The following is a 55167-nucleotide window of genomic DNA, read 5'->3' as shown; positions in this document are numbered from 1 at the left end:
ACGCGATCGACCCCGGCCTCGATCGCCTGACGCTCGACGAGACGCTCGATTTCGTCCGCGGGTTCATGCTGTTCTCGATGCTCGCCAACCTGGCCGAGGACCGGCAGGGCGTCGCGCGGGAGGAGGGGGCCGATGTCGCCCATGCGCTCGCGCGCCTCGCCGAACACGGCATCGACCGACAGGCGGTAATCGGCCTGCTCGATCATGCGCTGATCGTCCCGGTCCTCACCGCCCACCCGACAGAGGTGCGGCGCAAGTCGATGATCGATCACCGCAACCGGATCGCCGACCTGCTCGCGCTCAAGGATCGCGAACTGGAGGAGACGCCCGACGGCGACCGCATCGACGAGGCGCTGGTGCGCCAGATCGCGCTTCTCTGGCAGACGCGCGTGTTGCGGCGCGAGCGGCTGTACGTCGCCGACGAGGTGGAGACGGCGCTTTCCTACCTTCGCGACGTATTCCTGCCGGCGCTACCCGCGCTCTACGCGCGCTGGGACCGGGCGATGGGCGAGCGGCTGCCCGCGTTCCTGCGCTGCGGCAGTTGGATCGGCGGCGATCGCGACGGCAACCCCTATGTCACCGCCGAGTCGCTGACGCTCGCGCTCGGCAAGGCGGCGGAGGCGGCGCTCGTTCATTACATGGACGCGGTCCATGCGCTGGGCGCCGAACTGTCCATCTCGACCGAGATCACGCATGTGAACGGCGATGTGGGCAGGCTGGCCGAGGCGAGCGGCGACGATGCCGCCAGCCGGGCGGACGAACCCTATCGCCGCGCGCTGTCTGGCATCTACGCACGCCTCGCCGCCACGCACCGCGCGCTCGTGGGCAAGCCCGCGCCGCGCCCCGGCCCGCTGACGGGTGAGGCCTATGCCGGACCGGGCGAGCTTCGCGACGACCTCGTCGCCGTCGCGCGCAGCCTGTCGGCGGCGGGCGAAGGGACACTGGCGACCGGCGGCGCGCTCGGTCGGCTGATCCGCGCGGTCGAGATCTTCGGCTTCCACCTCGCCACGCTCGACCTGCGTCAGAACTCGGCGGTGCACGAGCGCGTCGTCGCCGAACTGCTCAAGGCGGCGGGGGTCGAGGGCGATTACCTGTCGCTGGACGAGAACGCGCGCGTCGCGCTCCTTCGCCGCGAACTGGCGAGCCCCCGCCCGCTGACCAGCCCCTATGCCGATTATTCGGAGGAGACGGCGGGCGAGCTCGCGATCCTCCACGCCGCCGCCGCCGCGCATGCGCGCTATGGCCGGCAATGCATCACCCAGCATGTCATCTCGATGGCGCAGTCGGTCAGCGACCTGCTGGAAGTCCACTTGATGCTCAAGGAAGCCGGGCTCTGGGTGCCCGGCGACACGCCGACGTCGCACCTGATGGTCGTACCGCTGTTCGAGACCGTCGCCGATCTTGAGGCGGGGGCCGACATCATGCGCGACTATCTGTCGCTGCCGGAGATTGCCGCGACCGCGACCGCACGCGGGCATCAGGAAGTGATGATCGGCTATTCCGATTCGAACAAGGACGGCGGCTACCTCACCTCCACCTGGCAATTGTCGCGCGGGTCGGCGGCGCTGGCGCCGGTGTTCGAGGCGGCGGGCGTGGGGATGCAGCTGTTCCACGGCCGCGGCGGCTCGGTGGGGCGCGGCGGCGGCTCGTCCTTTTCCGCGATCCAGGCGCAACCGCCGGGCGCCGTCCAGGGCCGCATCCGCATCACCGAACAGGGCGAGGTGATTGCCGCCAAATACGGCACGCGGGCCAGCGCGATGGCGAACCTCGAGGCGGTGACCTCGGCGACGCTGCTCGCCAGCCTCGAGCCCGAGCGGCTGTCGGCGGACGATGCCGCGCGGTTCGGGGCGGCGATGGACGAACTCTCGGCGACCGCGTTCCGGGCCTATCGCGACCTCGTCTACGGCACCGACGGCTTCCGGCAATTCTTTCGCCAGATGACGCCGATCGCCGAAATCTCCGGCCTCAAGATCGGCTCGCGCCCCGCCAGCCGCAAGAAGTCGGACGCGATCGAGGATCTGCGCGCCATCCCCTGGGTGTTCAGCTGGGCACAGGCGCGTGTGATGCTGCCCGGCTGGTACGGCGTCGGCGCCGCGATCGAGAGTTTCGCGGACAAAGGCCTGTTGCGCGAGATGGCGGCGGGCTGGCCCTTTTTCTCGGCGATGCTCGCCAACATGGAGATGGTGCTCGCCAAGTCCGACATGGGCATCGCTGCGCGGTACGCCCAATTGGTCGAGGATGCCGGCCAGCGCGAGGCGATCTTCGGGCGCATCCGGGACGGCTGGCAGGCGACGCATGACGGGCTGCTGACGATCACCCGCCAGACGCGGCTTCTGGAAAAGAGCCCGGCGCTGGAAGCGTCGATCCGGCTGCGCCTCCCCTATATCGAGCCGCTCAACCTCCTCCAGATCGAACTTCTGAAGCGCCACCGCGCGGGCGAGAGCGATGCGCGGATCGGCGAGGGCATCCTCCTGTCGATCAACGCGATCGCGACGGCGCTGAGGAACAGCGGGTGACGAAGGGCGGGGGACAAGCCGCTTCCCCCGCCGCGTCATCCGCACTACCTCCACCGCCATGACCGAAGCCGCCATTGCGATCCGCGACCTGTGCAAGACCTATGCGGGCGGCAAGCGCGCGCTCGACGGAGTGACATTCGACGTGCCGCGGGGGCAGGTGTTCGGGCTGCTCGGCCCCAATGGCGCGGGCAAGTCGACGCTCATCAACATCCTCGCCGGGCTCGTCAACAAGACGAGCGGCAGCGCGTCGATCTGGGGCTTCGACATCGACGAGCATCCGCGCAATGCCAAGGCGTCGATCGGCATCGTCAATCAGGAGATCACTTTCGACCCCTTCTTCACGCCGCTGGAGACGCTGGAGAATCAGGCGGGCTTCTACGGCGTGCCTAAGGCGAAGCGCCGGAGCCTCGACCTCCTTCGCGCGATGGGGCTGGAGGACAAGGCGAACGCCTATTCGCGCACGCTATCCGGCGGCATGAAGCGGCGGTTGATGGTCGCCAAGGCGATGGTGCATTCGCCGCCCGTCATCGTCCTCGACGAGCCGACCGCGGGCGTCGATATCGAGCTTCGCCGCCAGCTCTGGGACTATGTCCGCGGCCTCAACGCGCGCGGCGTGACGGTGGTGCTGACGACGCATTATCTGCAGGAGGCCGAGGAGCTGTGCGATCGCATCGCGATCATCAACCACGGCCGCGTCGTCGCCAACGAACCCACGCGCGTACTGCTCGGCATGGCGCAGGAGAAGCAGGTCGTCGTCACGCTCGATCGCGACGTGACCGCCCCGCCGCAGGCACGCTGCTTCGAAAAGGTCGAGGCGATCGACCCGCGCACGCTCGCCATCACCTATCGCAAGGATCGCACGAACGCGGGCGAGGTGCTGACCGCGGTAAGCGAGGGCGGTTTCGCTATCGTCGACGTGACGACGCGCGAGGCCGATCTGGAGGACGTGTTCCTGAACCTCACGCGGGCGGCGGCGAATGGCTGAGACCGATATCCTCATCATCGGATCGGGCGCGGCCGGGCTGACCGCGGCGCTGAACCTTGCCGATCGCTTCCGCGTCACGGTGCTCGCCAAGGGGCGGCTGGACGAGGGTTCGACCGCCTGGGCGCAGGGCGGGATCGCCGCGGTGCTCGAACCCGGCGACACGTTCGAGAACCATGTCGAGGACACGATGGTCGCGGGCGCGGGCCTAAACGACCGCGACGTGGTCGAGTTCGTGGTCGAGCGCGCGCCCGCCGCGATCGAGCGGCTGGCCGAACTCGGCGTCCCCTTCAATGCGGCCGAGAATGGCGGGAACGGCTGGCACCTGACGCGCGAGGGCGGGCACAGCCACCGCCGCATCGTCCATGTCGACGACGCGACCGGCTGGGCCGTGCAGGTCGCGCTGATCCGCGCGGCGGAGGCGCATCCCAACATCACCCTCGTCCCCGACATGGTGGCGGTAGACCTGGCGACCAGCCGGCACGAGCTTCGCTATTCGGGCGCGGGCAATGTCTGGGGCGTCTATGCCTTCAACCGCGCGACCGGGAAGGTCGAGCTCTACACCGCGCGCGCGACGATTCTGGCGACGGGGGGCGCGGGGCGCACCTACCTGTTCTCCACCGCGCCGCGCGGGGCGACGGGTGACGGCATCGCGATGGCATGGCGAGCGGGGGCGCGCGTCTCCAACATGGAGTTCATGCAGTTCCACCCGACCTGCCTCTACAATCTGGAGGTCAAGAACTTCCTGATTACCGAGGCGGTGCGCGGCGAAGGGGGCCGGCTCGTCAACCCGCAGACCGGCAAGCGGTTCATGCCCTATTACGACGCCGACCGCATGGAGCTGGCTCCACGCGACGTGGTGGCGCGCGCGATCGATGCGGAGATCAAGCGGTTCGGCCTCGATTACGTCCATCTCGACATCAGCCATCGCGGGGCTGATTTCGTGAAGGCGCACTTCCCGACGATCCATGCCAAGCTGCTTGGCCTCGGCATCGACATGACCACCGGGCCGATCCCCGTGGTGCCGGCACAGCATTACACCTGCGGCGGCGTCGTGGTGGATCGCGACGGGCGTACCGACCTGCCCGGGCTCTATGCGGCGGGCGAGGTCAGCCAGTCGGGGCTGCACGGCGCCAATCGCCTCGCGTCAAACTCGCTGCTCGAATGCTTCGTCTATGGCGAGGCGGCGGCGGCGCATATCGCCGCGCATTGGGACGACCTGCCGCGCCCGCCCTCGATCCGGCCGTGGGATGAAAGCCGCGTCACCGACAGCGACGAGGAAGTCGTCATCAAGCAGAACTGGACCGAGATCCGGCGCTTCATGTGGAACTATGTCGGCATCGTGCGCACCACCAAGCGGCTGGAACGCGCCGCGCACCGGATCAAGATGATGCAGGAGGAGATCGCCGACTATTACGGCCATTTCCGCGTCACCCCCGACCTGATCGAGCTGCGCAACCTCCTCCAGTCGGCCGAGCTGATCGTGAAGTCGGCGCTCCACCGCAAGGAGAGCCGGGGGCTGCATTATACGCTAGACTATCCCAGGACGGTCGAGCGGCCGCAGGATACGATCCTGATCCCCTGACCCAAAGGGGCGACGAAACCGCTGAAAAGCGTACTCGTTCGGGCGTTGTTCACGTCCTGTCGCTAAGGTAGAAAGGTTCGTCGCAGCCGCGCGCGCGGCCTGTTGCCGCCACTGCCCGCGCTGCGTCATGGTTTCGCCCATCAGGGGGCTTGTCGACGCTTATGGTATTTTCGCGTTTTTCGGTGATCGAGCGTGCGTTGACGCTGGCCGGCCTCGCGCCGCTAGCGCTGATCGGGGCTGCGCCCCAGCATCAGGGCGGGCGCATCACCGAATTGCTGCCGCCCGGCTACGTCCATGGCAGCGCGGCACCGCAGAATCAGGTCGTCGTCCCCGCCCCCACCCCGCTCGTCACCGATATCGACGGCCTCGTCGGCGCGTTCGGCGGCAAGGTCGGCGTGGCGGTCAAGAGCATCGATACCGGCTGGATGGTGTCGAAGAACGGCGACGTGCCGATGCCGCAGCAATCGGTCAGCAAGCTGTGGGTCACGCTGACCGCGATGGACCAGATCGATCAGGGGCGCATCACCCTCGACGATCCGCTGACGATCACGCGAAACGACCTGACGCTGTTCCACCAGCCGATCGCCTCGCTGCTTCAGAACGGCGTCTACAACACGACCGTGCGCGAACTCATCCGCCGCGCGATGACGATGAGCGACAATACCGCCAACGACCGGCTGCTGCGCCACGTCGGCGGGCCGCCGGCGGTCAACGCGTTCATCGCGCGCCATTCGCTGGGCGCGATCCGGTTCGGACCGGGCGAGCGGCTGCTCCAGAGCCGCACCGCGGGCCTTCAGTGGCGTCAGGACTATGCCATGGGACGCGCGTTCCAGGCGGCGCGAGCCAAGCTGGCGCCGGGCGTACGACAGGCGGCGTTCAATGCCTATGTCGCTAATCCGATCGACGGGGCCGCCGCCGCCTCAATCGCCAATGCGCTGACCAAGCTGCGCCGGGGCGAGCTCCTGTCGCCGCAGTCGACCAGCTATCTCATCAACGTCATGGAAAGCTCGCGCACCGGCCATGCGCGGCTACGAGCCAGCGTACCGCCGGGCTGGCGGCTGGCGCACAAGACCGGCACGGGTCAGGACCTGATGGGCCGCACCGCGGGCTTCAACGATGTCGGCATCCTGACCGCGCCCGACGGCCGCGCCTATGCCATTGCGGTGATGATCGGCGATACGCGGCGTCCGACCCAGGAGCGGCAGAAGCTGATGCAGAACGTCGTCGCGCGCGTTGTCGCCTATCACGACAGCGAGGCACCCCAGCGGCTGATGGCCCGCTGAGGCGCGCGCATTCAACGCTGCATCACGATCCAGACCGCGTCTGCGACCAGAGCGACCAAGCCCCACCCTGCGACCGTCCCGCCGGCAAGGATCGCGATCGTCCGCCGCCCTGAATATTTCGTCATCAAGCGCCCCTCCGTTTTTTCGTTGGGGATATCATGCGCATCAAACGACTGATTGCCAATCGATCCTTGTGGTCAGACTGATCGTTGCGGCATCGTTTCAGGGGTTGGTTTCCGGGCGAACAGCGCGCGATCCTCGCGCTTGAACGCCCAGCGCCACAGGATGACGCCGTAGACGAGCAGCATCGCAGGGATGCCGGCCGACAGCTCGAGCCACTCCAGCCGCTTCGGCAATTGCACGAACGCCCAGCCGACGAGGCTGGTGGCGAGCACTGCCCAGGCCCACGGCCAGCGCCAAGCCGATACCGGCGCGCCGAGCAGCCGGGCAAGCAGCCGCGACTTGAGGATCGATCCGACGCCCAACGACAGCGCGAGGGCGACCGCTGGCATCGCCGCGGCCCACCCCTGCGGCCAGGCAAGCTGGCGCGCAACGAACAGAAGCACGAACGTCAGGGCCACTTGAAGGCCGATGACCGCCAGCGACAGCATCAGGTTGCGGTGGCGCGCTACATAGACCAGCCCCGCTTCCGCCACCGCGCCGTTCGCCGCCAGCACTTCGGCAAGCAGGAGGAAACAGAGCGCTCCCGATCCCGCGACAAACTCCGGTCCGACGACGCCCATCACGCCCTCGGCCGGAATACCGCCGATCAGCGCCAGCGCCGCCTGTGCCGCCATGATCCAGAAGCCGACCTGTCGAATCTGTGCCGCCACCGCCGCGCGGTCGTTTTCGGAGAGGCGGTGGGTGATGACGGGGCCGAGCACGGGGTCGAAGCTGGTCTTCAGCTTCTGCGGCAGCGAGGCGACCTGCTGCGCCATGTAGTAGATGCCGACGACAGCGGGCGGGAAGACGAGGCCGAGGATGAAGCGGTCGACGTTGCGCGTCCCCCATTCGATCGCGTCGGCACCGGCAAGCGGCGCGTTCTGGCGCGCCAGCGCGAACATCGGCGTCAGATGCGGGCGCCAGCCGGCGGGCAGGCCGTAGCTCTTGACGAAGGGCACGATGCTCGCCCCCAGCGCCGCCGCCATCGACAGCACATAGGCGATGATGAGCCCATCACGCGACGAGACATAGGACAGGCCCCAGGCGGCGATGCTGATCGTCCACGGCTCGATCACCGCGCGCGCGGTCACCGCCGCCTTGACGTTGTGGCGATAGGCGAGCGCGGCCAGCGACACGTCCGAGCAGGCGACGGCGAAGACGACGAGCGGCAGCAGCCGCTCCAGCCCGATCACCTGGCTGTTGGGGTACATGATCTCCGGAAAGACGAAGAGCACGCCGCTGGCGATCAGCGACAGGATCAGCGCGACGGCGAGCGCGTCCCAGACGACGTGCGCGTGCGGCCGGTCGGTCGCCGCCAGTGCCTGTGCCAGCCCACGCTTGAGGCCCAGCGTGGCGAGCAGCGCCGCCAGTTCGACCACCAGCACCGCGATCGCGAACCGCCCGACGATCTCCGGCCCATAGACGCGGCCCGCGATGAACAGGAACGGCAGCCGCGCGGCAAGGCGCAGGCCGAAGCCGATGACATTGGTGCGCCCGCCCTTGGCCAGCGCCGCGATATCGTCTTCGGCGCCGTCGGACGGCGTGGGGGCGGCGGGCACTGTCACGGTCGCCCGCCTCTAGGCGAAACGCGCGCGTCGCCAAAGCCCCGCGTCACGATTGCCGCACCGTTGCGGCAATCGCGCAACGGTGGGTCGGTGGGCCGCTCCACTATCCCCGTCACCCCGGACTTGATCCGGGGTCCCACTTCTTCTTGTCGAGACCAAAGAAGAAGGAAGAAGCGGGATCCTGGGTCAAGCCCGCGATGACGAAGCAAGAGGCAAGGTCAGTGCGCCGCGCCCCAGCTCGGCCCGACACCGATCTCGACGCCGAGGGGGACGGTGAGCTCGACCAAAGGCTCGGCCGCCGTCGCCATCACGCGCTCGATCACGGGCCGGGCCGCGTCCACGTCGCCCTCGGGCAGTTCGAAGACAAGTTCGTCGTGCACCTGCATCAACATCCGCACGTCGGGCAGCCCCGCCTCGGCCAACGCCGGGCCCATCCGCGCCATCGCGCGCTTGATGATGTCGGCGCTCGTCCCCTGAATCGGCGCATTGATCGCGGCTCGCTCGGCCCCCTGTCGCTCGTGCTGGACCTTGGAGCGGATGCGCGGGAAGTGCGTCTTTCGCCCGAACAGCGTTTCGGTGAAGCCGTTGGCGCGCACCGCCTCGGTCGTCGTCATGATGTAATTGCCGATGCCGGGGAACCGCTCGAAATAGCGGTCGATCATCGCCTGCGCCTCTTCCGCCGTGACGCCGAGACGACCGGCGAGGCCCCAACGGCTGATGCCGTAGAGGATGGCGAAGTTGATCGTCTTGGCCCGCCCGCGCGTGTCGCGGTTGACCTCCCCGAACAATTCGGTCGCAGTCAGGCTGTGGATGTCGTCTCCGCGCGCGAACGCATCGCGAAGCTGCGGCACGTCGGCAATGTGCGCGGCGAGCCTGAGCTCGATCTGCGAATAATCGGCGGCGAGGATGACATTGCCCGGCTCCGCCACGAACGCGTCGCGGATCTGGCGGCCGGTTTCGGTGCGGATCGGGATGTTCTGGAGATTGGGGTCGGTCGAGGACAGCCGCCCCGTCTGCGCGCCGGTCAGCGAGTAGCTGGTGTGGACGCGGTTGGTTTCGGGGTTGATCTGTTCCTGTAGCGCGTCGGTATAGGTGGACTTTAGCTTCGAGAGCTGACGCCAGTCGAGCACTTTCCGCGCAATCTCGACGCCCTCGCTCGCCAGGCGTTCGAGTTCGTTGACGTCGGTCGAATAGACGCCCGACTTACCCTTGCGCCCGCCCTTCAGCCCCATCCGGTCGAACAGCACGTCGCCAAGCTGCTTGGGACTGCCGATCGTGAAGGGACCGCCGGCAAGGCCGTGGATCTCGGTTTCCAGCGCCGCCATCTGGCCGGAGAATTGCTCGGACAGGCGCGCGAGCGTCGGGGCATCGACCTTGACGCCCGCCATCTCCATCTCGGCGATGACGCGCACCAGCGGGCGGTCGACGCGCTCGTAGACGGTGGTCGCGCGCTCATAAGGGAGCCGCGGCTTGAACCGCCGCCACAGGCGCAGCGTGACGTCGGCATCCTCGGCGGCGTAGCGGGTCGCGGCCTTCAGATCGACTTCGTGAAAGCCGAGCTGCTTCTTGCCCGTGCCGACCACGTCCTTGTACGCGATGCACGCGTGTGACAGGTGCGTCGCGGCCAGCTCGTCCATGCCGTGCCCGTGCAGCCCGGCATCGAGGTCGAAGCTCATGACGATCGTGTCGTCATACGGCCCCACGCGAATCCCCGCGCGGGCGAGCATGATGTAGTCGTATTTCAGATTGTGGCCGATCTTGAGGACGCTTTCGTCCTCCAGCAGCGGCTTGAGCTTCGCCAGCACCGTCTCGCGCGGAAGCTGCTCGGGCTTCTCCGCGAACATGTCGGTGCCGCCATGTGCGATGGGGATGTAGCAGGCGCGGTTTGGCTGAAGCGCGAGGCTGACGCCGACCAGCTCGGCGCGCATCGGATCGGTGCCCGTCGTCTCGGTATCCACCGCGACCCAGCCCTGCGCGCGCGCCTCGTCGATCCAGCGATCGAGCGCGCCCTCGTCCACCACGGTCTCGTAGCCGTCATGGTTGCAGGGCGGGTCCTCTTCCTGCTGCGCGACCGGCGCGGCGGCGGTCGCGGCCGGCGCATCGGCGACGGACGACAGCTTGGCGAGCAGCGAGCGGAAGCCGTGATGGTCGAGGAAGGCGCGCAGCGGCGCCTCGGGAATCCCCTGCATCTCCAGCGCGTCGAGCGGGTCGGGCAGCGGCACGTCGCACGACAGCGCGACCAGCCGGCGCGACAGCCGCGCCATCTCCGCATGCTCGATCAGGTTGTCGCGCAGCTTGCCCTTCTTCATCTCGGGCGCGGCGGCCAGCACCCCCTCGAGGTCGCCATGTTCGAGGATCAGCTTGGCCGCGGTCTTCGGCCCCACGCCCGGCACGCCCGGCACATTGTCGACACTGTCGCCCATCAGCGCGAGCACGTCGCCGAGCTTCTCCGGCCCGACACCGAACTTCTCGACGACGTGTTCGCGCCCCAGCCGGCGGTTGTTCATCGTGTCGTAGAGGTCGAGGCTGCCGTCCTCGACCAGCTGCATCAGGTCCTTGTCGGAGCTGACGATCGTCACCTGCCAGCCTTGCGCGAGCGCCGCCTTGGCATAGCTGGCGATCAGGTCGTCGGCCTCCCACCCCTCCTCCTCGATGCACGGCAGGCTGAAGGCGCGCGTCGCGTCGCGGATCATCGGGAATTGAGGGACCAGGTCCTCGGGCGGCGGCGGGCGATGCGCCTTGTACTGGTCGTACATCGCGTTGCGGAAGGTGTGCGACGACTTGTCGAGGATGACCGCCATGTGGGTAGGGCCGTCGGCCTTGTGCAGCTCGTCGGCGAGCTTCCACAGCATCGTCGTATAGCCATAGACCGCGCCGACCGGCTCCCCATGCTTGTTGGTGAGCGGCGGCAGGCGGTGATAGGCGCGGAAGATATAGCCCGAGCCGTCGACGAGATAGAGATGTGGCATGGCGCGAGAGATAGCAGCGCCCGCCGCCGATTGCGACGGGCGTTCGCGCGGCGCGCTCAGTGCCGGAAGTGGCGCATCCCCGTGAATACCATCGCGAGCCCCGCTTCGTCGGCGGCGGCTATCACTTCCTCGTCGCGGATCGAGCCGCCGGGCTGGATGACCGCGGTCGCCCCCGCCTCCACCGCCGCGAGCAGGCCATCGGCGAAGGGGAAGAACGCGTCGGAGGCGACCGCTGAGCCGATCGTGCGCGCCTCGGCCCAGCCGGCCTTCTCGGCGGCGTCGCGTGCCTTCCACGCGGCGATGCGCGCGGATTCGAGGCGGTTCATCTGCCCCGCGCCCACGCCCGCGGTCGCGCCGCCCTTGGCATAGACGATCGCATTCGACTTGACGTGCTTGGCGACGGTCCAGGCGAAGCGGCAGTCGGCGAGTTCCTGCTGCGTCGGCTGCCGCTTCGTCACCACCTTGAGGTCGAGATCCGCGAGCGTGCCGCCGTCGCGCGACTGGACCAGCAGGCCGCCGGCGATCGACTTGATCGCAAGGCCCGGGCGCGCCGGGTTGGGCAGGTCGCCGGTCAGGAGCAGGCGCAGGTTCTTCTTGGCCGCAAACACCGCCCTCGCCTCGTCATCCGCATCGGGGGCGGCGACGACCTCGGTAAAGATTTCGCTGATCGCGCGCGCGGTCTCGCCGTCGAGCGGGCGGTTGACCGCGACGATGCCGCCGAACGCCGACACCGTGTCGCAGGCGAAGGCGGCGCGATACGCTTCGATCAGCGTCTCGCCGGTGGCGACGCCGCAGGGATTGGCGTGCTTGACGATGACGACGGTCGGCGGGCCGTCGCGGAACTCGCTCACCAGTTCGAGCGCAGCGTCGGCGTCGTTGTAGTTGTTGTAGCTGAGCGCCTTGCCCTGCACCTGCGCCGCCTGCGCGATGCCGTTCGCGCGCGGGCCGCGGGGGATGTAGAGCGCCGCCGACTGATGCGGGTTCTCGCCATAGCGAAGCTCGTCGGCGCGGGTGAAGGCGAGCGGCAGGGTCGCCGGGAACCGCTCGCCCTGATCGGCGAAGGCGAACCACTGCGCAATCGCCGAATCATAGGCGGCGGTTGCGGCGTACGCCTTAGCCGCGAGCATCCGGCGCTGGTCCAGCGTCGTCTCGCCGCCCTCGACCAGGGCATAGTCGGCGGGGTCGGTGACGATCGCGACATAGGCGTGGTTCTTCGCGGCCGAGCGGACCATCGACGGGCCGCCGATGTCGATATTCTCGATCACCTCGTCGCGCCCCGCCCCCTTCGCGACGGTCGCCTCGAACGGGTAGAGATTGACGACGACAAGGTCGATCGCGCCGATTCCGTGCGTCGCCATCGCCGCGGCGTGCTCGGCATCGTCGCGCACCGCGAGCAGGCCGCCATGCACCATCGGGTGCAGCGTCTTGACCCGCCCGTCCATCATCTCGGGAAAGCCGGTGAGGTCGGCGATGTCGCGCACCTCGAGCCCAGCGTCGCGCAGCGCCTTGGCCGTGCCGCCGGTCGAGACGAGTTCCACGTTCCTCGCGGCGAGCGCGCGGCCCAGATCGACGATGCCCGTCTTGTCGGAGACGGACAGGAGCGCGCGGCGGATGGGAATGCTGGTCATGCGCGCGCGGTTAGGCCGATGGCGCCGGGCGCGCAACCCGTCAGGATCAGCGCGAGCGGTGGAAGGCCCAGCTGATGCTCGCACCCCCCGGCGGCGCCTCGCCAGTGAGGACGAGCTGGCGCGTCGCGATCGGGCGGCCGAACGCGTTGATCCAGAGGCTTTCCTCGATCGTCAGCGCGGCGCCCTTTGCCCGAAACTGCCACAGGAGTTGTCCCGGCAGGCGCAGGAACGCCGCCTGGCCATCGGCGGTCGGCGCGATCTCGACATCGGGGGCGAGGTGGAAGCGGATCGCGAACGGCACCGGATCGCGGCGGCGACGCCGCCCCTCGGGCAGCAGCATGTCCTCGCCGCGCAGGTCGCGGCCGTCATTGCCGAGCGCGAGCAGGCGGCGATGGACGAGGCCGAAGCGGCGGACATAGCCGTTGTGACTCGCCTCCAGCCGGCTCGTCGCCTCACTCTCCTGCCGCGACAGTTCGATCTCGGCTACGCCCTTGCCGAGCGTGCCGTCGGCGTGGAGCGCGGTGGAGTTCGAATCGCCCAGCACCAGCGTCGAATGGGCCGCGGTCGTGCGCAGCCCCTCGGCCAGCGATGCGGGCACCTGTGCCACCGCGGAGCGCGCGCCGCCGCAATTGACGACGATGCGGCTCACCCCGTCCGACAGCTCGAAAGCGAGCGTCGAGGCACAACCGCCATCGACCATCCGCGCGACCGGCGGCGGCGCGGCATCGACGATGACCAGCGTGTTGCCCGCCGACAGCCGCTGATACCCCCAGTCGCGTGCCTGGCGCAGCGGGCGGACGCGCGCACCGGTCGCCTCGATCGTCTGGACGATCAGCTCGGGATCCTGCGGACAGCTACCCTGCCAGCTCGACAACGCCTTGTCGCCATGCATCACGCCGAGCAGCGCGGAGACCATCTTGGGCAGCCGCTCGGCCACCGGCTCGGGCAGGTCCATGCGGCGCGCGGCATAGGTACCGCGCAGCATCGTCACGAGCTGGATGGCGTCGTAGAGCGAGGCGGGTGAGCGGCCGACGATGCCGCCGTCATCGGTCAGCGAGGCGGCAAGCGCCTTGATGAGCCCCGCCTCTCCGAACACGCGGCGCGGATCGCCGCCGGGGATCATCAGGCCGGCGGCCACGACGCCGCACCACGCGGCGATCCGCGGCGCGCCCGCCGGTGCCTTGTCCGCCGTGCGATCCAGATGCCGCGCGCCGCGGGCGAGCGCGTGGAGGACGTTCGAGCGATAGACGAGGTCGGTCGACGACAGGATCAGCGGCGCATGCGCGGTCCAGTAGAGGATCCGCCGACCCCACAGGTCGGGGCGCCACGCGGGCTCGGAGATCGTCGCCCCGTGCGCGGCGATCCACTGGCGCATGATCGCCTCGGCGATCGGCGCGCCGACCTGACGCGTCGTGACGCTCGACAGGTCGCGCAGCCAGGCAAAGGCGTGGAGATGCTCGCCATAGCTCTTCGAAAAGCTCGGCTTGTCGAGGCCGAGCATCCCCACGGGTAGCGCCTCGCCGCGGAAACTCAGCTCTCCGTCGAGCAGCGCCTGCCCGCGCTCGACATCACCGAAGAACGGATCGTCGGCGACGGTCAGCAGCTTGAGCGGGTGCCGGCCCTTCAGCTTCAGCGTATGGATCGGCGTGCGCCAGGTCAGGCGGTGAAACCGCTCGGCAATCCGCTCGGACAGCGACAGGCCACCGTCGCCGCCCTGGCGGATCAGCCGCTTGCCCTCCTCGATCCCGTCGGCGCCGGGATCGAGCGGGGGCAGGTCGTTCAACCCGCCCTCAACGCGGCGATGTTGGCGGCGTAATGCTCGGGCCCGCCGCGGAAGGCCGCGGTGCCGGCGACCAGTGCATCGGCGCCGGCCGCAATCACCCGCGCAGCGTTTGAGGCATCGACGCCGCCGTCGACCTCGAGGTCGATGGGCTTGCCGAGCTTGTCGATCGACTTCCTGATCGCCTCTATCTTGCGAAGCTGGCTTTCGATGAACTTCTGCCCGCCGAAGCCGGGATTGACGCTCATCACGAGGACGAGGTCGATGTCCTCTAGCAGATAGTCGAGCATCTTGGCGGGCGTGGCGGGGCAAAGCACGACGCCCGCACGCTTGCCCAGCGCCTTGATCCGCTGGACGGTGCGGTGCGAATGCGGCCCGGCCTCCGGGTGGAAGCTGATGCAGTCGGCGCCCGCCTCGGCAAAGGCCTCCAGGAACGGATCGACGGGCTCGATCATCAGATGGACGTCGAAGGGCTTGGCCGAATGCGGGCGCAGCGCCTTCACCACCGCCGGGCCGATCGTCAGGTTGGGGACGAAATGGCCGTCCATGACATCGACATGAATCCAGTCCGCGCCAGCCGCGTCGATCGCGCGCACTTCTTCGCCCAGCCTGGCGAAGTCGGCGGACAGGATCGAGGGGGCGATACGGACGGGGTTGGCCATGATCGCGCTTCCTTAGCAGCGCGAGCCGCGGCGGCAATGTTCATTCACGTCCGGCGAAGTCGCGCGATGAAAAAGCCGTCGAGTCGGCCGGCACCGGCAAGCATCGTCGGCAGCGTGCGTACCGTGCCATCTTCGCGCGGCGCAATGCCGGCGGGAAGCTCGTCGGCAGTTGCCCGCTCGATCGCATAGTCCGATCGGTCCGACAAGAAGCGGGCGAGCTGCTCCTCGCCCTCCGCCGGTTCGAGCGAGCAGACGGCGTAGACGAGGCGGCCACCCGGCTTCACCCAGTCGGCGGCGCGCGCGAGCATCGCGGCTTGTAGCGCCGCCGTCTCGGCGATCAGGCCGGGATGCGCGCGATGGAGCACGTCGGGATGGCGGCGGTAGATGCCCGTCGCGCTGCACGGCGCGTCGAGCAGGATCGCGTCGAGCGGCGCCTCCGGCTGCCACCTCAACGCGTCGGCGGCGACCAGTTCGGCGTCGAGGCGCGTGCGCTCCAGATTCGCGCGCAGCCGCGTGAGGCGATTCTCGGCAATGTCGAGCGCGACCGTGCGCCAGCCGGCCGCGGCGAGCTGCATCGTCTTGCCGCCGGGCGCGGCGCACAGGTCGAGCGCGGTGCCGGCGCCCCTGCCGATGAGCCGCGCGGGGATCGTCGCGGCGAGGTCCTGCACCCACCACTCGCCCTCGGCATAGCCGGGCAGCGCGGCGACGTCGGTGCCGGGGGCGAGGCGGACATGACCGGGGGCGAGGCTGACGCCGCCGAGCCGCTCGGCGATGGCCGCAGTCGTCGTGCGATCGCGCAGGGTGAGGTCGACGGGCGGCGGCGCGGCGATCGCGGTGCGCGCGGCCTCGACCATCGCGGGACCGTGCGCCTGTTGCCAGCGCGTCTCGACCGCTTCAGGCAGCGCGGGCAGGTCGGGGAGCGCCGCGTGCCCGCGCATCAGCGCGCCGAAGACGCCATGGACCAGCTTGCGCGGACCGCCATCGACCAGCGGCAGCACGGTCGCGATCGCGGCATGCTGCGGCGTGTCGAGGCGCAGCGCCTGGACCAGCGCGATGCGCAGCACCGTGCGCGCCTTGGCATCGTCGGGTAGCCGCTGGCGTGTCGCACCGTCGATCAGTGCGTCGAGATCGGGCAGCCGGCGGAGCGCTTCTGCTGCAATGGCGTGGGCGAGGCCGCGATCGGCGGGCGACAGCCCCTCGCCCGCGCGCGGCAGCGCCGCCTCCAGCGCCTGTCCGCGGCGCAGCACGGCATCGAGAATGCGCAGCGCCGCACGACGCGGCGCGGTGCCGACGGGATCGAAACGGGGGCGATTGGGGTGACGGTGCTGTGGCAAGCCGTCGCTCTAGTGCCAAGCGGCGCGGAGGTGAAGGGCCTCGTGGAAGCACGGTGCCGACGCCACGCTTGTCCGTACCCCGGCGAAGGCCGGGGTCCAGTTTCGATGCCTTTGCCAGTCAGCCACCGACGCCTTCCCATCTGGACCCGGCCTTCGCCGAGGTACGGCATGTTACGACGAACGAACCGCGCTACCGCGCGTCGTGGTCGAGCGCGGCGGCAAGGTGATCGCGCAGGATATGGAGCGGGCCGCGCTTCGGGTCGAGCGTAGGTTTTTCAGGCGCCGCCTTCCGCCGCGAGCCCGCCTCACTCGCCAGCAATTGCTGCACGCCGCGGATGGTGTAGCCCTGTCGGCTGAGCAGGTCGTCGATGCGGCGGACCAGCGCCACATCCTCGGGCCGGTAATAGCGGCGCTGGCCCGCGCGGGTCAGCGGCCGGAGTTCGGGAAATCGCTGTTCCCAGTAACGCAGGCGATGCTGCGGCAGGCCGGTTTCCTCGGCGACCTCGCCGATCGTGCGAAAGGCGTTTTCGGCCTTCGCCCGGCCCGTCATGGCAGCGTTCAGGCGCCCGCGACGATGCGGTCGCGCATCATCTGGCTGGCGCGGAAGGTAAGCACGCGGCGCGGCGCGATCGGCACCTCGACCCCGGTCTTGGGATTGCGGCCGATCCGCTCGCCCTTGTCGCGCAGGATGAAGCTGCCGAAGCCGGAAATCTTGACATTCTCGCCCTTGGCCAGCGCCTCGCACAGATGGCCGAGGATCTGCTCGACCAGCTTCGACGAATCGTTGCGCGACAGGCCGACTTCGCTGTGCAGCGCTTCGGCAAGATCGGCGCGAGTGAGAGTTCCGGCCTGCATCGAGAATTGCTCCCCAACCTGTTTTGTAAAAGGGATGTTATCGTAACAGCGGTCCCGGCCCAAACCAAATCCGCGTTAGTACGATGTTTCAATAGCGGACGACGGCGGCGCCCCAGGTGAAGCCGCCGCCCATCGCCTCCAGCACGAGGAGCTGGCCGCGCTGGATTCGCCCGTCGCGAACCGCGGTGTCGAGCGCGAGCGGGACCGATGCGGCCGAGGTATTGGCGTGCTGATCGACGGTCACGACCACGCGCTCTGGCGACAGGTCGAGCTTGCGCGCGGTGGCGTCTAGGATGCGGGCGTTCGCCTGATGCGGGATCAGCCAGTCGATCTCGGACGGATCGTGGCCGGTCACTGCCATCGTCTCGCGCAGCACGGCAGCGAGGTTGACGACGGCGTGGCGGAACACCTCGCGCCCCTTCATGCGCAGCTTGCCGACGGTGCCCGTAGTCGACGGGCCGCCATCGACATAGAGAAGCTCGTTGTGCCGCCCATCAGCATGCAGGCGGACGGCGAGGATCCCTTCGTCCTCGACCTCGCGCCCCTCCAACACGATCGCGCCGGCGCCGTCGCCGAACAGGACGCAGGTCGTGCGATCCTCCCAGTCGAGGATGCGGCTGAACGTCTCCGCCCCGATCACCAACGCGCGGCGGTGCGCGCCCGCACGGATCATCGTGTCGGCGACCTGGAGCGCGTAGAGGAAGCCGGAGCAGACCGCGGCCACGTCGAACGCGACGCAATCGTCGATGCCGAGCGCCGCCTGAACGCGGGTGGCGGTTGCGGGAAAGGTCTGGTCCGGGGTGGCGGTCGCCAGCACGATGAGGTCGATCGCCTGCGCCTCGATCCCTGCCGCCTCGAGCGCGCGGCGCGCGGCGTCGGTGGCGAGTGTCGAGGTCGTCTCGCCCTCGCCCGCCAGGTGGCGGAAGCGGATGCCGGTGCGCTCGACGATCCATTCGTCGGTCGTGTCGACGGTCTGCGACAGCTCCTCGTTCGACACGCGCCGGGCGGGCAGCGCCGCGCCGGTGCCAGCGATCACCGCGCGGATGCTCATGCCGCGCGCGCCTCGATATTGCCGAGGTCCTCGCCGATGCGGCGGGTCAGGTCGTCGTCGACCAGCTTGGCGGCGAGCTTCAGCGCGTTGGCGATGCCGATCGCGTTGGCGCCGCCATGGCTCTTCACGACAAGCCCGTTGAGGCCGAGAAAGATCGCGCCGTTGTGGTTGTTCGGATCGAGATGATCGCGCAGCAACTGCGTCGCGGGCCGCGAGATCAGAAAGCCGATCTTCGACCGGATCGAGCTCGAAAACGCGCGGCGCAGCAGGTCGGCGACAAAGCGCGCGGTCCCCTCCGCCGTCTTGAGCGCGATGTTGCCCGAAAACCCGTCGCAGGCGATCACGTCGACCTGCCCGCGCGACAGGCGATCGCCCTCGATGAAGCCGGTGAACGCCATCGGCAGGTGCGATGCGCTGCGCAGTCGCTGCGCCGCATCGCGGATGATGTCGGTGCCCTTCAGATCCTCGGTGCCGATGTTGAGCAGCGCGACGCGCGGCCGGTCGAGATCGAGCGCGGTGCGCGCATAGGCCGCGCCCATCACCGCGAACTGGACGAGGTTGCGGGCATCGCACTCGGTATTCGCGCCGAGGTCGAGCATCACCGTGTCGTTGTCGCCAAGGCTGGGCAGCAGCGCGGCAAGCGCGGGACGGTCGATGCCCGGGATGGTGCGCAGCGACAGCTTCGCCATCGCCATCAGCGCGCCGGTATTGCCAGCGGACACGGCCGCACCCGCGCGCCCCTGTTTCACGGCATCGATGGTCAGGCCCATCGAGGTGACGCGGGCGCGGCGAATCGCCGTGCTCGGCTTCTCGTCCGAGCCGACGGTTTCGGGGGCGTGGACGATCTCGACCCGCGGGCCGAGCGCCGGATGCGATTCGAGCGCGGCGCGAATCGCCGCCTCGTCACCCACTAATAGGAACGACAGGTCGGGCCGATCGGCGGCGGCACGCGCGGCACCGTCGAGGATGACGGCGAGACCACCGTCGCCGCCCATCGCATCGACGGCGATCCGCGTGCTCTCCGCCATATCCGCTTGTCGTTCCCTAAAGCTTACGTCGGTGCCCTATCAGGCCTCGATCGCGACGATCTCACGGCCGTTATAATGGCCGCACGACCCGCACAGGATATGGGGACGCTTGAGTTCGCCGCAGTTCGGGCACTCCTGGAACGACTCGACCTTCAGCGCATCGTGCGAACGACGCATGCCGCGCCGCGAGGGCGAGGTCTTTCTCTTGGGAACGGCCATTTCGGCAAACCTTCTTCGTCGTGGATTCGAGGTCGCGATACCCCCCTCGCGCGGAACGGGCAAGCGCGCAAACAGATGCGCGCCCGCACCACCACGTGGCCGGGGCAGGTCGCGAAGCGAGCGTGCGCCTATAGCGATTTCGCCGCGCGTTGCAAGCGTTGCCGCCCGGTGGCACGGTCGGGGCACCTTAGGGGGATCGGTATGGCCTTACCAGTGACGTTGGCGGCGGCGGGGGCGGCGGCGCTCATCAACCTGTGGCTGGCGGTGCGAATCGTGCGCATCCGCCTGGGGCAGAAGATCCTGCACGGCGACGGCGGCGATTCGAAGCTGGCGGCGCGGATGCGCGCGCAGCTCAACTTCGCCGAATATACGCCGATCATCCTCATCCTGATCGCCGCGATCGAGTGGAATGTCGGCAGCTCGATCTGGCTGGCCGGCGCGGCGACACTCTATCTCGCCGGGCGAATCGCCCATCCGATCGGCATGGACGGGTGGCTACCGGCGCGGCAGTTCGGGACGCTCACGACGTTCGGCGTCACTGCCGTGCTCGGGCTGACGGCACTCGCCCTGCCCTTCGTTGCAAAGCCGATCATGGCGACCGACGGGCCGGTGGTGCCCAGCGTCTATCGCGGCTGAGACAGGACGCGTTCGTAAAGCGCGATATAGTCGCCGGCCATCCGCTCGACCGAAAAGCGCGACTCAACCGCGCGGCGACACGCGGCGCGGTCGATCTCCCCGAGTCGCGCGACCGCGTCGATCGCCTCGTCGAGCGACTCGACGAGGAAGCCGGTGACGCCGTCCTCGATCAGCTCGGGCATCGATCCGCGGTTCATCGCGATGACGGGGGTACCGCACGCCATCGCCTCGACCACCGACAGCCCGAACGGTTCGTCGAAGTTGATGAGGTGCAGGAGCGCCGCCGCGCCGCCCAGCGCCGCGATCCGCTCGGCCCCGCCCACCGCGCCGGGATGGCGGATGCGATCCGACAGGCGGCTCGCCACCTCGCGCTCGTAATAGGCGGCGTCCTGGACGATGCCGTATATCGACAGGCGGCGGCCGGTCGCCTCCGCCACCGCGATCGCCTCGCCCGCGCCCTTGTCGGGATGCATCCGGCCGAAGAAGAGAAGGTCGTCGCTGCCCCTCGGATCGAACGCGAAGTCCTCCACCGGGATGCCGTGATGGATCGTCGCGGCATAGCGGAGCGCCGGGTGCCGGTCGGCATCGCTGATCGCGACATAATGCACGCGGTTCTGATAGGGTGCGTACATCGGCAGGATGCGGTCCGACGAGAAGCCGTGGATCGTCGTAACCATCGGCGTGTCGACGAGGTTGGCAAAGGCGTGCGCCGGAAAATCGGCCTGGTTGTGGATGAGGTCGAAGTCGCCCGCCCGCTCGAACACATGCGCCAGGTGGCGGTGCTCCCAAACCTTGGCATCGACCGAGGGGTCCTCGCTGTAAGGCGCGGGCACGACCGCGTCGAGTCGCGCGGCGGTTAGCGAATCGGCGGTGGCGAACAGCGTCACGTCGACGCCCTTGGCGACCAACGCCTCGGTCAACAGGCTCGTCACCAGCTCCCACGGGCCGTAATGGCGCGGCGGGGTGCGCCACGCGATCGGCGCGATCATCGCGATCTTCATGTCAGGATCACCCCCTCGTCGCCCATCAGGATCAGTGCGCCATGCTCGAAACCGGGCAGGCCGCCGAGCGTGCTGAGCCGCGGGGTCAAGCCGCGCGCCCAGTCGGGCAGCGGCAGGCGCGCGGGCTCTGCGGTGAGGTTGAGCGCGACGAGGACGCGCGTGTCGCCCTCGCGCCGTTCATAAGCGAGCACGGCATCGTCGGCGTAGACGGGATGCCACTCGCCGGTCGCCAGCGCCGGGGTCGCACGGCGCAGCGCGATCAGATCGCGGTGGAGCGTCCAGGTCGAGCCGGCATCGCCGCGCTCGGCCGCGACGTTGCGCGCGCGCCAGTCGGGATGGAGCGGCAACCACGGCTCGCCCGCGGTGAAGCCGCCGCAGTCGCTCTCGTCCCACGCCATCGGCGTACGGACGGGATCGCGGCCCAGGCCCTTGCCCGGTTCGCGACGCTCGCGCGGGTCGGCGACCTTGTCCGCGGGGATCGCCACGTCGGCAATACCGATCTCGTCGCCATAATAGATGGTCGGCGTACCGCGCAGCGTCAGGTTGAGCATCGCTGCGACGCGCGCCTGTGCCTCGCCGAACCGCGTCGCCGCGCGCGGGCGGTCGTGGTTGCCGAGCACCCAGTTGGGCCAGCCGTTCTCGGGCAATGCCAGCTCGTATGCCTCGATCAACGTCGCCAGCGCACGCGCGTTCCAGGGCGCACCGATGAGCTGGAAGTTGAAGGGCAGATGCACGCCCGGCGCCTCGACCGAGCCGTAATAGGTCATCAGCTTTTCGACGGGGAGGTAGATCTCGCCGATCAGCAGGCGGTCCCCGTACGAATCGGCGATCGCGCGCATCTCCGCGGCGATGCCATGCACTTCGGGCTGGTCGGTCGAGTGGAGCTGAAGCACGCGCCACATCTCGCCCATCCCCTCGGCAAAGTCGGGGTTCACCGGATTGTCGGGGAAGTCGGCGTGCTTGACCATGTGCCACAGCACGTCGATGCGGAACCCGTCGACGCCGCGCTCGAACCAGAAGCGCAGCACATCCATCATCGCGGCGCGGAGGTCCGGGTTGCGCCAGTTGAGGTCGGGCTGTTCCTTGAGGAAGGCGTGGCTGAAATATTGGCCGGTCGCCTCGTCATATTCCCACGCCGGGCCGCCGAAATCGCTGATCCAGTTGTTGGGCGGCCCGCCATCGGCGCCAGGATCGCGCCAGATATACCAGTCGCGCTTGGGATTATCGCGCGAGGACCGGCTCTCGACGAACCAGGGATGCCGGTCGGAGCTGTGATTCGGCACGAAATCGAGCAGCACCTTGAGGCCGAGGCCGTGCGCGCGCTCCAGCAGCAAATCGAAATCCCCGAGCGTCCCGAATCGCGGATCGATCCCGCAGTAATCGGCCACGTCGTAGCCGAAGTCCGCCATCGGCGACGGAAAGATCGGCGAGATCCAGATCGCGTCGACACCCAGCTCGACGAAATAGGGCAGCCGCGCGGTAATGCCAGGCAGGTCGCCGATCCCGTCCCCATTCGAATCCTGAAACGAGCGCGGGTAGATTTGATAGAGGACGGCGCCATGCCACCAGGGGCGGCTCACGCGAACCAGCCCCTGTCGATCCGGGTCAGGCGACAGGCGAGATCGGCCTCCCCGCTCGCCACGAGATAATGGTCACCGGCATCGACGATCCCCGTCGTGAACACCACGCTGTCGAGATATTTGAGCGAATCGAGATGTCGGGTCAGGTGCGGCGCAGGCTCGATCAGCGGATCATGCTCGGTCGCGACGGTGATCGAGGGATCGTCGCGGTCGAGGATCGACCAATATGTGCGATAGATGCCGACCTCCGCCCCCGGTTCTACCCCGTGCCACAGCGTCAACCAGCCGCGGTCGGTCAGGATCGGCGGCGTCCCCCCACCCATCCGCGCGGTCGAGACGGTAGCGGCATGGGGCCGGAGGCCCGGCTTGTCATAAGGCTTCCAGTGGAGAAGGTCGGGCGAGGTGGCGAGGTTGATCGCCGGCCCCGCGCGCCATTCGCTGCCCGGCGGATAGGCGAACCAGGTTTCGCCAAGCGGGCGGGTCTGAGCCCAATAGCGACCGCCCGACTGCCCCTCGAACACCAGCATGTCCTTGTTCTGATGGTCGAGGACGATCCCCTCCAGCGTCCAGTCCACCCCGTCGCGCGAGCGGTGGAGCGTGGTGCAGAGCCGCTCGGGACTGACCGAACAGGTCGTCATCACCCATTCGTCGCCCACTCGGCTAATACGCGGGTCCTCGACGCCGTACGCCTGATAGCCGGCGGCGGGGACAATCGCGCGCTCGTAATACACCGCCTCCACCCGCTCGCCATCGGGCGACAGTTCCACCGGGAGCAGCCAGGACAGCGAGGTGAGCGCGAGCGGCCGCCACGGATCGCCGGTGATCTTCAGGATGCGCGGGTCGCTGGCGTCGACCCGATCGGCGGGCCATTCGTCGACGAGATAGCGACCGTCCTCCCAGCGCAGCGACCGCGTGCCGGCATCGACCAGCCCCTCGGCCACGCGCACCATCATCAGCAGGTTACCCGATGGAAGCCGCGTGAAGCCCGGATTGAACGCGCCGAGCACGAACGTCTCCGCCTCGCATTTCCCGCGCAGCGGCGACCGGGCGAGGTCTACGTCGCCGGGTTCGAAGATCAGGAAATCGTCGCGCATTGGCCCTCCGCTCGCTCGGCCAACAGACGATGCGAGGGGGGCGGTGGTTCCCTTGCTTCGCCCTACCCCCGCAGCCGCTCGTGGTGGCGGATCACCTCGTCGATGATGAAGCGCAGGAACGCCTCGGAGAACTCGGGGTCGAGATCGGCCTCGGCCGCCAGCCGGCGCAGGCGGGCGATCTGCGCTTCCTCGCGGCCCGGATCGGCTGGGGGCAGGCCCTGCTCGGCCTTGTAGCGGCCCACTGCCTGCGTCACCTTGAACCGCTCGGCGAGGAGGCAGACGAGCGCCATGTCGATATTGTCGATGCTCTGGCGATAGCGTCCCAGCGTCTCGTCGGTCATGCCGGCCCCTTCCCTTACGGTCCGGCGGGGTGATGGCCTTTGGTCACGAAGGGCGCAAGCGACTTGCGTTTGTCATGGTGAAAGGCCAAGTCGCAGGGCAATGAATGCTTCCGTGCATCGCCTGGGGTCGCGCCCGCCCGCCTCGCTCGATCCCATGGTCGCGGTGACGGCGCATGACATGAACTGCGTCAACACGGTCATCCTCGACCGGATGCAGTCCGACATTCCGCTGATTCCCAAGCTCGCCGGTCACCTGATCGCGGGCGGGGGCAAGCGGATGCGGCCGATGCTGACGCTCGCGAGCGCCAGCCTGCTCGGCTATGGCGGCACCCGCCACCACCGGCTCGCCGCCGCGGTCGAGTTCATCCACACCGCGACGCTACTCCACGACGACGTTGTCGACGGCAGCGACCTTCGCCGCGGCAAGCGCACTGCGAACATCATCTGGGGCAACCCGGCCAGCGTCCTGGTGGGCGATTTCCTGTTCAGCCGCAGCTTCGAGCTGATGGTCGAGGACGGCAGCCTCAAGGTGCTCAAGATCCTGTCGAATGCCAGCGCGGTGATCGCGGAGGGCGAGGTCAATCAGCTGACCGCCATCCGCCGCCTCGACCTGTCCGAAGAGCGCTATCTCGAGATCATCGGCGCCAAGACCGCCGCGCTGTTCGCCGCCGCGTGCCGCATCGCCGCGGTGGTGGCCGAACGACCCGAGGGTGAGGAAGCCGCACTCGATTCCTATGGCCGCAACCTCGGCATCGCGTTCCAGCTGGTCGACGACGCGATCGACTATGTCAGCGACGCGGGCACGATGGGCAAGGACGCCGGCGACGACTTCCGCGAGGGCAAGATGACGCTGCCCGTCATCCTCGCCTATGCCCGCGGCGATGCCGAAGCGCGCGCCTTCTGGCTGCGCGCGATCCGCGAGGGCGAGAATGGCGAGGCGATGCTGGCCGAGGCGGTGCAGCGGATGCGCGATACGCGCGCGGTCGACGATACGATGGCGCGCGCGCGCCATTACGGCCAGCGCGCGATCGACGCGATCGGCCCCTTCGCCAGCGGCGCGGCGAAAGATGCGATGATCGAGGCAGTCGAGTTCGCGGTCGCCCGCGCCTATTGATCCCGCGCGGCAGGTTCATGCCGAACAACCTCAGGTGAACGGCGGGGTCGGAACCCGTTCAGGCGCGGCGATTATAGTCATCTCCAGAAGCCTTCGCTGAGGAGAGTAAGATGCGTATCTTCGCCATTGCCGCGGCACTTGCGGCCACGATCGTTCCCGCTGCCGCTGCCACTGCGGCACCCGCGCCCGCCGCCACCGCGATCACTGCGGCCTCCACGCTTGCCTTTGCGCATCCCGGCCAGCGCTGGCGCGGCGACCGTTGGGACCGCCGCGACTGGAATCGCGGTCGCGGTCATTGGCGCGACCATCGCCGCAACTGGCGTGACGACCGCCGCGCCCGCCGCCATTGGCGCGAGGCGCGCCGCGATTGGCGCTATGACCGCCGCGGCTACAACCGGGGCTATTATGATCGCGGCTATTACAACCGCGGTTGGTAATCGTTGAAGGAAGGGGCGGCTCGAAAGGGCCGCCCCTTTCGCTTATTCGTCCTCGTCGATGCCGAGAGCGTCCTCTTCGTCGCTGTTCAGCTGCTGGTCGACCGCTTCGGCGATCAGGTCGAGCTGCTCGAACGTGGCGGTGAGCTCCATCGTCTCGCCATCCTCGTCCTCGATCATGAGAAGGTAGCCGTCGCCGGTCGGGCTGATCGCGAGGCTTGCCAGTGCCTTTGCTGCCATTTTCCAATCTCCAACACGCGCGGCGGGGGCGTCCGCGCGAGGGTGGCATACGCACGAATTGTGGCTTGGCTCCCTCCCCTGTATCGCCCGGTGCGATGAGTGCCCTGCCGATCCACGCCGTATTGCCGCAGCTGCTCGCCGCGCTACGCGAGACGAGCGCGGCGGTGCTGGTGGCGCCGCCGGGTGCGGGGAAGACGACGGCGGTCGCCCCTGCGCTGCTGAGCCAGACATGGTGTGCGGGCGAAATCCTGCTCCTGTCCCCCCGCCGCATCGCGGCCCGCGCCGCGGCCGAGCGGATGGCCGCACTGGCGGGTGAGCCGGTTGGGCGCACCTATGGCTATGCCACCCGGCTGGATACCAAGCGGTCGGCGGCGACGCGCGTGACGGTGATGACCGAGGGGATATTCGTCGCGCGTATCCAGGCCGATCCCGAACTGGCGGGCGTGTCGGCGGTGCTGTTCGACGAAGTGCACGAACGCAGCCTCGACAGCGATTTCGGTTTGGCGCTCGCGCTCGATGCGCAGGCGGCGCTGCGGCCCGACCTGCGCATCGTCGCGATGTCGGCGACGCTGGACGGCGCGCGGTTCGCCGCGTTGATGGACGGCGCGCCAGTGATCGAGAGTGAAGGCCGTAGCCATCCGCTCGAGCTTGTTCATCTCGGTCGCGACGGCAACGGGCGGATAGAGGATGCCATGACGTCGGTGATCCGCCAAGCGATGCGCGAGCGTCAGGGCGGCCTCCTCGCCTTCCTGCCCGGCGTGGCCGAGATCGAGCGGGTGGCCGAACGGCTGGGCGAGCCCGAGGGGGTGCGCGTCCACAGGCTGCACGGCAACGTCGATCCCGCGCGCCAGCGCGCGGCGATCGCGGCCGAGCCTGACGGACAACGCAAGCTCGTCCTCGCCACCTCGATCGCCGAGACGTCGTTGACGCTCGATTCGATCCGCATCGTCGTGGATTCGGGGCTGGCCCGCCGCCCCCGCTACGACCGGGCGGCGGGGATGACGCGGCTCGTTACCGAACGCGCGAGCCAGGCGTCGGCGGCGCAGCGGGCCGGGCGCGCCGCGCGGCAGGGGCCGGGCACCGCCTATCGCCTTTGGGAAGCCGCCGCGACCGCGGGCATGCCGCGGTTCGACCCGCCCGAGATGCTCGAGGCTGACCTGTCGGCGCTCGTCCTCGACTGCGCGATCTGGGGCGTCGCCGACCCGCGCGAGCTCAAATGGATCGACCCGCCGCCCGTCGCCGCGGTCGAGGAGGCGCGGGCACGGCTGAAGCGCCTCGATGCGCTCGATGAGGGCGGCCGGCCGACCGCGCATGGCCGGCGGATCGCCCGGCTGCCGCTCCCCCCCCGCCTTGCCCATATGCTGGTGCGCGCGGGAGAACTGGGGCTAGCCAACACCGCGGCGGAGATTGCGGTGCTGCTCGGCGAGCGGGGCCTTGGCGGCAACGATCCCGATCTCGAAATGCGCCTACGCCGCTGGCGGACCGAGCGCGGCCAGCGGGCAGAGGCAGCACGGCGGATAGCGGGACGCTGGGCTGGCCTCGTTGCGGGCGCGGGTGCCCAAGGATTCGACCACCCGGTCGCCGCGTGCATCGCCCTCGCCTATCCCGACCGCATCGCCCGCCGCCGCGACCCCGCGGGCGAACGCTGGGCGAGTGTCGGCGGGCGCGGCTTCATCCTCGATCCCGCGTCGAGCCTCGCCGGGGCCGAGTGGCTGGCGGTGGCCGAAACCCAAGGGTCTGCGGCTGGCGCACGCATTCTGTCAGCGGCACCCTTCGACGCCGCCGCCGTGGAGGCGCTGTTTGCGGATCGGATCGAAACGCGGCGCGAGGTGCGCTTTGATCCCGCGACGGGCGGCGTCGTGGCGGAGCGGACGCGACGGCTCGGCGCGATCACACTGTCGCGGGGCCCCGACTCGGGCGCATCCACCGACGCGATCGAGGCGGCATTGGTCGAGGGTGTCCGCCGGTATGGCCTATCGCTCCTGCCGTGGGATGCGGGCGCTGCGGCCCTTAGGGCACGCGCTGCCTATGCCGGCCATCCGCTGGACGATGCCGTGCTGATCGAGCGGCTCGACGACTGGCTGCCGGCGCTGGTTGCCGGCAAGCGACGGCTCGACGCGATCGCGCCGGGCGCGCTGAGCGAGGCGCTGCGCGGCGTGCTCGGCTGGGACGCAATGCGCGAGATCGACCAGATCGCTCCGGCCCGGTTCGAAAGCCCCGCCGGGTCGAGCCATGCGATCGACTATGCGGCAGAGGGTGGCCCGCGCGTCGAGCTGCGCGTACAGGCGCTCTATGGCCTGGCGGCGCATCCGGTCATCGGGCGCGACCGCGTGCCGCTGGTCCTCAGCCTTACTTCCCCCGCCGGGCGGCCGATCCAGACGACGCGCGACCTGCCCGGTTTCTGGGCCGGCAGCTGGCAAGCGGTGGCGAAGGAGATGCGCGGTCGTTATCCCCGCCACCCCTGGCCCGACGACCCCGCCGCCGCCGATCCGACGCTACGGACCAAAAATGCGGATGCGCGTCGGCGCAAATCGGATTAGGAAGCCGCTCATGCCAACTGCACGCATCTATCAGCAGCCCAAGAGCGCCATGTCGTCGGGCAAAGCACTGACGCATCGCTGGGTTCTCGAGTTCGAACCGTCCGACGCCAAGCGCGCCGATCCACTGACAGGCTGGGCGGGCTCGGGCGACACGCGCGAGCAGGTGAAGCTGCGATTTCCAACCGCCGAAGCGGCGCAAGCCTATGCCACGCGCGAGGGTATCGAGGCGCATGTGGTCCCCGCCCCCGTCCGCAAGCTCAAGCTTCAGGCCTACGCCGACAATTTCCGCTAAGCCGCGGGTAGCGTCACCGCAGCTGACGGGCCATCAGGTGCCGCGCTCAGGCGGCGTCAGATCACCTCGCCGGACAGCCGCTGACAGACCATGTCGAGCTGATCGAGCGTTGAGTAAGCGATTGTCAGCGTGCCGCCGCCCTCGCCGAAACTGATGCGCACGTTGAGGCCCAGCACGTCGCCGATCTGACGCTCGAGCGCGGCGATGTCCGCGTTTTCGGAGGGCGCCGCCGGCCCTGCCTCACGCCGCTCACGCCCCGTGCCGCCCGCAGGCGCGCCGCCACGGGCCAGCTTCTCCGTATCGCGCACCGACAGGCCGCGCTCGACCACCCGTTCGGCCAGCGTCTCGGGATCGGGCGCATTGATGATCGCGCGAGCGTGCCCCATGCTGAGCGCACCATCGATAACCATCTTTTGCACATTGATCGGAAGATCGAGCAATCTCAACAGGTTGGCGACATGGCTGCGCGACTTGCCGACGAGCTTGCCCAGCGCCTCCTGCGTGTGGCCGAACTCCTGGATCAGCTTCGAATAGGTGTCGGCCTCTTCGATCGCGTTGAGGTCCTGGCGCTGGATATTCTCGACCAGCGCGATTTCGAGCGTCTCGGCGTCGTCCAGATCGCGGACGATGACGGGGACCTCGTGCAGCCGCGCCCGCTGGGCCGCGCGCCAGCGCCGCTCGCCCGCGACGATCTGATAATCCTTGCCATGCGGGCGCACGACGATCGGCTGGATGATGCCCCGCTGCGCGATCGACTGGGCAAGCTCTTCGAGCGCGCCTTCGTCAAAATGACGGCGCGGCTGCCCCGGATGCGGCGCGAGCGAACTGACGGGCAGCATCCGCACGCTCGAACCGACCGCAGGCAGGCCCTCCTCGGTCGGTACCGTACGGGGGGCGGCGTCGCCGAGCAGCGCGGACAAGCCGCGGCCCAGCCCGCCTGGACGCGGTTTGCGGGCGACGGGATCGCTCATGCCGCTTTCGCCAGTCGCGGCAGGCGGCCGATCACTTCGCGGGCAAGCGCGATATAGGCCTGCGACCCGGCGCAGCGATGGTCGTAGATCAGCGCGGGCACGCCATGGCTGGGCGCCTCCGACAGCCGGACGTTGCGCGGAATCACCGTGTCGAACACGACGCGGCCGAGCACCGCGCGCACGTCATCGGAAACCTGATCTGTCAGCCGGTTGCGCCGGTCGTACATCGTCAGCACGACGCCCAGGATCGACAAGCCAGGATTGAAGCGCTCGCGGATCCGCTCGACCGTCGTGAGCAACTGGCTGAGCCCCTCGAGCGCAAAGAACTCGCATTGCAGCGGGACGAGCAGCGCATGGCTCGCCACCATCGCGTTGATCGTCAGCAGGCCGAGCGACGGGGGACAGTCGATCAGCACGACGTCCCACCGCTTGCTTCCGCGCTCGATCGCCTGATCGAGGCGATGCGTGCGCGCCTCGAACTCGATCAATTCGATCTCCGCACCGGACAGATCTTGCGTCGCGGGAACGATATCGAGGTTCGGCACCCGCGTCGGGATTGCGGCGTCGTCCACTGTCATATCGCCAAGCAGCAGATCGTAGCTCGACCGCTCGCGTTCGTTGCGGCCGATGCCGAGACCCGTAGACGCATTTCCCTGCGGATCGAGGTCGATGAGCAGCACGCGCTGGCCGGTCGCCGCCAACGCGGTGCCGACGTTGATGGCGCTGGTGGTCTTGCCTACCCCGCCCTTTTGATTGGCGACGGTTACGATGATCATCGGCGCCTCACATTCCGCGCAACCACGATCGAGGAATCGGTGGCGGTCAAACTGGGTTCCACGTGGAACACTCCATGCCATGCATGTCGAGCATCGGCCAGTTCGCTTTGCGCCGAACGCCCTTTGGGCAACAACCAAAGCGTGGATAAGTCGCTGAAACCAGCTGCGTCCATCAGCAACATGTCGAGCGATGCGACCGCGCGCGCCGAGACAATCGCTGCAGGCGCGCGCTGACATCGAGCGGCAGACGTACAAAGGACTTCCGCATCGAGTTCCAACGCCTGCACGACTCGATCGAGGAAGTCGGCACGGCGACGCCGCGGCTCGATCATCACGACATGGCGAGATTGGAGGATCGCCGCAACGATACCGGGCAGGCCCGCGCCGGTCCCAATATCGATCCACTCGCCATCGCCAGCATCTCGCCCAAGCGGCACGAGCTGCGCCGAGTCGAGCAGGTGGCGAGTCCAGAGCTGGTCCATCGTCGACCGTGCGATCAAATTCTGTCGTTCGCTCTCCTCGATCAACAGCACGCCATAGGCCTCCAGCCGCTTGACTGCCGCTTCTCCAAAGCGCTCCTCGATCCAGGTACGGGCCTCGACCTCAGTCATGCCGCGCGCTTCCGGACGTGGAGGAGGATCGCGGTCAGCGCCGCCGGGGTGACTCCGCGAACGCGTGATGCCGTCGCAAGCGTGTCGGGTCGCGCCGCCGACAATCGCTCGACCATTTCATTCGAGAGGCCGGGGATCGCTTTGTAGTCGATTGACGACGCGAGCCGGATCTTTGCATCACCGAGCGCGGCGACTTCGCTCGCTTGGCGATCGAGATAGGGCGCGTAGCGTGCGTCCTCGACCGCCTCGGCAAGGATGGCCGGGTCGACATGACTGTCCGGCACCACCTGTTCCGCGGTGACTTGTGCGAAGCGCAGCCATTCGGTGAGCGAGCGGCGCACCCCGTCCTGCGTCACGTCGGCTCCCATCAGGCGCATCTCGTGCGGCGTGCGCGTCTGACTCAATTCGCGGTCGATCTCGGTGCGGGCTTCTTGCCGTACCCGCAGCCGTTCGAGACGCGCGAGTGAAAGGCATCCAGCCGCGGCGGCAACCGGGGACAGGCGCGTCTCCGCATTGTTGGCGCGAAGATGCAGGCGGTACTCTGCGCGCGCGGTGAGCATGCGATACGGTTCTGTCACGCCCTGTAGCGTCAGGTCGTCGATCATGACGCCGATATAGCTGCTCTGCCGTTCGAACGGCACCGGCGCGAGATCGCACGCATACGCCGCCGCGTTCAGACCGGCCACCAGCCCCTGTGCGGCCGCTTCCTCATAGCCGGTCGTGCCATTGATCTGACCGGCCATATACAAACCTGGCATCGCATCCAGCGCCAACGAATGATCGAGCGCGCGCGGATCGATATAATCATATTCGACCGCATAGCCCGGCGTGACGATCCGGGCCCGTTCCAGCCCCTCAATGCTGGCGATCAACCCCGCCTGCACATCGACCGGCAACGACGTCGAAATCCCGTTGGGATAGACCAACGGATCATCCAGTCCTTCGGGCTCAAGGAACACCTGATGCCCGTCGCGATCGGCGAAGCGGTGGATCTTGTCCTCGATCGACGGGCAATAGCGTGGCCCCTGCCCGCCGATCGCGCCAGAGAACAGCGGTGACCGATCGAGGGAGGCGGCAATGATGCCGTGCGTTTGCGGATTCGTCCGTGTCACGGCGCAGGCAAGCTGTGGGAGCAGACGACGCCCGGTCATCGGCGACATGGTCCACGGCTCGTCGTCGCTCGGCTGCGTCGAGAGCCGCGCCCAGTCGATCGTCCGGCCATCGAGCCGCGGCGGCGTGCCGGTCTTCAGCCGCGCCATCGGCAGCGAAAGTGCGCGGAGCTGTTCGCACAGCCGGCTCGCGGCCCGCTCCCCTACGCGTCCCCCGGCCTCCCGATCTTCGCCACGGAAGATACGACCGCCCAGAAACGTACCCGTCGCCAGCACGACCGCGCGAGCCGACAGGACCGTACCATCGGCAAGCGCGACACCCGCGATCCTGCCACCGGTACCGAGAACGAGCGCGGAAGCCTCGCCGCTGACGATCGACAGATTGGCTTCGGCTTCGAGCATTCCCTGAATCGCGGCCGCGTAACGACGCCGGTCGGCCTGAACGCGCGGACCCTGAACAGCGGTCCCCTTGCTGCGGTTAAGCATCCGATAGTGGATCGCCGCGGCGTCGGCCGCGCGGGCGATCAGCCCATCAAACGCGTCGACTTCGCGAACAAGATGCCCTTTGCCCAAACCCCCGATGGCAGGATTACAGGACATCGCCCCGATCGTTGCCGGGTCGAAGCTGACCAACGCCGTGCGGGCACCGCGCCGTGCCGATGCGGCAGCGGCCTCGGTGCCGGCGTGGCCCCCGCCGATCACGATCACGTCGAATTGCATGAGGTTGCCGTAAGCCGCTCTTCGACTGCGGTCAAAACGTTCCACGTGGAACACAGCTATTTGCCAATACAAAAGCGTCCGAAGAGTTGGTCGAGCATAGCCTCGGTCCCGGCAGCACCGGTGATCTGGTCAAGTGCGTACCGCGCAGCCCGCAACTGCTCCGCAATTAGAAGCAACTCCTGCTCCTGGCGGGCAGCAACGACCGCGCCCCTTGCGCGGTTTAGAAGCGCATGCTGGCGCTCGTTCAGCGCGCTTCCGTCTTCTGGCGGCAAGCGGCCGGCGATCTGCGCATGAACAATGGACCAAAGGCACTCCAGCCCCTCGCCGGTCAGCCCGGACACGCCAACCGCCTCGGCAGGCGGCGCCGGGCGATCGGGCCGATCGAGCTGCGCCGCTACCCTGACGGCATCGGCGCGCGGCAAGGGCGCCGAATCCTCCAGCCAAAGAACCACGTCGGCCTGTGCCATGGCATCACGGGCACGCTCGACCCCGATCATTTCGATCGGATCGTCGCTGGCGCTGACGAGACCGGCGGTATCGGTAAGGACGAACGGGATCCCCCTGTGCGCGACCGACACTTCGATCCGGTCGCGTGTCGTTCCCGCGATCGGTGACACAATTGCAGCGTCGCGCCCCGCCAGGGCATTGAGCAACGTAGACTTGCCGGCATTCGGCCTACCCGCCAGCACGATGCGAAAGCCCCGGTTGAGCATCTCGACACGGGGGCGTGCCAGCCAGCCCCGTATTCGGTTCTCGAGCGCGTGTAGTCTCGATTGCAGCGCATCTCGATCGAACGCTCCGCCATCATCCTCGTCGGCGAAGTCCAATGCCAACTCGACGTCAGCAGCGGCCATCAGCACCTCACGCTGCAACGCGTCGATGTTGCGGCGCAGCAAGCCTTCGGTACCCAGTACGGCCATCCTCGCCTGCGCGTCGGTCTGCGCGGCGAGCAGATCGCCAAGCGCTTCGACCTGTGCCAGGTCGAGCCGCCCATTGAGCAGCGCGCGGCGGGTAAAGCCGCCGGGTTCGGCACGGACGACTCCCGGTTGCGCGAGCAGCGCATTCTCGACGGCCCGCACGACCGCAAGGCCGCCATGTACATGAAATTCGACGAGATCTTCGCCCGTGGCGCTGTCGGGTCCGGGAAAGACCAGTGTCAGCGCCCGATCGATCAGCCGACCGTCATGACGCAGCGCACGAAGCCCGGCTCGGCGCGGTTCGGGTAGCGGGAAGGCTACGGCGGTGGCGGCGGCAATCGCCTGCGGACCGCTCAGCCGGATCACGCCGATCGCCGCGGGCGGCGGCCCGCTCGACAGCGCGACGATCGTGTCGCCCATGCTCAGTCGCGCGAGCCCTTGGCCGAGATATCGAACATCTGCCGCCAGAAGGTCATCCCCGCCTCCCCCATCGGTGCCCAACTCTTCATCATCGATTCGATCAGTTCGGGGCTCGCACCCTTCTCCATCGTTTCCTGGATCATCGCGACATAGCGTTCGTGGACAGGGGTGAAGTCGGGCAGGCCCATCGCCCGGCGCGCTTCCTCCGGCGTGCAGTCGACCTCGACATTGATTTTCATGGACCGACCCCCGACTTGCCGCGAACCCGATCACGATAGGCGCGTTCAGCCCGCGCACGCAACCGAGAGGAAGATGACACCCATGAGCGAAATCGAGATCGAGACGCTGGACGGCGACGGCCGCTTCAAGGCCTATGTCGCCAAGCCCGAGAGCAGCCCCCGCGCCGCGATCGTGGTGATCCAGGAGATTTTCGGCGTCAATCGCGGCATCCGTCAGAAGTGCGACCACCTCGCCGCCGACGGGTATCTCGCGATCGCGCCGGACCTGTTCTGGCGGATCGAGCCGGGGATCGAGCTCGACCCTGATGTCGAGGCGGAAATGAACCAGGCGCTCGGCCTGATGGGCAAGTTCGACCAGGATCAGGGGATCAAGGATATCGAGGCGACAATCCGCGCCGCGCGCACGCACCTGCCCGAAGGCGGCAAGGTCGGCGTCGTCGGCTACTGCCTGGGCGGACGGCTCGCCTACATGACCGCGGCGCGGACCGATGTGGATGCGTCGGTCGGCTATTACGCGGTCGGGATCGACGGGCTGCTGGGTGAGAAGGACGCGATCGCCAATCCGCTGATGCTGCACATCGCCGGCGACGACGGCTTCGTCGACAAGGAGACGCAGGCGAAGATGCACGAGGGGCTGGACCACCACCCCAAGGTGACGCTGCACGACTATCCAGGCGAGGATCACGGCTTCGCCACCGAAGTCGGCAATCGCCGCTCGCCGCAGGCGGCGGACGAGGCCGATGCGCGCACGCGCGGGTTCTTCGCCAAGAACCTCGGCTGACACGAAAAAGGGGGAGCGGTCGCCCGCTCCCCCCCTATTTCGCTTCAGAAGCCCGTCAGGTCACATGAACAGGCTGGCAAGGCCAAGCGTCTCGGGCGTCCCCACCCAGCCCTCGTAGATCATCTTGAGCGCCACCACGACGATGATCGCCAGGCCCACATAGGCGATCCAGCGATAGCGATCGATAAGTCGGGCGATGAAGTTGGCGGCGAGGCCCATCAGCGCGACCGACAGGAGCAGGCCGACGACTAGGATGCCCGGATGTTCGCGCGCTGCACCCGCGACGGCAAGGACGTTGTCGAGGCTCATCGACACATCGGCGACCGCCACCGACCAGGCGGCGCCGGCAAAGCTCTTCGACGAATTGAGGCCCGAGCGTTCGTCGCCGACGATCTCATCCGACCCCTCGCTATGCGCGCCACTCCGGATCTCGCGCCAGAACTTCCAGCTCACCCAGAGCAGCAGGAGCCCGCCCGCAAAGATCAGGCCGACGATCCCCATCAGCCAGGTGACGATCAGCGCGAACGCGATGCGCAGGACGAGCGCAGCGCCGATGCCGATCAGGATGACCTTCTTGCGCTGGTCGGCGGGCAGTCCCGCGGCGAGCGCGCCGACGACGATCGCATTGTCGCCGGCAAGGACGAGGTCGATCATCAGCACCGATCCGAACGCGGCGAGTGCCGCCGGTTCGGTAATGTCGCTGAAATCGGCGAGGATGTGCTGCCAGATATCGGCAGGCGATCCGATCCCGCCGGTCGCGGCGGCGGCACTATAGAGAAGCTCGAGCATGGGCCGGTCCTAGACAGGAAAACGGCGCGGACAAGAGGCCCGCGCCGTTATTCGTTCCAATGCCCGAAGGCGGTGTTTGTTTCGGTCCCGATGCGGGCAAAGCCCGCATCGTCGAACGGGACTATGTCCCGCCGGCCGGATCGGCGCGTCTCGGGTGCAGCGACGCTGCGCCCGTGCGCGCTCGATCAGGAATTCATCGAGTCGAAAAAATCCTCGTTGGTCTTCGAATCCTTCATCTTGTCGAGCAGGAACTCCATCGAATCGATGGTGCCCATCTGCATGAGGATGCGGCGCAGCACCCACATCTTCGACAGGATCGGCTTTTCGACCAGCAGCTCTTCCTTGCGGGTGCCCGACTTGCCGACATCCATCGCCGGGAAGATGCGCTTGTCGGCGACCTTGCGATCAAGGACGATTTCCGAGTTACCGGTGCCCTTGAACTCCTCGAAGATCACCTCGTCCATGCGGCTGCCGGTGTCGATCAGCGCGGTCGCGATGATCGACAGCGAACCGCCCTCCTCGATATTGCGCGCCGCGCCGAAGAAGCGCTTGGGGCGCTGGAGCGCGTTGGCATCGACGCCGCCGGTCAGCACCTTGCCCGACGACGGGACGACGGTGTTGTAGGCGCGGCCGAGGCGGGTGATGGAGTCGAGCAGGATGACGACATCCTTCTTGTGCTCGACCAGGCGCTTGGCCTTTTCGATCACCATCTCCGCGACCTGGACGTGGCGCTGTGCGGGTTCGTCGAAGGTCGAGCTGACGACCTCGCCCTTCACGCTGCGCTGCATGTCGGTGACTTCCTCGGGCCGCTCGTCGATGAGCAGGACGATGAGGAACACTTCCGGGTGGTTGTCGGTGATCGCCTTGGCGATGTTCTGGAGCATCACCGTCTTGCCGACGCGCGGCGGGGCGACGATCAGCGTGCGCTGGCCCTTGCCCTGCGGGCTGACGATGTCGATGACGCGCGCCGACTTGTCCTTCTGCGTCGGATCGAAGGGATCGAGCTTCAGCTTCTGCTCGGGATAGAGCGGCGTCAGGTTGTCGAAATTGACGCGGTGGCGGACCGCATCGGGATCGTCGAAATTGACGCTGATGAGCTTGGTGAGCGCGAAATAGCGTTCGCCGTCCTTCGGCCCTCGGACTTCGCCCTCGACGGTGTCGCCGGTGCGCAGGCCAAACTTACGAACCTGATTGGGCGAGATGTAGATGTCGTCGGGACCGGCGAGATAATTCGCCTCGGGGCTGCGCAGGAAGCCAAAGCCGTCGGGCAGCACCTCGATCGTGCCGAGGCCCATGATCTGCTCGCCATTCTCGGCCTGAACCTTGAGGATGGCGAACATCAGGTCCTGCTTGCGCATCGTCGACGCGCCTTCGACGCCCAGTGCCTCGGCCATCTCGACCAGTTCGGCGGGCGCTTTCTTCTTCAAGTCCTTGAGGTGCATTGGGGTCGTCCGGTGCGGGCGTTGGGAGGGTGGCGTCGTGCGGCTCAGCGGATGCGCCGGCGTCGATGCTGGAGGGAGGACGTGCAAAAGGATGCCAAGACGGCAACGCAACACGTCGTCGGCAACTAAGCGCGTGCGCTCCTCAAGTCAACGTCAGAACGGCTTCACCTCAGCCAGGATGACGATCAGGATCGCCCCGAGCGCCGGCACCTCGTTGACCAGCCGCAGCGTCCGCGGCGCGAGCGTCGGCCGGCCGGCGGCGAGCTTCTTCGCATAGCCCACCGCCCAGCCATGATAGCCCGACAGCAGGATCACCAAGAGCAGCTTGGCATGGAGCCAGCCGAGCCCCGGCTGCCCGTCCAGCAGCCCCAGATTCACCGCCAGCATGAGGCCCAGCACCCACACGATCACCAGCGACGGGGTGAGGATCATCCGGCGCAGCAGCGCCTCGCGCTTGATCCAGCGCTCCGGCTCGCCGGGGATCGGCAGCCCCTCCTGATGATGGACGAGGTAGCGCGGCAGCATGAACAGCCCCGCCATCCAGAAGATGACGAAGATGACGTGCACCGCCTTTACCCACAGATAGGCGCTGCCGAGCCAGCCGGTCATCCCCGCACCCGCGCGATCAGTGCCTCGACATGCGCGATCGGCGTGTCGGGCAGGATGCCGTGGCCGAGGTTGAAGACATGCGGCCGCCCCTCGAACGCCGCGAGGATGCGGTCGACCGCACGCGCGAGCGTGTCGCCGCCGGCGATCAGCGCGAGTGGGTCGAGATTGCCCTGTACCGGCATATCGGCCGGCAGCGCACGCGCGGCCCATTCGGGGGCAATCGTCTCGTCCACGCCGACCGCGTCGATGCCGACCTGCTCGGCATAGTCGGCAAGCTTGGCACCCGCCCCCTTCGGAAAGCCAATGATGACCAGGTTCGGGCAGCGCGCGCGCAGGCCCGCGACGATCGCCTTGTTGGGCGCGATCACCCAGCGCTCGAACTGTTCGGGGCTAAGGCTGCCCGACCAGCTGTCGAACAGCTGCACCGCCTCGACCCCCGCCTCGTGCTGCTTCGCGAGATAGTCGATCGTCGTGGCGACGATGCGATCGACCAGCCGCTGCATCGCCTCCGGATCGCGGTACGCGAGGCGGCGGGCGGCGTCCTGGGTCCGGCTCCCCTGCCCCGCGATCATGTACGTGGCGACCGTCCAGGGCGATCCTGCGAAGCCCAGCATCGTCACGCCGTCCGGCAGCACCGCGACGATCCGACGCACCGCGGCATAGACGGGGTCGAGCGTGTCGGGTGCCCCCGGCTGCAACGCGTCGATCGCGGCGGCATCGGCCAGCGGCGGGGCAAGCCGCGGGCCTTCGCCGGTCTCGAACCAGAGCTGTTGGCCGAGCGCCATCGGAACGGTGAGGATGTCGGAAAAGAGGATCGCCCCGTCGAACCCGAACCGGCGGATCGGCTGGAGCGTGATCTCGCACGCCGCCTCCGGGTCCATCGCCATCGCCAGGAAGCCACCCTTCTCCTCACGCAGCGCGCGATATTCGGGAAGGTATCGCCCGGCCTGTCGCATGAGCCACATCGGCGGGACGGACTGGCGCTCACCCTTGAGCGTGGCGAGGAGCGGCTTGAACGTGTCGGAACGGCGCAATCGGGGTCCCTTCAAACAAATAAGAAGAATCTAAGATGGATGTTGAAAGAGGATGGCGCGTGGGTAGCGTGGCTTAGATCGCGGTGCCGGAAATGCCAACAGCTTGACCCTTTCGGCCCCGCAGAACCCCGCGGATTCGGAAAGCGCGTCCACATTATCCACAGGCTGGGGATGGAACCATGCGCACGGGCAGGAAATGTGGACGGGTTGGGGACGGATGGGGTGGTTGTCCACGCCTTGGCGGCGCCGCGAAGTTGCGCTAGCGCCTCTCCCCATGTTGTCCACAGATCGGTCCAGCCGGTGAACCGCCTGCACCTTCACCTCCTGTCTGACTCGACCGGAGAGACGCTGGAGAACATCGCCAAGGCGGCGCTGGCCCAGTACGACGATGTCGAGACGCTGCGGCACTTCTGGCCGATGGTGCGGTCCGAGGCGCATCTGGAGCGCATCCTTCAGGAGATCGCGCAGAATCCCGGCCTCGTCCTGTTCACGCTGGTCAATCCCGACGTGCGCCGGACGCTGGAGGCGCGGTGCCGGGCGATGGGGCTGCCCGCGGTGGCGCCGCTCGACGGGGTGAACGCGGCGCTGTCGGGGCTGCTGGGGCAGGCGGCAAAGGCGCGGCCGGGGCGGCAGCACATGCTCGACGCGGCCTATTTCGCGCGCGTCGATGCGATCCAGTTCACGATCGCGCACGACGACGGGCTCAATTGGGAGAATTGGGAGGAGGCGGAGATCCTGCTGGCGGGCGTCAGCCGATCGTCGAAGACGCCGACCTCGATCTATCTCGCAAACCGCGGCTACAAGGTCGCGAACATCCCGATCGTCGTCGAGAGCCCGCCGCCCGACAAGCTCTTCAACCTCAAGAACCCGATGGTCGTCGGCCTGACGACCAGCGCCGACCGGTTGATCCAGGTCCGCCGCAATCGCCTGCTCAGCCTCAACCAGGCGCCCGAGACCCCCTATGTCGATCAGGAAGCGGTCTCGCGCGAGGTAGCCTATGCCCGGCGGATGTTCGCCGACAATGGCTGGCCGGTGATCGACGTCACCCGCCGCTCGATCGAGGAGACGGCGGCAGCGGTCATCACCCTCTATCAGGAGCGGAGCAAGTGAGGCTCACGCTCGCCTCGCAAAGCGCCAGCCGCCGCGCGATGCTCACCGACGCCGGCGTGCCCCACGAAGCGGTGGCGGCACTGGTGGACGAGGATGCGGCCAAGGCGACGTTCGCGGCACAGGGGCTGAGCGCGCGCGACACCGCCGATGCGCTGGCGGAGCTCAAGGCATCGAAGGTCGCCGCACTCGGCGCACCCGGCCTGATCCTCGGCTGCGATTCCATCGTCGCCCTTCACGACGGCCGCCTGCTCGACAAGCCGGTGAGCCGCAAAGATGCCGCCGAGCACCTGACCGCCATGTCGGGCCAGGTCCACGACCTGTGGAGCGCCGCAGTCATCGTCGAGGGGACGCGGCCGGTCTGGCGGCATGTCGAGCGCGCGCGGATGCATGTCCGCCCGCTCTCGCCCGCCTTCATCGACGCGTATCTCGATGCCGAATGGCCGGCGATCGCGGGCTGCGTCGGCTGCTACCGGATCGAGGGGCCGGGGGTGCAACTGTTCAGCCGGATCGAGGGAAGCCATTTCACGATCCTCGGCCTGCCGCTCCTTCCCCTTATCGGTTATCTGCGCACGCGCGGGGTGTTGACGTCATGACTTATGCCGAAGTGATCGGCGATCCGATCGTGCATTCCAAGTCGCCGGTAATTCACGGCTTCTGGCTGGAGGCGCTGGGGATCGAGGCCGAGTATCGCGCGACGCGCGTCGAGGCGGATGGGCTCGCCACCTTCTTCGCCGCGCGTGCCGCCGATTCCGGCTGGCGCGGCTGCAACGTGACGATCCCGCACAAGGAAGCCGCGCTCGATCACGTCCCCGACCCTGGCGACGTGCGCGGGTCGATCGGCGCGATCAACACCGTGTTCCGCGGCGACGACGGCAAGCTCATCGGCACTAACACCGATGCGGCGGGCTTCTACGCGCCGCTTGCCGACACCGATCTGGCGGGCGGTCATGCCGTCGTTATCGGGGCGGGCGGCGCGGCGCGCGCGATCCTGTTCGCGCTGTCGCGGATGGGGATCGGGGCGGTGACGCTGATGGCGCGCAATCCGCTGAAAGGTGCCGGCCTGCTCGCCAAGTTCGGGCTGAAGGGCGACGTGGTCGATTTCGCCACACCGCTGCCGCCGGTCGATCTGGTCGTCAACGCCAGCCCGCTCGGCATGACCGGGCAGCCGCCGCTGGTCCTCGACCTCGACGATCTGCCCGAGCACGCGATCGTCTACGACATCGTCTACGCCCCGCTCGAAACCCCGCTGCTGGCCGCGGCGCGGGCGCGTGAGCTGGCGACGATCGACGGATTGGAGATGCTGATCGGCCAGGCGGCGGCGGCTTTCGGGTTGTTCTTCGGCGCCGAGCCCCCGCGCGATCGCGACGACGAGCTGCGCGCGCGCCTGACCGCATGATGAGGCTGGGCCTGACCGGCTCGATCGGCATGGGCAAGTCGACCGTCGCGGCGATGTTCCGCGAGGCGGGCGTGCCGGTTTTCGACGCCGATGCCGAGGTGCATCGGCTGCAAGGCCCCGGCGGTGCGCTGCTCCCCGAGATCGAGGCGGCGTTTCCCGGTACCACCGGCCCCGCGGGCCTCAACCGCGCGGCGCTGCGGCAGGCGGTATTCGGCGACGACGGCGCGCTTGCCCGGCTGGAGGGGATCGTCCACCCCGCCGTCGCCGCCGCGCGCGAGGCGTTTCTGGCGGCCCATGCCGACGCCCCCCTCGTTGTCCTCGACGTGCCGCTGCTGTTCGAAAAGGCCGGGTGGCGCGGCGTCGATCGCATCGCCGTCGTCTCCGCCCCGCCCGAGGTGCAGCGTGCCCGCGTCCTCGCCCGCCCCGGCATGACCGAAGCGGCTTTCGCGGCGATCCTTTCGCGCCAAATGCCCGATGCGGAAAAGCGCGCGCGAGCCGATCACGTCATCCCGACCGGCGACAGCCTCGATGAGACGCGCGCCGCCGTTCGCGACCTCATCGCTTGCCTCGCTTCGTCGCAGGGTCGATAAGGGGGCATGCGTGAAATCGTCTTCGACACCGAAACGACGGGACTGAGCTTCCCCGGCGGCGACCGCCTCGTCGAGATCGGCTGCGTCGAACTGGTCAACCGGGTCGAGACCGGCCGCGTCTTCCACGTCTATCTCAATCCCGAACGCTCGATGCCGGCCGAGGCGCAGGCGGTGCACGGCCTGTCCGACGCGTTCCTTTCCGACAAGAAGCGGTTCCACGAGGAGTGCGAGGCGTTCCTCGAGTTCATCGCCGATGCGCCGCTGATCGCGCACAATGCCGGCTTCGACTTCGCGTTCATCAACGGCGAGCTCGGCAAATGCGGCCGCCCGCTGGTCTGCACGTCGCGCATGGTCGACACGCTCGCCATCGCGCGGCAGCGGTTGCCGGGGGCCAAGCACACGCTCGACGCGCTCTGCTCCCGCTTCGGCATCGACCGCAGCCGCCGCGTGCTCCACGGCGCGCTGCTCGACGCGCAGTTGTTGGCGCAGGTCTATGTCGAGCTGTCGGGCGGGCGGCAGATCGGCCTCGGCCTGGTCGCCGAGCCGGTTGCGGCGGTGTCGCCGGTCGCGGCGGGTGCCCCGACCGCCGCGAATGTCCGCGCGCCGCGACTCTTTTCCGCCACGCCATCGGAACTTGAGCGCCACGCAGCCTTTGTTGCGGGCCTCAAGGACCCGCTCTGGGGCCAAGCCGATCCCGTCGCCGCGGGCTGAAAGGTCCGCGGCGCCCAACAAGAAGGAGAAAGAAGATGGACGTCCGTGTTTCGGGACATCAGGTGGAAACCGGCGATGCCCTCAAGACCCACGTGACCGACCGTCTTCAGGGGATCGCCGACAAATATTTCAGTCGCGCGATCTCGGCCCAGGTGGTGTTCGGCAAGGGACCGCACGACCACGGCTTCACCTGCGACATCGTCGCGCATGTGATGCAGGGCCTCATCCTGAAGAGCGCGAACACCGGCCAGGACGCACACGGCGCGTTCGACGGCGCCGCCGACAAGATCGAGAAGCAGCTTCGCCGCTACATGCGCCGGCTGAAGGATCGTAACGCCGGCCAGGCGAATGCGGTGGCCGACTCGATGGCGTATGATAACGCGAACTTCGATGCCGGCTACACCGTGTTCGGCGACGGCGGCGAGCATGAGGAGGAAGTCGCCGACGCCCCCCTCGTCATCGCCGAGACCCGCGTCGACGTGCCCAGCGCCAGCGTCAGCGACGCGGTGATGATGCTCGACTTGCGCAACACCAACGCGCTGTTGTTCAAGAATAGCGGGACGGACGCCTACAACATGGTCTATCGGCGCCACGACGGCACGATCGGATGGGTCGAGCCCAACCGCGCGGGATGACGTGACCGACCTTAGTGACCTGATCGCGCCGGAGGCGGTGGTCGTCGACCTCGCCCCCGGCAACAAGAAAGCCCTGTTCCAGCAGCTTGCGGCCGCGGCCGCAGGCCCGCTGGACGTGGAGCCCAAGCTGCTGCTCGATCGCCTTACGGCGCGTGAGAAGCTGGGTTCGACCGGGTTCGGCGGCGGCATCGCGATCCCGCACGCGCGGATTGAGAGCGCGACTCGCGTCCGGGGCCTGTTCGCGCGGCTGTCGGGCGGCGTCGATTTCCAGGCAGTCGACGGCCTGCCCGTCGACCTTGTACTGCTGCTCGTCTCGCCCGTCGATGCGGGCGGCGAGCATCTGAAGGCACTGGCCCGCGTGTCGCGGCGGCTTCGCGATACGGCGTTCGCCGACAAGTTGCGCGGCGCCGGCTCGCGCGATGCCATCTATGCGCTGCTGACGGGGGTCGAGGCGCGCGATGCCGCCTGAACCCGCTGCGGGTGGCGGTGGGGGAGAAGCGGCGCATTTCCGCGCGCTCGAATCGCTCTATGCCGCCGCGCCGATCAACCGGCTGTTCGATTCCTCGCTCGAGATCGTCGAGCCCGGTCTTGCACGCATCCGCTTCACGATCGACGAGCGCTATTTCCACGCCGGTGGCGCGGCGCACGGGACGAGCTATTTCAAGATGCTCGACGACGCCGCCTTCTATGCGTGCAACAGCCTCGTCACCGACCGATTCCTGCTGACCACGCAGTTCAACCTCCTCTTCACCCGCCCGCTAGGCGAGGGGCCGGTGACCGCGGAGGGGCGCTGGATCAGCGGCCGGCGGCGCGTGTTCGTCGCCGACGCGCGCCTGATCGACGAGGAGGGGGAGGAGGTCGCGCGTGGCACCGGTACCTTCATGCGCAGCCGCATCGCCCTTGCCTCGCTACCCGGTTACGCGAGGCCGTGAGCCGCCTGACCAGCGCGATGCGCGTATCGGCGCTGATCCGGCGCGCGCATCAGGCGGGCGGCAGCGCGATGGTGCTGGCGCGCGGCGACGAGACGGGCGGCGCGATCCTGGTCCTGTTGCTCGACCGCGGCGAGAATCCGCGGTTTCGCGAGCGCGGCCTTGGCGAAGCGGGCAAGTTGATCGAGTCGGGACCGGCGGGGCTCGATTCGCTAGGTGCCACCGAATATTGGCAGCGGCGCCGGTCGCGTGATCCCGATCTGTGGGTGGTGGAGATCGATGTCGCAGACGGGGACCGGCTCGCCGACGAAACCATCGCCTCGACTTGACAATGCCGCAGTGCACAAGGATAGGCGACCGCCTGTCTTAATGGCGTTGTGCCGGCGGGGTGCGATCCCGGTGGTTACGCAGTCGGGGGGAAGCCCGGCGCGGTTCGATGGGCTGTCCTGATCGCCCCTCCGCCCGTGTCGCGCGCCAACCGCACATGTACGAACGAAAATGAAATCTTGGGCACGCGCCGCGATGTTTGCGGTGGTGACTTCATGCGCAGGCGTCTCTGTCTGCGTTTCGACGCCGGGTTTTGCGACCGGCGTCGCGGGGCAAGTGATGAACGCCCCCTACCCCAGCCAGGTTCCGACGCCGCCGCCGCCGATCGTGCCCGCGGAATGGACGCGCGAGGAACCCGCCGAAGCCGGCACTTCTTCCCCCGCCCCGACCGAAACCGCCAGCTTCGATACGCTGCGCGACGCGGTCGATGCCCAGTCGGTGCCGAGCGACATGGACCGCCAGCTAAAGTGCCTGGCCACCGGCATCTATTACGAAGCGCAGGGCGAACCGCTCCACGGCCAGCTCGCCGTTGCGGAAGTGATCCTCAACCGCACGCGGTCGGGTCGCTTCCCCACCGACGTGTGCAAGGTCCTGACCCAGCCCGGCCAGTTCAGTTTCGTGCGCGGTGGCCGCCTTCCCGCGGCACAGCCCGCGCGACAGGCATGGCACACCGCCGTCGCCGTCGCCAAGGTGGCGAAGAACGAACTGTGGGAAAGCAAGGCCGGCAAGGCGCTGTTCTTCCACGCGCGTAGCGTCTCGCCGAGCTGGAATCGCGCCAAGATCGCGATGCTCGGCAACCATATCTTCTATCGCTGAGCCTTTTCAGCGTTCCGTTAATGTTCTAAAGGTCGGCGATGGCATCCCTGCCCGCCGACACCCTTGCCCCCATGATCGCTGCCGATGTGGCGCGCGGCGTGTGCCGGCTGCTCGTCCGGCACGACGTGATGGCGATCGCCGAAATGCCGCTGGAGGGCGGGCGGCGCGCCGACCTGATGGGGATCGATGCCGCTGGGCGGCTGGTGATCGTCGAGATCAAGGTGTCGCGCGCCGACCTGCTCGGTGACGGCAAATGGACCGACTATCTGGATCACTGCGACCGCTTCTACTGGGCGGTGCCCGACGGGTTCGACACGCGCCCGCTCGACGGGCCGGCGTTCCTGCCGGAGCGGACGGGGGTGATCGTCGCCGATCGGTACGACGCGGCGGTGCTGCGCGAGCCGGCGACGCACGCGCTGGCCGCCGCAACGCGCAAGCGCTGCACGCTGGCACTGGCGCGGCGGGCGGCACGGCGGATGATGGCGGCGATCGACCCGGACGGCATCGCGCGCGAAGCCGGACTCTGACGATCACGATGATCGTCATCCCAGCCGTCGCTGGGATGACGGCCTTACTTCAGCACCGGCCCCACCGAACGGCGCGCCGCCTTCTTCGGCGCGTCGGCCAGCAGCTTGGCGATCGCGGTCGAGCGGGTGTCGCGCTTGGCGTAATCGCGCGCCGACATGCCTGCAGCGATATCGGTCTTGTCCGGATCGGCCCCGGCGGCGAGCAGCGTGCGCACCATGTCGAACCGGCGCATCTGCACCGCGCGGATCAGCGGCGTCTCCCCGCTCGAATTGGCGGCGTCGGCATTGGCCCTGTACCGCACGAGGATCTCGACCCCCTCGTCGAAGCCGTTGGCGACCGCGATCAGCATCGGCGTTTCGCCGCGCGCATCGCCGATATCGGGATTCGCACCCTTTTGCAGCAGGAAGCGCAGATAGACCGGGTCGCTGCGCTTGGTGACGATATGCAGCGCGCCCTCGCCGCTCACGCGGTCGCGGGTGTTGATGATCGTCTGGCCGGGCGCGCCGAGGATTTCGTTAACCTTGTTGGCCTCCGACTTCTTTACGGCCTCGAGAAACTTGTACCCTTCCGAAAATTGCTGCGCGCCGGCGGGCACGGCAAGGGTGAGGGCGGCGAGAGCGAAAGCGAACTTCATCACGGGCAAACGTTCCTGTCGGGCGGTGGCTTGCGGATCACCGGCTAACAGATCATGGCTGGCGACGCCATGAACGATCGTCGTTTTCGCCTGCTCCTCGCGCCGCTGATCCTTGCCCTGTCCGCCTGCGGTGGGGGGCCGAAGGAAGCGCCGCCGCTGGAGGGCGCGCGGATCGGCGGGCCGTTCACGCTGACCGACCAGAACGGCCGCAGCTTCAGCGACAAGCAGCTCGCGGGCAAATGGCGGATCATGTATTTCGGCTACACCTTCTGCCCCGATGTCTGCCCCGTCGACATGGCCAACATCACCGCCGGGCTGAAGGCGTTCGAGGCGAGCGATCCCGCGCGCGCGGCGAAGGTCGTACCGATCTTCGTCACCGTCGATCCCGCGCGCGACACGCCCGCGGTGCTCAAGCAGTTCGTCTCCAACTTTCATCCGCGCACGATCGGCCTGACCGGGGATGCAAAGACGATGGAGGGCGTCGAAAAGGCGTTCGCGATCTTTGCTGCGCGCAAGGAAGGGTCGACGCCGGGCAGCTATCTGATGGATCACAGCCGCCAGACTTATCTGATCGACGGCGAGGGCAAGCCGATCGCGCTCATCCCCGCCGACGAAAGCGGCAAGGCGGTCGCCGAGCTGCTCGACAAATGGGTGTCGTGAGCGACCGCTTCTGGGAAGACACGCCGCTCGACCGGCTCGACCGCGCGCAGTGGGAGGCCTTGTGCGACGGGTGCGGCAAATGCTGCCTGCACAAGCTGGAGGACGAGGATACGGGCGAGCTGGCCGCGACCAACGTCGCCTGCCGGCTGCTCGATCGCGAGAGTGCGCGGTGCAAGGATTATCGCAACCGCCGCGCCTATGTCCCCGACTGCATGCGCCTGACCGCGCGGGGCGTGATGCAGGGGATCGCCTGGCTGCCCTCGACCTGCGCCTATCGCCTGCGCGGGGAGGGGCTGCCGCTACCCGACTGGCACTACCTCGTCAGCGGCGATCCGGAGGCGGTGCACCGGGCGGGCGAATCGGTGCGCGGCTGGACGGTGAGCGAGGATGATGCCGGCGACCTCGAGCATCATCTGACCGACCGGCCGCTCTAGCCATGGAGGGGATCGAGGTCGTCCGCCACCCGCGTGCGCGGCGGATGCGGCTGTCGATCGATCCGGCCAGCGGCCTCGTCCGACTGACGCTGCCGCCGCGCGGGTCGAAGCGCGACGGGCTTGCCTGGGCGGCGAGCAAACGGGACTGGATCGAGGCGCAGCGTGCCCGCCTGCCACGCGCGGTGCCGTTCGTGCCTGGCGCGGTCATCCCCTTTGGCGATACCGAACTTACCCTCGAATGGCGCGCCGGGGCGGCGCGGACGCCGGTGCTTGAGGGTAACCGGCTGATCGTCGGCGGTCCGGTCGAGGGTTTCGGCGGCCGGATCGAGCGGTGGCTGAAGCGCGAGGCGCTGGGCGTGCTGACCGCCGAGACGCTGGCGGTGGCCGGGCGGGCAGGGGTGTCGATCGAGCGTGTTGCCATCGGCGACGCGCGTGCGCGCTGGGGCAGTTGCTCGGCGAGCGGGGCGATACGCTATAGCTGGCGGCTGATCCTCGCACCCGCCTATGTCCGCCGCTTCGTCGTCGCGCATGAGGTCGCGCACCGGGTGCACATGAACCACGGCCCGGCCTTCCATGCGCTCGAGCGCGAGTTGCTGGACACGGATCCGCGGCCGGCGACGGCGTGGTTGCGTCGTCACGGCGCGGGCCTTCACTGGTTGGGAAAGTAGGGGGCGTCCTCACGCGGTGGTGGGCGGCGCTGATCGTCTCGCGGCGGGGGGCGCCGGGTGTCGCGCGGCGGCGGCTGGCGGTCGCCCGGATCGCGGCCGAGCGCGCGGTTGATCCAGTCGCGGTCGAGCCGCTCGCCGTCCTGCGCCTCCGGCGGCGGGGCGGCATCGCCGCCCTCCTCGCCCGGCGTCACATAGTCGCCCTGACCGGGCGGTGCGGGCTGGGCGACCGGATTGCCGTCGGGATCGACGAACACGCCGTTGTCGGGCTCGCCCATATAGCTTTCCTGGTCGGGTTCGACCTGCCAGTCGGGGAGCGTCACCTGCGTCTCGAACTGCTCGACCGGGCGCTTGGCAACCGCGACCTTCATAAAGTCGGCGAATGCCTGTGCGGGGGCGCGGCCGCCCTGAAGGCCGGCGACGGGCTTGGCATCGTCGCGGCCCATCCAGACCGCGGTGGTGATCCCGCTCGAAAAGCCAAAGAAATAGCCATCCTTGTTCGACGTGGTCGTGCCCGTCTTCCCCGCCACCGGTCGGCCGATCTGCGCCGCCCGGCCGCTGCCGGTCGCAACGGCGGTCTGGAGCAGATCGGTCATCTGCGCGGCGACATAAGGTGCGACGAGCACGCGCGAGGTATCGACCTCGTGATTGTAGATCACCTGGCCGTTGGTGGTGACGCGGGTGATGCCATAGGGGGTGACGGCGACACCCTTGTTCGCGACGCTCGCCATCGCGCGCGCCATGTCGAGGACGCGGACCTCACTGCTGCCCAGCACCATTGCGGGTCTCGTGTTGACCGGGGTGGTGATTCCGAAGCGGCGCGCCATGTCGGCGACCGCGCCGAAGCCCACCTGCTGCCCCAGCTTCGCCGCGACGGTATTGACCGAATAGGCGAACGCCGAACGCAGGTCCATCGCGCCCGAGAACCGACCCGAATTGTTGCGCGGGCTCCAGCCGTCGATCGTCACGGGCTCGTCGACGACCTGGTCATCGGGCTTCGCGCCCGCTTCCAGCGCGGCGAGATAGACGAACAGCTTGAACGCCGACCCTGGCTGACGCGCGGCCTGCGTCGCGCGATTGTAGTTCGAGCTCACATAATCCTTGCCGCCGACCATCGCGCGGACCGCGCCATCGCGGTCGAGCGCCACCAGCGCACCCTGCGCGCCGCCTGGCGCATGCGCACGAACCGCCCGGTCGCCCGCCGCCTGCATCGACAGGTCGAGCGTGGTCCAAACGTCGAGCGGTGCCTGCGTCTCGTCGATCAGCATCTCGAGCTGCGGCAGCGCCCAGTCGGTGAAGTAGCGGACGCTGTTTTGCTTCGGCTCGGGCGCGAGCTTTACCTGCGTCTGTTCGGCACTCGCGGCTTCGGCGGACGAGATCGCGCCGGTCTCGACCATCAGGTTCAGGACGACGCCCGCGCGGTCGACCGCAGCCTCTGCATCCGCGGTCGGCGAATAGCGGCTCGGCGCCTTGACCAAGCCGGCGATGACGGCGGCCTCCGACAGGGTCAGATTGCTGGCCGGATGCTGGAAGAAGCGGCGCGAGGCGGCGTCGATACCGTACGCGCCGCCGCCGAAATAGACTTTGTTGAGATACAGTTCGAGGATCTGGTCCTTCGAGAATTTCTGCTCCATCGCCAGCGCGAGGATGATCTCGCGCAGCTTGCGGCCGAAGTCGTACTTGTTCGACAGGAAGACGGTGCGCGCGACCTGCTGCGTGATCGTCGAGGCACCCTGAAGCCGCCGGCCGGTACCGCGCCGCTCGAACGCGTATTTCACCGAGCGCGCGATGCCGATCGGATCGACGCCCCAGTGCGAGCGGAAGCGGCGATCCTCGACCGAGACCATCGCCTGGCGCATCACCAGCGGAATGTTGCGATAGGGAATCCACTCGCCATAGCTCGGCCCCAACGACACCAGTACCGTCCCGTCGGCGGCATGGACGCGGATCATCTGGCCGTTGGGCGAGGATTTGAGCTCGTCGAAGCTCGGCAGCGAGGAGCGCGCGGTATAAACCGCAATGACCAGCGCGAGCAGCCCGATCACCGCGAGCGCAGCGCCCGAGATCGCCGTCCATTTCAGGATGCGCTGCCAGCGCGGGGCAGGGGCTTTGCGAGGCTTTGCGGCGGCGGGCATCGACTGACGCGATTAGGCGGGCTGGATCGGGTTCACAAGCGCCGCCATGACCGCTGGCCGCTGTCAGTCGTCTGAACGCGGACGGAAATCGAGCGACACCGAGTTCATGCAATAGCGCAGCCCCGTCGGCGGTGGCCCGTCGGGGAAGACATGGCCCAGGTGGCTATCGCAGCGCGCGCAGCGCGTCTCGACGCGGCGCATCCCGTGGCTGTTGTCCGCGTGGTCCGTGACCGCATCGGGACCGATCGGCTGGGTGAAGCTCGGCCAGCCGGACCCCGAATCATATTTGTCGTCGCTGTCGAACAGCGGGTTTTCGCACGCGGCGCACAGATAGAGGCCGTCCGCCTTGTTGTCGTTGAGCGCGCCGGAGAAAGCGCGTTCGGTGCCCGCCTCGCGCAGCACGTGATATTGCGTCGGCGTCAGGCGCTCCCGCCATTCGGCGTCGGTGAGGTCGAGCTTTTCCATGGCGTAGATGTGTGTCCTTGGGTGGCCGAGTTCAATCGCTCAGGCGGCGGGCTGGTTGGCCCAATAGAGATTGGCGGGCGGCATGTTCCACCATTCGACCGCGTGATCGATATTGGCCCAGCGCGGGGCGAGCAGCGCGTGGACCTTGGGCGCGAACTGATAGACGAGGAACGCGCCGCCCGGCCGGATCACCGCCTGCGTCGCATCGGCGATCGCATCGCCCACACCCGGCGGCAATGTCGAAAAGGGCAGGCCGGAGAGCACATAATCGGCCTTTTCGAAGCCGTGCTCGGCGACAATCCGCTCGACATCCGCCGCCGAGCCGTGGACGACGCGCATCCGGTCGTCACGGATCGTCTGGCGCAGATAGCGGATGAAATCGGGACAGGTGTCGATCGCCAGATAGACGCCGTCCGCGGGCAGCCGATCGAGGATCGCGCGGCTGAACGTGCCGACGCCGGGGCCATATTCGACGAACAGCTTCGTGTTCGCCCAGTCGACCGGCGCCAGCATCCGGCGAATGAGCTTGTTCGACGAAGGCACGATCGAACCGACCATGCCGGGGTTCTTCAGGAAACCGCGAAAGAACATGCCCCAGGGCGAGGAGGGCAACGCCGGCTCGACAAGCGGGGCGGCGGTGGCTTGGGTCGTCGAAATGGGCGGCATTCGGCTACTCGTGCTGGAAATCGGCGCGACCATGGCGGGGAGGACCCCTGTCGTAAAGTTGTAACGTCCGCGCCCCGACGGGGTTGCAGCCGAGGATGCGCCGGCACGCGGAACCGTCCCGATCGCTGATCGAGGTTATCGAAACGCGCGTGCCACCCGGCGAAACGCGATCTATGCCATGCGAATTGGCAAGCACGAGGAGGGGATCATCGAGCGGCTCGACCGGACGTTCGTCCTTCTGTTCCTCGTCATGCTGGTGATCGCGGCGGGCAACACTGCGCTGCAATCGGTGCTGCCCGCACTCGGCCGGTCGCTGGGCGTCGCGGACACCGCGGTGGCGGCGGCATTTTCGGTGTCGGCGCTGCTCTGGGTGGTCGCCGCGCCCTTCTGGGCCAACCGCTCCGATCGGCGCGGGCGCAAGGCGATGGTGCTGCTCGGCATCTCCGGCTTCACCGCGTCGGTCGTCTTGTGCGGCGCGTTCCTGATGGCGGGGATCAACGGCTGGATTCCGGCCAGTGCCGCGTTCGCCACGTTCGTGGCTGCGCGAATGCTCTATGGCGGGTTCGGGGCCGCCGCGCCGCCGGCGGTGCAGGCGCTCGTCGCCGAGAGTACCGCGCGCGGGGACCGGACGCGGATGCTGGCGCTTCTCGGCTCCGCCTTCGGCCTGGGCACGATCATCGGCCCGGCGGTCGCCCCCTATCTGTTGCTCGGGGCCATCGGCGGCGTGACCATCGGGCTCGCCGGGCCGGCTTTCGTGTTCGGGCTGGTCGGCTTGGCCACCGGCATCGCGGCGGCGCGGATGCTGCCCGCCGACGGCGCGCGCGTCTCGGGCGACACGCACGGCGCGGTGCAGAGCTATCCCTCGGTCGGCGGACAGGCGACGGGCGCTGCGATCACCGCCGCGACCGAGACGCTGTCCGAGCGCGTCGGCTATCTCGATCCACGCGTGCGCGCATGGATGATCGTCGGGCTGGTGATGGGCCATGCGCAGGCGATGATCGGCCAGACGATGGGTTTTCTCGTCATCGACCGGCTCGGCTTGCCGCCGGTGGAGGCGCTGGGGCCGACGGGTATCGTGCTGATGGTGGGGGCGGGGGCGGCGCTGCTCGTCCAGTGGGGGCTGATCCCGCTCCTGAACCTCAGCCCGCCGCGGCTGGTGCTGGCCGGGTGCGTGCTCGGCGCGATCGGCTGCGCGGCGACGGCGAACGCGGCGACGCTGTACGGCATCACCATGGGCTATGGCCTGGCGGCGATGGGTTTCGGGTTCCTGCGCCCGGGCTTCACCGCCGGCGCGTCGCTGGCGGTGGGGCCGGGGGCGCAGGGGTCGGTCGCGGGCAAGGTCACGTCGGTCAACGGCGCGGCCTTCATCCTCGGCCCGTCGATCGGCGTAGCGATGTACGAGCTTTACCGCCCGCTGCCCTACTGGGTCGCGGCGGCGGCGCTCACGCTGCTGCTTGCCTATGCGTGGCGGGCGTTCAGGCCGGGTGGACGCAGCCGCCCGGCCTGAAACACCTCAATCCTCGCCCTTGGGCCCGCGGCCCTGGAGCATGCCCGGTGCGATGAAGCCGATCGGCTGGAGCGCGGCGGACTCCTGCTTCAGCCGCGCGGCCATCTGCGCATATTCCTGCTCCATCTCCGGCGTCACTGTCGCGCGCGAATCGGCGAGCGCATCCTCGAAATGGCGCATCTTCACCTCGTTCACGTCGAGCGATTCGCGCAGCGCAAAGAGGCCTGCGCGTCGCACCACGTCTTCGAGGTCCGCACCCGTGAACCGCTCCGCCCGGTCGGCGATCGAGGCGAGGTCGACGTCGTCGGCCAGCGGCATCTTCGCGGTCTGAATCTGAAGGATGCGCAGCCGCCCCCCCGCCTTGGGGACGGGCACATAAACCAGCTCGTCGAAACGGCCGGGTCGCAGCAGGGCGGGATCGATCAGGTTGGGCCGGTTGGTGGCACCGATGACGACCACCGACTGCAACTCCTCCAGCCCGTCCATCTCCGCCAGGATGGTGTTCACCACCCGCTCGGTCACCTGCGGCTCGCCCAGCCCGCCGCCGCGCGCGGGGACGAGGCTGTCGAGCTCGTCGATGAAGATGACGCAGGGTGCGACCTGTCGCGCGCGGGCGAACAGCTTGGCGATCTGCTGCTCGCTTTCGCCATACCATTTGCTGAGGAGGTCGGACGACTTCACCGCGATGAAGTTCGCCTGCGCCTCCCGCGCCACGGCCTTCGCCAGCAACGTCTTGCCGGTGCCGGGCGGCCCGTAGAGCAGGAACCCGCGCGCCGGGCGGATGCCCATCCGCTTGAAGGCCATCGGGCTCTTCATCGGCAGCTCGACGCCTTCCTTGAGCCGCATCTGCGCATCGTCGAGGCCACCGACATCGCTCCAGCGCACCTGCGGGACCTGCACCATCACCTCGCGCATGGCGGAGGGCTGGACGCGCTTGAGCGCCTCGACGAAGTCCGACCGCTGCACCGACAGATTGTCGAGTACGTCGGCGGGGATCGTCTGTTCGCTGAGGTTCAGGCGCGGCATGATCCTACGCACCGCGTCGATCGCCGCCTCGCGCGCCAAGGCGGCGAGGTCCGCGCCGACGAAGCCGTAGGTCGTGCGCGCCAGCTCGTTCAGGTCGACATCCTCGGCGATCGGCATGCCGCGGGTGTGGATGCCCAGGATCTCGCGCCGCCCGCGCTCGTCCGGCACGCCGACGACGATCTCGCGGTCGAAGCGGCCCGGACGGCGCAGCGCCTCGTCGATCGCCTCGGGCCGGTTGGTCGCGGCGATGACGACGAGGTTGGCGCGCGCCTCCAGCCCGTCCATCAGCGTCAGCAGCTGCGCGACGAGGCGTTTTTCCGCCTCGCCCTGCACCTTGTCGCGGCGCGGGGCGATCGAATCGACCTCGTCGATGAAGACAATCGACGGGGCAGCGCGCGTCGCTTCCTCGAACACCTCGCGCAGGCGCTTTTCGGATTCGCCATAGGCCGAGCCCATGATCTCCGGCCCGTTGATGAGGAAGAACTCCGCATCCGATTCGTTGGCGACCGCGCGCGCGAGCCGCGTCTTGCCGGTGCCCGGCGGGCCGTGCAGCATCACCCCCTTGGGCGGATCGACGCCCAGCCGCTGGAACAGCTCGGGATAGCGCAGCGGCAGCTCGACCAT

56 protein-coding genes (2 of these 56 running past the window's edge) are annotated in these 55167 nt (G+C 68.3%); 25 read left to right on the top strand and 31 right to left on the bottom strand.

The features are described from left to right. From ppc to FHR19_RS00545, 4 genes are all read left to right on the top strand, one after another. Window positions 1-2516 carry the 3' portion of a phosphoenolpyruvate carboxylase gene (gene ppc, locus FHR19_RS00560; protein ID WP_184023256.1) on the top strand. It extends 160 nt beyond the left edge of the window, so only the last 2516 of its 2676 coding nucleotides appear in the window; the start codon falls outside the window, past its left edge; the stop codon is at window positions 2514-2516. A 58-nt stretch (window positions 2517-2574) separates the two neighbouring features. Beyond that, complete coding sequence (locus FHR19_RS00555; protein WP_184023255.1) at window positions 2575-3501, top strand: ABC transporter ATP-binding protein; 927 nt, start codon at window positions 2575-2577, stop codon at window positions 3499-3501. Next, the gene (nadB, locus tag FHR19_RS00550; RefSeq protein ID WP_184023253.1) at window positions 3494-5083 is read left to right on the top strand and encodes an L-aspartate oxidase; all 1590 of its coding nucleotides are present in this window, start codon (window positions 3494-3496) and stop codon (window positions 5081-5083) included. The genes FHR19_RS00555 and nadB overlap by 8 nt, the downstream gene beginning before the upstream one ends. Window positions 5084-5244: 161 nt before the next feature. Further along, window positions 5245-6366, top strand: a complete 1122-nt coding sequence (locus tag FHR19_RS00545; protein WP_184023251.1) for a serine hydrolase — start codon at window positions 5245-5247, stop codon at window positions 6364-6366. Window positions 6367-6563: 197 nt separating this feature from the next. Here FHR19_RS00545 and FHR19_RS00540 read toward each other — a convergent pair whose 3' ends face one another. The 11 genes from FHR19_RS00540 to rpmF form a co-directional block, all read right to left on the bottom strand. Continuing rightward, window positions 6564-8093: an oligosaccharide flippase family protein gene (locus FHR19_RS00540; protein WP_184023249.1), complete on the bottom strand. Its 1530-nt coding sequence runs from the start codon at window positions 8091-8093 to the stop codon at window positions 6564-6566. A 218-nt stretch (window positions 8094-8311) separates the two neighbouring features. Then, window positions 8312-11062, bottom strand: a complete 2751-nt coding sequence (gene polA / locus FHR19_RS00535; RefSeq protein WP_184023247.1) for a DNA polymerase I — start codon at window positions 11060-11062, stop codon at window positions 8312-8314. Window positions 11063-11118: 56 nt separating this feature from the next. Next, on the bottom strand, window positions 11119-12690 hold the full coding sequence (gene purH, locus FHR19_RS00530) for a bifunctional phosphoribosylaminoimidazolecarboxamide formyltransferase/IMP cyclohydrolase (RefSeq protein WP_184023245.1): 1572 nt from the start codon (window positions 12688-12690) through the stop codon (window positions 11119-11121). 46 nt (window positions 12691-12736) lie between these two features. Further along, window positions 12737-14473 (bottom strand): heparinase II/III family protein, encoded by a 1737-nt coding sequence (locus FHR19_RS00525; RefSeq protein ID WP_184023243.1) that lies wholly within the window; start codon window positions 14471-14473, stop codon window positions 12737-12739. Further along, a complete protein-coding gene (gene rpe, locus FHR19_RS00520) occupies window positions 14470-15132 on the bottom strand; it encodes a ribulose-phosphate 3-epimerase (RefSeq protein WP_184023241.1) in 663 nt (220 codons plus the stop codon). Before rpe ends, FHR19_RS00525 begins: the two co-directional genes overlap by 4 nt. Window positions 15133-15176: 44 nt before the next feature. After that, window positions 15177-16466, bottom strand: a complete 1290-nt coding sequence (locus FHR19_RS00515; RefSeq protein WP_184023240.1) for an RsmB/NOP family class I SAM-dependent RNA methyltransferase — start codon at window positions 16464-16466, stop codon at window positions 15177-15179. A gap of 190 nt (window positions 16467-16656) precedes the next feature. Continuing rightward, on the bottom strand, window positions 16657-17016 hold the full coding sequence (locus FHR19_RS00510; RefSeq protein ID WP_184023239.1) for a MerR family transcriptional regulator: 360 nt from the start codon (window positions 17014-17016) through the stop codon (window positions 16657-16659). Between the two features lie 8 nt (window positions 17017-17024). Next, window positions 17025-17321 (bottom strand): integration host factor subunit alpha, encoded by a 297-nt coding sequence (locus FHR19_RS00505; protein ID WP_184023238.1) that lies wholly within the window; start codon window positions 17319-17321, stop codon window positions 17025-17027. A gap of 88 nt (window positions 17322-17409) precedes the next feature. Continuing rightward, window positions 17410-18372 carry a beta-ketoacyl-ACP synthase III gene (locus tag FHR19_RS00500; RefSeq protein ID WP_221228335.1) on the bottom strand — a complete coding sequence of 321 codons (963 nt, stop codon included), beginning with the start codon at window positions 18370-18372 and terminating at the stop codon, window positions 17410-17412. Continuing rightward, complete coding sequence (gene plsX, locus FHR19_RS00495; RefSeq protein WP_184023237.1) at window positions 18369-19400, bottom strand: phosphate acyltransferase PlsX; 1032 nt, start codon at window positions 19398-19400, stop codon at window positions 18369-18371. The genes FHR19_RS00500 and plsX overlap by 4 nt, the downstream gene beginning before the upstream one ends. A gap of 39 nt (window positions 19401-19439) precedes the next feature. Beyond that, a complete protein-coding gene (rpmF, locus tag FHR19_RS00490) occupies window positions 19440-19619 on the bottom strand; it encodes a 50S ribosomal protein L32 (protein ID WP_184023236.1) in 180 nt (59 codons plus the stop codon). Between the two features lie 201 nt (window positions 19620-19820). Here rpmF and FHR19_RS00485 point away from each other — a divergent pair, with 201 nt between their 5' ends. Continuing rightward, entirely contained in the window at window positions 19821-20255 is a 435-nt protein-coding gene (locus FHR19_RS00485) for an MAPEG family protein (RefSeq protein ID WP_184023234.1), read from the top strand. Here the strand turns inward: FHR19_RS00485 and FHR19_RS00480 are convergent. The 4 genes from FHR19_RS00480 to FHR19_RS00465 form a co-directional block, all read right to left on the bottom strand. Continuing rightward, the gene (locus FHR19_RS00480) at window positions 20243-21256 is read right to left on the bottom strand and encodes a glycosyltransferase family 4 protein (protein ID WP_184023232.1); all 1014 of its coding nucleotides are present in this window, start codon (window positions 21254-21256) and stop codon (window positions 20243-20245) included. The genes FHR19_RS00485 and FHR19_RS00480 overlap by 13 nt on opposite strands. Then, window positions 21253-22836: an alpha-amylase family glycosyl hydrolase gene (locus FHR19_RS00475; protein ID WP_184023230.1), complete on the bottom strand. Its 1584-nt coding sequence runs from the start codon at window positions 22834-22836 to the stop codon at window positions 21253-21255. Before FHR19_RS00475 ends, FHR19_RS00480 begins: the two co-directional genes overlap by 4 nt. Further along, a complete protein-coding gene (locus FHR19_RS00470; protein ID WP_184023228.1) occupies window positions 22833-23930 on the bottom strand; it encodes a glycoside hydrolase family 130 protein in 1098 nt (365 codons plus the stop codon). Before FHR19_RS00470 ends, FHR19_RS00475 begins: the two co-directional genes overlap by 4 nt. Before the next feature lie 62 nt (window positions 23931-23992). Next, window positions 23993-24271 carry a chorismate mutase gene (locus tag FHR19_RS00465; RefSeq protein WP_184023226.1) on the bottom strand — a complete coding sequence of 93 codons (279 nt, stop codon included), beginning with the start codon at window positions 24269-24271 and terminating at the stop codon, window positions 23993-23995. Window positions 24272-24371: 100 nt separating this feature from the next. Here FHR19_RS00465 and FHR19_RS00460 point away from each other — a divergent pair, with 100 nt between their 5' ends. After that, window positions 24372-25385: a polyprenyl synthetase family protein gene (locus tag FHR19_RS00460; protein WP_184023224.1), complete on the top strand. Its 1014-nt coding sequence runs from the start codon at window positions 24372-24374 to the stop codon at window positions 25383-25385. Window positions 25386-25495: 110 nt separating this feature from the next. Then, on the top strand, window positions 25496-25822 hold the full coding sequence (locus FHR19_RS00455; RefSeq protein ID WP_184023222.1) for a hypothetical protein: 327 nt from the start codon (window positions 25496-25498) through the stop codon (window positions 25820-25822). 42 nt (window positions 25823-25864) lie between these two features. Here FHR19_RS00455 and FHR19_RS00450 read toward each other — a convergent pair whose 3' ends face one another. Continuing rightward, the gene (locus FHR19_RS00450) at window positions 25865-26059 is read right to left on the bottom strand and encodes a hypothetical protein (RefSeq protein WP_184023220.1); all 195 of its coding nucleotides are present in this window, start codon (window positions 26057-26059) and stop codon (window positions 25865-25867) included. Window positions 26060-26154: 95 nt separating this feature from the next. Here FHR19_RS00450 and hrpB point away from each other — a divergent pair, with 95 nt between their 5' ends. Together hrpB and FHR19_RS00440 are read left to right on the top strand one after the other, a co-directional pair. Further along, window positions 26155-28599, top strand: coding sequence for an ATP-dependent helicase HrpB (gene hrpB / locus FHR19_RS00445; RefSeq protein ID WP_184023218.1), 2445 nt, complete (start codon window positions 26155-26157; stop codon window positions 28597-28599). Window positions 28600-28609: 10 nt separating this feature from the next. Beyond that, window positions 28610-28891 carry an ETC complex I subunit gene (locus tag FHR19_RS00440; RefSeq protein ID WP_184023216.1) on the top strand — a complete coding sequence of 94 codons (282 nt, stop codon included), beginning with the start codon at window positions 28610-28612 and terminating at the stop codon, window positions 28889-28891. 56 nt (window positions 28892-28947) lie between these two features. Here the strand turns inward: FHR19_RS00440 and FHR19_RS00435 are convergent, their stop codons facing one another. Genes FHR19_RS00435 through FHR19_RS00410 form a run of 6 tightly spaced genes read right to left on the bottom strand, consistent with a single transcriptional unit; the run spans window position 28948 to window position 34654 of the window. Next, a complete protein-coding gene (locus FHR19_RS00435) occupies window positions 28948-29862 on the bottom strand; it encodes a ParB/RepB/Spo0J family partition protein (protein WP_184023214.1) in 915 nt (304 codons plus the stop codon). Next, on the bottom strand, window positions 29859-30638 hold the full coding sequence (locus FHR19_RS00430; protein ID WP_184023212.1) for a ParA family protein: 780 nt from the start codon (window positions 30636-30638) through the stop codon (window positions 29859-29861). The genes FHR19_RS00435 and FHR19_RS00430 overlap by 4 nt, the downstream gene beginning before the upstream one ends. Next, on the bottom strand, window positions 30635-31249 hold the full coding sequence (gene rsmG, locus FHR19_RS00425; protein WP_184023211.1) for a 16S rRNA (guanine(527)-N(7))-methyltransferase RsmG: 615 nt from the start codon (window positions 31247-31249) through the stop codon (window positions 30635-30637). Before rsmG ends, FHR19_RS00430 begins: the two co-directional genes overlap by 4 nt. Further along, window positions 31246-33078 carry a tRNA uridine-5-carboxymethylaminomethyl(34) synthesis enzyme MnmG gene (gene mnmG, locus FHR19_RS00420; protein WP_184023209.1) on the bottom strand — a complete coding sequence of 611 codons (1833 nt, stop codon included), beginning with the start codon at window positions 33076-33078 and terminating at the stop codon, window positions 31246-31248. Before mnmG ends, rsmG begins: the two co-directional genes overlap by 4 nt. 56 nt (window positions 33079-33134) lie before the next feature. Next, window positions 33135-34415, bottom strand: a complete 1281-nt coding sequence (gene mnmE / locus FHR19_RS00415; protein ID WP_184023208.1) for a tRNA uridine-5-carboxymethylaminomethyl(34) synthesis GTPase MnmE — start codon at window positions 34413-34415, stop codon at window positions 33135-33137. A 2-nt stretch (window positions 34416-34417) separates the two neighbouring features. Then, entirely contained in the window at window positions 34418-34654 is a 237-nt protein-coding gene (locus FHR19_RS00410; RefSeq protein WP_184023207.1) for a DUF6489 family protein, read from the bottom strand. 82 nt (window positions 34655-34736) lie between these two features. On the opposite strand from FHR19_RS00410, the gene FHR19_RS00405 reads away from it, so the two are divergent. Continuing rightward, complete coding sequence (locus FHR19_RS00405) at window positions 34737-35435, top strand: dienelactone hydrolase family protein (protein ID WP_184023205.1); 699 nt, start codon at window positions 34737-34739, stop codon at window positions 35433-35435. A gap of 60 nt (window positions 35436-35495) precedes the next feature. On the opposite strand, the gene FHR19_RS00400 is transcribed toward FHR19_RS00405, so the two are convergent. The 4 genes from FHR19_RS00400 to hemE form a co-directional block, all read right to left on the bottom strand. Next, entirely contained in the window at window positions 35496-36224 is a 729-nt protein-coding gene (locus FHR19_RS00400) for a TerC family protein (RefSeq protein WP_184023203.1), read from the bottom strand. A 185-nt stretch (window positions 36225-36409) separates the two neighbouring features. After that, entirely contained in the window at window positions 36410-37666 is a 1257-nt protein-coding gene (gene rho, locus FHR19_RS00395) for a transcription termination factor Rho (protein WP_184023201.1), read from the bottom strand. A 153-nt stretch (window positions 37667-37819) separates the two neighbouring features. Next, window positions 37820-38275 (bottom strand): CopD family protein, encoded by a 456-nt coding sequence (locus FHR19_RS00390; RefSeq protein ID WP_184023199.1) that lies wholly within the window; start codon window positions 38273-38275, stop codon window positions 37820-37822. After that, window positions 38272-39309, bottom strand: coding sequence for a uroporphyrinogen decarboxylase (gene hemE, locus FHR19_RS00385; protein WP_184023197.1), 1038 nt, complete (start codon window positions 39307-39309; stop codon window positions 38272-38274). Before hemE ends, FHR19_RS00390 begins: the two co-directional genes overlap by 4 nt. A gap of 300 nt (window positions 39310-39609) precedes the next feature. Here hemE and FHR19_RS00380 point away from each other — a divergent pair, with 300 nt between their 5' ends. The 11 genes from FHR19_RS00380 (at window position 39610) to FHR19_RS00330 (ending at window position 46350) form a co-directional block, all read left to right on the top strand. Continuing rightward, window positions 39610-40419, top strand: coding sequence for a pyruvate, phosphate dikinase/phosphoenolpyruvate synthase regulator (locus FHR19_RS00380; protein ID WP_184023195.1), 810 nt, complete (start codon window positions 39610-39612; stop codon window positions 40417-40419). Then, window positions 40416-41012 carry a Maf family protein gene (locus FHR19_RS00375; RefSeq protein ID WP_184023193.1) on the top strand — a complete coding sequence of 199 codons (597 nt, stop codon included), beginning with the start codon at window positions 40416-40418 and terminating at the stop codon, window positions 41010-41012. The genes FHR19_RS00380 and FHR19_RS00375 overlap by 4 nt, the downstream gene beginning before the upstream one ends. Next, window positions 41009-41815: a shikimate dehydrogenase gene (gene aroE, locus FHR19_RS00370; RefSeq protein WP_184023191.1), complete on the top strand. Its 807-nt coding sequence runs from the start codon at window positions 41009-41011 to the stop codon at window positions 41813-41815. The genes FHR19_RS00375 and aroE overlap by 4 nt, the downstream gene beginning before the upstream one ends. Beyond that, window positions 41812-42405, top strand: coding sequence for a dephospho-CoA kinase (coaE, locus tag FHR19_RS00365; RefSeq protein WP_184023189.1), 594 nt, complete (start codon window positions 41812-41814; stop codon window positions 42403-42405). The genes aroE and coaE overlap by 4 nt, the downstream gene beginning before the upstream one ends. Before the next feature lie 6 nt (window positions 42406-42411). Then, the gene (gene dnaQ / locus FHR19_RS00360) at window positions 42412-43116 is read left to right on the top strand and encodes a DNA polymerase III subunit epsilon (RefSeq protein ID WP_184023187.1); all 705 of its coding nucleotides are present in this window, start codon (window positions 42412-42414) and stop codon (window positions 43114-43116) included. Between the two features lie 35 nt (window positions 43117-43151). Next, window positions 43152-43751, top strand: a complete 600-nt coding sequence (gene hpf / locus FHR19_RS00355; RefSeq protein ID WP_184023185.1) for a ribosome hibernation-promoting factor, HPF/YfiA family — start codon at window positions 43152-43154, stop codon at window positions 43749-43751. Between the two features lies 1 nt (window position 43752). Further along, entirely contained in the window at window positions 43753-44220 is a 468-nt protein-coding gene (locus tag FHR19_RS00350; RefSeq protein WP_184023183.1) for a PTS sugar transporter subunit IIA, read from the top strand. Next, a complete protein-coding gene (locus FHR19_RS00345; protein WP_184023181.1) occupies window positions 44210-44683 on the top strand; it encodes a PaaI family thioesterase in 474 nt (157 codons plus the stop codon). Before FHR19_RS00350 ends, FHR19_RS00345 begins: the two co-directional genes overlap by 11 nt. Then, entirely contained in the window at window positions 44680-45009 is a 330-nt protein-coding gene (locus tag FHR19_RS00340) for a DUF1491 family protein (RefSeq protein WP_343053107.1), read from the top strand. The genes FHR19_RS00345 and FHR19_RS00340 overlap by 4 nt, the downstream gene beginning before the upstream one ends. Window positions 45010-45286: 277 nt before the next feature. Continuing rightward, a complete protein-coding gene (locus FHR19_RS00335; RefSeq protein ID WP_246359240.1) occupies window positions 45287-45823 on the top strand; it encodes a cell wall hydrolase in 537 nt (178 codons plus the stop codon). A gap of 38 nt (window positions 45824-45861) precedes the next feature. Then, window positions 45862-46350 (top strand): MmcB family DNA repair protein, encoded by a 489-nt coding sequence (locus tag FHR19_RS00330; RefSeq protein ID WP_246359239.1) that lies wholly within the window; start codon window positions 45862-45864, stop codon window positions 46348-46350. 44 nt (window positions 46351-46394) lie between these two features. On the opposite strand, the gene FHR19_RS00325 is transcribed toward FHR19_RS00330, so the two are convergent. Further along, window positions 46395-46985 carry an ankyrin repeat domain-containing protein gene (locus FHR19_RS00325; protein WP_184025672.1) on the bottom strand — a complete coding sequence of 197 codons (591 nt, stop codon included), beginning with the start codon at window positions 46983-46985 and terminating at the stop codon, window positions 46395-46397. Window positions 46986-47039: 54 nt separating this feature from the next. On the opposite strand from FHR19_RS00325, the gene FHR19_RS00320 reads away from it, so the two are divergent. From FHR19_RS00320 to FHR19_RS00310, 3 genes are read left to right on the top strand one after another with little or no spacing between them, the layout of a single operon-like run. Next, window positions 47040-47645: an SCO family protein gene (locus FHR19_RS00320; protein WP_184023177.1), complete on the top strand. Its 606-nt coding sequence runs from the start codon at window positions 47040-47042 to the stop codon at window positions 47643-47645. After that, window positions 47633-48079, top strand: a complete 447-nt coding sequence (locus tag FHR19_RS00315) for a YcgN family cysteine cluster protein (RefSeq protein WP_184023175.1) — start codon at window positions 47633-47635, stop codon at window positions 48077-48079. The genes FHR19_RS00320 and FHR19_RS00315 overlap by 13 nt, the downstream gene beginning before the upstream one ends. A gap of 2 nt (window positions 48080-48081) precedes the next feature. Next, on the top strand, window positions 48082-48747 hold the full coding sequence (locus FHR19_RS00310) for a M48 family metallopeptidase (protein ID WP_246359238.1): 666 nt from the start codon (window positions 48082-48084) through the stop codon (window positions 48745-48747). Here FHR19_RS00310 and FHR19_RS00305 read toward each other — a convergent pair. The 3 genes from FHR19_RS00305 to FHR19_RS00295 form a co-directional block, all read right to left on the bottom strand. Then, window positions 48729-50879, bottom strand: a complete 2151-nt coding sequence (locus FHR19_RS00305; RefSeq protein WP_184023174.1) for a transglycosylase domain-containing protein — start codon at window positions 50877-50879, stop codon at window positions 48729-48731. The two genes, FHR19_RS00310 and FHR19_RS00305, sit on opposite strands and share 19 nt — an antisense overlap. 63 nt (window positions 50880-50942) lie before the next feature. Beyond that, on the bottom strand, window positions 50943-51344 hold the full coding sequence (gene msrB, locus FHR19_RS00300; protein ID WP_184023172.1) for a peptide-methionine (R)-S-oxide reductase MsrB: 402 nt from the start codon (window positions 51342-51344) through the stop codon (window positions 50943-50945). Between the two features lie 39 nt (window positions 51345-51383). After that, entirely contained in the window at window positions 51384-52010 is a 627-nt protein-coding gene (locus tag FHR19_RS00295) for a class I SAM-dependent methyltransferase (protein WP_246359237.1), read from the bottom strand. Window positions 52011-52188: 178 nt separating this feature from the next. Here FHR19_RS00295 and FHR19_RS00290 point away from each other — a divergent pair, with 178 nt between their 5' ends. Beyond that, window positions 52189-53517 carry an MFS transporter gene (locus FHR19_RS00290; protein ID WP_184023170.1) on the top strand — a complete coding sequence of 443 codons (1329 nt, stop codon included), beginning with the start codon at window positions 52189-52191 and terminating at the stop codon, window positions 53515-53517. Between the two features lie 6 nt (window positions 53518-53523). On the opposite strand, the gene FHR19_RS00285 is transcribed toward FHR19_RS00290, so the two are convergent. Further along, window positions 53524-55167, bottom strand: partial view of a CDC48 family AAA ATPase gene (locus FHR19_RS00285; RefSeq protein WP_184023168.1) — the 3' portion only. 651 nt of this gene lie beyond the right edge of the window; 1644 of the gene's 2295 nt are visible here — the last part of the coding sequence; its start codon lies off the right edge, out of view; the stop codon is at window positions 53524-53526.

Origin of the sequence: Sphingomonas yantingensis (assembly GCF_014199325.1) — a bacterium.
Lineage (GTDB): Bacteria > Pseudomonadota > Alphaproteobacteria > Sphingomonadales > Sphingomonadaceae > Sphingomonas > Sphingomonas yantingensis.
The sequence above is the reverse complement of the archived record's forward strand: the minus strand, read 5'-3'. Positions and strand labels throughout refer to the sequence as shown.

Coding starts and splice junctions, on each gene's coding strand:
- FHR19_RS00500 (WP_221228335.1), bottom strand. CDS start 18,372: ATGAGCATCCGCGCGGTGATCGCTGGCACCGGCGCGGCGCTGCCCGCC.
- hpf (WP_184023185.1), top strand. CDS start 43,152: ATGGACGTCCGTGTTTCGGGACATCAGGTGGAAACCGGCGATGCCCTC.
- FHR19_RS00390 (WP_184023199.1), bottom strand. CDS start 38,275: ATGACCGGCTGGCTCGGCAGCGCCTATCTGTGGGTAAAGGCGGTGCAC.
- FHR19_RS00485 (WP_184023234.1), top strand. CDS start 19,821: ATGGCCTTACCAGTGACGTTGGCGGCGGCGGGGGCGGCGGCGCTCATC.
- FHR19_RS00345 (WP_184023181.1), top strand. CDS start 44,210: ATGCCGCCTGAACCCGCTGCGGGTGGCGGTGGGGGAGAAGCGGCGCAT.
- plsX (WP_184023237.1), bottom strand. CDS start 19,400: ATGGCGGAGAGCACGCGGATCGCCGTCGATGCGATGGGCGGCGACGGT.
- FHR19_RS00335 (WP_246359240.1), top strand. CDS start 45,287: ATGAACGCCCCCTACCCCAGCCAGGTTCCGACGCCGCCGCCGCCGATC.
- FHR19_RS00555 (WP_184023255.1), top strand. CDS start 2,575: ATGACCGAAGCCGCCATTGCGATCCGCGACCTGTGCAAGACCTATGCG.
- FHR19_RS00410 (WP_184023207.1), bottom strand. CDS start 34,654: ATGAAAATCAATGTCGAGGTCGACTGCACGCCGGAGGAAGCGCGCCGG.
- rpmF (WP_184023236.1), bottom strand. CDS start 19,619: ATGGCCGTTCCCAAGAGAAAGACCTCGCCCTCGCGGCGCGGCATGCGT.
- FHR19_RS00545 (WP_184023251.1), top strand. CDS start 5,245: ATGGTATTTTCGCGTTTTTCGGTGATCGAGCGTGCGTTGACGCTGGCC.
- aroE (WP_184023191.1), top strand. CDS start 41,009: ATGACTTATGCCGAAGTGATCGGCGATCCGATCGTGCATTCCAAGTCG.
- rsmG (WP_184023211.1), bottom strand. CDS start 31,249: ATGACTGAGGTCGAGGCCCGTACCTGGATCGAGGAGCGCTTTGGAGAA.
- FHR19_RS00465 (WP_184023226.1), bottom strand. CDS start 24,271: ATGACCGACGAGACGCTGGGACGCTATCGCCAGAGCATCGACAATATC.
- FHR19_RS00405 (WP_184023205.1), top strand. CDS start 34,737: ATGAGCGAAATCGAGATCGAGACGCTGGACGGCGACGGCCGCTTCAAG.
- hrpB (WP_184023218.1), top strand. CDS start 26,155: ATGAGTGCCCTGCCGATCCACGCCGTATTGCCGCAGCTGCTCGCCGCG.
- FHR19_RS00330 (WP_246359239.1), top strand. CDS start 45,862: ATGGCATCCCTGCCCGCCGACACCCTTGCCCCCATGATCGCTGCCGAT.
- FHR19_RS00325 (WP_184025672.1), bottom strand. CDS start 46,985: ATGAAGTTCGCTTTCGCTCTCGCCGCCCTCACCCTTGCCGTGCCCGCC.
- mnmE (WP_184023208.1), bottom strand. CDS start 34,415: ATGGGCGACACGATCGTCGCGCTGTCGAGCGGGCCGCCGCCCGCGGCG.
- FHR19_RS00305 (WP_184023174.1), bottom strand. CDS start 50,879: ATGCCCGCCGCCGCAAAGCCTCGCAAAGCCCCTGCCCCGCGCTGGCAG.
- msrB (WP_184023172.1), bottom strand. CDS start 51,344: ATGGAAAAGCTCGACCTCACCGACGCCGAATGGCGGGAGCGCCTGACG.
- mnmG (WP_184023209.1), bottom strand. CDS start 33,078: ATGCAATTCGACGTGATCGTGATCGGCGGGGGCCACGCCGGCACCGAG.
- FHR19_RS00470 (WP_184023228.1), bottom strand. CDS start 23,930: ATGCGCGACGATTTCCTGATCTTCGAACCCGGCGACGTAGACCTCGCC.
- FHR19_RS00435 (WP_184023214.1), bottom strand. CDS start 29,862: ATGAGCGATCCCGTCGCCCGCAAACCGCGTCCAGGCGGGCTGGGCCGC.
- FHR19_RS00320 (WP_184023177.1), top strand. CDS start 47,040: ATGGCTGGCGACGCCATGAACGATCGTCGTTTTCGCCTGCTCCTCGCG.
- FHR19_RS00455 (WP_184023222.1), top strand. CDS start 25,496: ATGCGTATCTTCGCCATTGCCGCGGCACTTGCGGCCACGATCGTTCCC.
- FHR19_RS00315 (WP_184023175.1), top strand. CDS start 47,633: ATGGGTGTCGTGAGCGACCGCTTCTGGGAAGACACGCCGCTCGACCGG.
- FHR19_RS00310 (WP_246359238.1), top strand. CDS start 48,082: ATGGAGGGGATCGAGGTCGTCCGCCACCCGCGTGCGCGGCGGATGCGG.
- rho (WP_184023201.1), bottom strand. CDS start 37,666: ATGCACCTCAAGGACTTGAAGAAGAAAGCGCCCGCCGAACTGGTCGAG.
- FHR19_RS00505 (WP_184023238.1), bottom strand. CDS start 17,321: ATGCAGGCCGGAACTCTCACTCGCGCCGATCTTGCCGAAGCGCTGCAC.
- FHR19_RS00440 (WP_184023216.1), top strand. CDS start 28,610: ATGCCAACTGCACGCATCTATCAGCAGCCCAAGAGCGCCATGTCGTCG.
- nadB (WP_184023253.1), top strand. CDS start 3,494: ATGGCTGAGACCGATATCCTCATCATCGGATCGGGCGCGGCCGGGCTG.
- coaE (WP_184023189.1), top strand. CDS start 41,812: ATGATGAGGCTGGGCCTGACCGGCTCGATCGGCATGGGCAAGTCGACC.
- FHR19_RS00460 (WP_184023224.1), top strand. CDS start 24,372: ATGAATGCTTCCGTGCATCGCCTGGGGTCGCGCCCGCCCGCCTCGCTC.
- FHR19_RS00400 (WP_184023203.1), bottom strand. CDS start 36,224: ATGCTCGAGCTTCTCTATAGTGCCGCCGCCGCGACCGGCGGGATCGGA.
- FHR19_RS00430 (WP_184023212.1), bottom strand. CDS start 30,638: ATGATCATCGTAACCGTCGCCAATCAAAAGGGCGGGGTAGGCAAGACC.
- dnaQ (WP_184023187.1), top strand. CDS start 42,412: ATGCGTGAAATCGTCTTCGACACCGAAACGACGGGACTGAGCTTCCCC.
- rpe (WP_184023241.1), bottom strand. CDS start 15,132: ATGGCCAACCCCGTCCGTATCGCCCCCTCGATCCTGTCCGCCGACTTC.
- purH (WP_184023245.1), bottom strand. CDS start 12,690: ATGACCAGCATTCCCATCCGCCGCGCGCTCCTGTCCGTCTCCGACAAG.
- FHR19_RS00480 (WP_184023232.1), bottom strand. CDS start 21,256: ATGAAGATCGCGATGATCGCGCCGATCGCGTGGCGCACCCCGCCGCGC.
- FHR19_RS00290 (WP_184023170.1), top strand. CDS start 52,189: ATGCGAATTGGCAAGCACGAGGAGGGGATCATCGAGCGGCTCGACCGG.
- FHR19_RS00295 (WP_246359237.1), bottom strand. CDS start 52,010: ATGCCGCCCATTTCGACGACCCAAGCCACCGCCGCCCCGCTTGTCGAG.
- FHR19_RS00510 (WP_184023239.1), bottom strand. CDS start 17,016: ATGACGGGCCGGGCGAAGGCCGAAAACGCCTTTCGCACGATCGGCGAG.
- FHR19_RS00450 (WP_184023220.1), bottom strand. CDS start 26,059: ATGGCAGCAAAGGCACTGGCAAGCCTCGCGATCAGCCCGACCGGCGAC.
- polA (WP_184023247.1), bottom strand. CDS start 11,062: ATGCCACATCTCTATCTCGTCGACGGCTCGGGCTATATCTTCCGCGCC.